Consider the following 53,903-nt stretch of genomic DNA (forward strand, 5'->3'; position numbering starts at 1 on the left):
TAGAAGGGTTCGACTTAGAGAAGCAGCAGAGAATAGCAGCTTATGCTTTTGAACAAGCGGGCAAAGGGTAATGAGCTTTTGAAGGCCGCTTGTTCCAGGTAAGCAACTTTTTAGTTAGGTGTATAAGAGTTACGAACAAAAAATTATTCAGTGAGCAACAGCTATGACCATTCACATCATCACAAGTGGAAAAGCGAATGTCGGTAAATCATCTTTTGCAGCAGCGCTAGCGACCGTAGGTGCCAATGCTGGCGCAAACCCCTCTCTCATCGATGCAGACGACGAGAACCAAACGCTCTATAAGCTATATGGGAAAGGAGTCCCAAGAATTAAGCTCTCTGATGATGAATTATACGAGGCACAGCCAGATACAATTTGGTACAAAGCACTGCAAACTGGTAGGGATGTCATTGTCGATCTGGCTGCACAAACAGATAGTCATATTAACCGCTGGCTAGATGATAGAGGCATCTTAGAAGCCGCAAAAGACAACAACATAGGAGTGATCAAGTGGTGGTTAGCTGATTTAGATCCTGATTCGTTCGAGAGATTAGATACGCTCTGCCAGCGCTACAGGACTGATGAGATAACGCATGTGTTAGTCAAAAGTCATTTCAGAGGTCGTCCCTCACTTTGGGCGGAGACTGAAGCCGAAAACAAAAATATTATTACAGCGAAGGAAAACGGCCTTAAAAGCATTGAGTTTCCCAAAATGTTCATTGGGATAAATGATAGGCTTCGAGCTAACAATCAAACCTTCTACGAGGTCTTGCAAGACAAAAAGCATGAAAACATTGATATGCTAAACCGTTCGTCAGTGATCAAATGGATAAAAAGATGCACCGAGCAGATAGAGCAGGTTTATCAATTCACTCCGGTCAAGGTCGAGACACAAAAGGCAGAGGGTGAGACAAATGCTACGCCAGAGAACAAAACGGTAGGAACTAAGGTGCAGAAACCAGATGGAGATAAAGGTAAGTCGAAAACTGGTGCTCCAGACAGCAAAAAGAATGAGCCTGTTCAGACAAAGGCAAAGTGACAGAGGTTGACACTCCCACCCATGAATGGGCGAGATTCTCCCGTCTAGGCAGACATTGGGAACAACGTGAGTTGTTGTGCTGACTGATTCATGGAGTTAAGGGGATTATCAAATACCCCATCCGCTGAAGCCACAACGCCCATTACAGACGCCGCTTCTTTTAGAATCAACGGACACGAAAAGCCATCCCACTGGGCAATATTAACGGCAGCATTCCAATCAGCATTGCACTGATAGCCATTGGCACCAGTGAACGTATGCCCATTGCGCTTGCCATCCAATTGCCCCGTCCGATGGTCGCTCTTCGATGTGTAGGCAGCAGGTCGCTTGTTTACCTGCCTGCCTGCTAAAGCCATCTTATAGACCAGCTTTGTTTCTAAGTCGTAGTACGCCCAGGTGTGGCGAGAAGTGCCAGCATCAGAACGGTTCATCTTTCGCTGCTTCGACGTTTGCCGGATATTAGAGAGATCTTCTAGATATAGATCTGCCTTCTGTGACTGCGCGAAGCGGACAATCCGACGACTGATGGTGTGATTGACTTCACGCATCCACCGCGACTCACGCCGCTCTAGTTTCTTCACCGCTCTGTACTTGCCAGCCGCTTGCAGTTTACGCCGCAACTGTTGGAACCGCCGACGCCGATGCTTTACATCAACACCTGAGAAGAACAGGCAGCGCCCGCTTGCAGTTGCGGCGACGGCTAGATTATTCTGGCCCCGGTCTACGCCGATGCGCTGAGTGCTTTTTTTCTCGGGAACGTCCCGAGTGATAGAAAGCATCGCGTACCAGACGCCGCGTAGCTGCATTAGCTTCAGAGATCCTTTCTCAACGTCGCCGTTGATGATGTCGTCTAGCTGATCTATAAAATGCGGATGTACTGCAATAGGCACCCGCTTAACACCCTGCACCGTTGGGAAGCTAACAGAGTAGGTAGTGCCCACTTTGGCCACTTTCCAGTTCTGTTTGTTCACTTCTGGCCAAAACACTTTGAACGCTTTGGCCCGCTTGCCTGCCTTACCTTTCAGAATGCGAATCACCTGATTCGATAGAGCAGACTTTAACGGCGTGACAACTTGCGCTGTCGTCAGCTTCTTGCGCTCAGCGTGAGGCACCAGCAATAACTCATTCGCCAACTGCGTTGTCGCTGCTGTCGTTTGCCCAAACATATTTGCTTTGGCCTGATTGAGGTCAAAGAACTTGAGTTTTAGCGTCGTCGTCACTGGTGTCATTGGTCTATCATAACAAGCAGTAGACCAAGCTAGTGTGGAGATATGGGGCAAAAATATAGGCATGAGAACACATCTGTTTCGTTCCTTAACTATCATTTTGTCTGGACAGTTAGGCGTCGAAAGAAGCTACTTAATGGAGACTTAGACACTAGGCTCAAAGCACTTATACACGAAGCTGTATCAAACATAGACTGCAAGGTGATAGCGCTAGAGACTCACTATGACCATGTTCATCTATTTGTGAACGCCATCCCTAACCTGGCACCCTCGCAAATCATGCATAGAGTCAAAGGGTATTCTTCTCATGTGTTGCGTGAGGAGTACCCTTGGATTAAAACTAAGCTGCCTAGTCTATGGACTCGCAGCTATCTTGTGTCTACTGCTGGCAACGTTTCGGGCGATACAATAAAGCGGTACGTTGAGGAGCAAAAGACCCGATAGAAGCAAGATTGCTCGCTATCGCTCACCGTCTTATTTACCACCTCTGAAGAGAGTGGTTTTTACGACGATTTCTGTAAAGAGACTATGTGAAGGTCACGGTATCTGTAATGACGATACTTACTTGCAACCATAAGTACCAAAACAGCTTACGAATAGAAAGGTACTAGACTAACCAGCAGCTGCTTAACTCGATGGCGATCGCGTGTTGACGACAGTAAAACAGCCCCCCATCAGTATAGGAAACTGATAGGGGCTGTTAGCTGTTAGAATGCGTTCGCACCAAGACCGAACATAACAGTCTTGGTAAAGACCCGATCGTAAAACGTTCCATTTCGCAAGTCGTTCTCAAACCATTCTGGTAGAGAAAAGTCCTCAACTTCCATATCGCAAAAGCTGTCGTAGAGTGCTTCGATAAACTCTCCTGCCTCGTGATACTTCTTTTCGCCTTCCTCTAGTCGAAGCAACAACGGGTCAAATTTATCGGACCAATCGCACCTAGCAACGAAGGCGAAAAAGCTTAGCAGTGTAGAATTCCAACCTACAGCAACTACGCAGGAACCACCGTGACTATGCAGATCGTAATCTTCGGTGAACAAGTAACTGCAATCTTCTGGAAGGAGCTTATAAAAGTTGTCCGGGTATTGAATCATCATAGCTTTGCCTTAATGTGGATTACGAGAGTAGCCTCGTTCATCACATCTATGCGCAGCACGATCAATCGTCTTTTGTAGACTCATATAGATAGCAGAAGGTACTAGATCAGCTTCAAATGGATAGCGTCAAAGATCGCTTTTGCTAGTGATTACCGTTCTTGTCCTCGACTTTGGCTGGTAGTCAACTCTTTGGTATTTGCGGTTACCTTAGCAGTTTTATAAGCAGCGATCGCTTTTTCAATTCTGTCTTTATCACTGGTTCTGACTACACAGTTAGCACCTCGAAAATCAGCAGGCGCTTTGGCTTCAAAGTTACTAGACTCGAAGCGATAGGCAGCAGTAGTCTCTTTTCCGGCGGTTAGGATTCGCTGCTGTAGCGATTCATCACCGAGCGCTTTTGCAACGTTATACCATTGTCTTAGTTCGTTGCTACTTGGACGGTAGATGTCATCGGCAGGAGGGAAGGCAACCACGTTGCCGTTTACATAATCACCTACTGGAGACATCTTCAGTCCCCACAGCGGTTGACCTGCTACTTTACTTAGCTCCATTAATCTATCTAAGTGTTCAGGGCTTTGCTTTTCGAGAGATGACCAAAGCCTTCTATAGTTCTTATCTTGCACTTGCTCTGGCGTAATTAGGTATTGACTGCCCACATCGAAAGCAACTTTGTGACCGTTCCCTTTGACAATTCCTCTATCGCCTTGTTTGAAGCCATAGTCAGCATAAGGTTCACCCAAGTGCGTACTATGTACCCTGCCATAATTCCGCATGGCTTCTACGCAAGAGCTAACGGGCAACGGATTTTGGTCTTCTGCGATACGCAACGATTCGGGTGTGATGATTGGTCTACCTGTAATCGCAATTGGCGCTAAAGATGGCGTTGTCTCGGTTGAAGTTATCGGGCTTGACTGTTCTGGAGAAGAGGCGATCGCGTCCGGCGGCTTCACCTGCGATGACAGTTTCTGGTTTTGCCCTTGAAGAGGTACCAGCTCGCGCATCTGAGAGTAATCTTCTGCGCTGATAGTGACATCGGCATGTCTATAGGCTGAAGGTGGATCGAAGTCAAAGCCAGGCGCATTAATATCTTCTGCGCTGTCTACCCACCGTTGTTTTAGAGATTGCTCCACCTCTAGAATTCTGAAAAGTTCGGCGCTTGGACAACCTTGCTTTGATGCTGCATTGAACCACTGATCAACTTCTTCGTAGGAAGGCGAGTAGCCAGGAGATTGCTGCGTTTCTACTGTTGCTGTAGCATCTGATGCTTCTAATGAAGAAGCAATTTCGGCGCTTGCCGTCTTCAGCCCAGAACTTTGGTGAAGCCCATCCCATAGTTCACCAGAAGGCTGATGTATTCGGCCTAGCTTGTACTCACCGAGCGGTTCTACAGTCAGCCCCCATAGAGTGCTACCGTTCGCCTGCGCTTTGCTAATCCGATCGTATAAAGCAGCGGCAGACGCCCTTTCCTTATCGGCCCAATGCTCGATATAGCCTTCTGTCTCTAGCGCCTCCTGCGTAATGCGATACTGCTTGCCGACTTGCATTGCAATCTGTTGCTTCGCATCATCAGGAGAGGGCACCACTACAATATCTCCCTCGCGGACTCTATAGACAGCGTAGGGCTCTCCTTCCAAACTCATATGGCTACGGCCCTGCGCTAGTGCATCGAACTGAGCTTGAGTTTGCTCGATGGCTGGCAGATCAAGCACCTGCATGTTGAGTACCGCAGCGCTGGTATTGTTCTTCGAGAAGTGCGCCATGTAGGTTTTCCCGGCTGGCAGCGCTCGGCTATCTTTAGAAAAAGCACCGACAAATAAGCGATTGCCATCGGGTTTAACGACATAGACCGTAGGCAATGTGACCGTGGTTTGAACGCCCTTCTCTTTCTTCACAAAGTTATCTGTACTGATCTGAATAGTGTGAGGGCTGTGCTCAACGAGCTGCTGCCGCACCTCAGATGGAATTTGTAGACGACCAATCACGGTTGCGGGCGCAGGACTAACTTGTTCGCTAACCACATCTGGATAGGAGCGCAAAGCAATGTTTCTGCCTGCATAGCCTTGCCAAAGAGCAGCAGTTGTTTGGCGATGGTGTTGGGCTTCGTCCTGGCCTGGGGGTGGCGCAAGCGATGACTCCAGGTACTGCCGCGCTTGCTCATAGAGCATATCGGTATCATGCCGCTGCGCCCACGGTACTCGGATGGTGGCCTTGGGTTTAGCGATACTCAGTTTTGCTTGGTTTGTTAGTCGCTTAGAGAGTTCGTGCTGCTTAGCCGATTCAGGCGAAACAAAGCCGATTCGCTGGGCTTTCGTCTGTCCGGTCTGATCAACAAACGTCAGCTGAGCGGGAAACTGTTCTTTAAAAGCGGCGCTAGCATCTCTTTTGATCCGAATAGTTCCGGCTAGCGGTTCGCCATTAGTACGCCAAATCGGTAGAGTACCACGACTATCTTCAATGTTCTGGAGCGTTAGTTGTCTGCCGTCCGGCAATGTGACTAGTAGCGTAGGCTTCTGATCTTCAGAATGACGCTTGCGTAGCCTGTCTTTGCTACTGCTTATCTTATCAACAAGCTGATTGTTCTCTTTTGCAACCTTTGTAGCCTGCTTAATGCTCGCCTCGCTCTGCATCTCTGGAAAGATAGCGTTGAACTCGGTATTCTCTCGTTCTTCCAGGCGAACATCGCTATACTCTTGATTGACCAGCCGCACCCCGTCCGCAACAGGTTCTTGGGTAGATGTCGGCATGAGTTTGCCGTCCATGTAGACACTAGTATTGTGCTTACACTGCCTTAGTTCATCTTCCTTGTACTGAAGCGCCTTGATGAAGTTATGCAGGTTTTCATCAATACCTTTGGAGCTTTTTGCGGAGTCTACAGCGGTTTGCAAGTTGACCGCGTTAGGTCCGTTCGCGACCTCAGAGAGAAAACTAGAAGCATTCTGTAAATGTCTTGAGACATACTGAGCACGTTTGTCCGGATCATCGTAAGTCGCTAACTGATGAGTAGCTGTGGCAATGTCGTTGATTCGTTCGGTGTAGAGAGCCGGAAAATTTTGACTGCTAAGCCAATCATCATCAGGAATAGAAAGCCGACCTCTATCTGCTTTTTGCAACACGCTAGTAAAATGGGCGGAAACTTGGTGCAGTAGAGCTTCTTGGTTTTCCCTTGCGCCAGTCTTCAGTTCTTCTGAGAGTGCTAGCAACGTCATCCCCGCATTCGCAACTTTGCCGGTGGGATTATCTGCTGTAATCTCCCAAGCTCGCCAGGTAGCTTCAGCATGAGATTCACCCTCTCTCCAAGCATGCTTCTCCTTTTTCTGCTTGATAATTTCCGGTGGTTTTACTTCTGGTGCGTTCCTGATGATGAATTCTTTTACCGCCAGGGGTGATTCAGCCGGGGTGATGCGGGTTTCTTGATTCTGTTCCTGTTGCTGAATCATCCGGTCGAATAGGGCTCGGCCTGCCTCGTACTGCTGAGCCTCTGATAGTCCGGCACTGTCCGCTAGTTCAGCTCGAATCTGCTGCGGTAGGTCGTCTACAGTGGCCTCATAACCAACGAAGAAACCATTCATATCGCCATCAAAGTCAGTGATGGCAACTTTCTTAGCTGTATGGGGCGGTAGGTAAGCTACACCCTGCTTGAAGAACGCTTCCTTATCCTGCTGCTTGATAATCTCTCTGTTGTTGATGGCGATCGCCGCTGCGCCCACATTTGGGAAAGGCGAACGATAGTAAGCCACAATGGAACCATGCGGCAAACTTTTGTTGCACACTTCCCACGGCTTCAACTGACTATGGTGCTGAGCCATCGCAGAGGGTACGGTAGTTCCATTAGTCGCTAGCCGCTTCCATTCACTGCGGATGTAGCGGTTCAAGCCTCTTACAACATTGGCTTGTCCGGCTAGCTGACCGTACTTATCGGCACTTAGGACTTCGTACAACCCGTCAGGACGGCTCTCTTGTAAGTCATTGTCTTCAAAAAAATTATCGGAGCGTGAATAATCGCGCTCCTTTTGTTCGATATAGCGCTGACTTAAAGAAACATAGTCTCCAGCGATCTGAGCCAGTTCTTTGGCCTGAGCCTGTACTTGCGGATTAATCTCGTTAGCCGTCGCTTCTGGAATGGTGTACTTCACCTGGGGTCCGACTGTTTGCTGACCGTATTGAGCCGTAGATTTGCGATTGATCCAAAGTCTTGAGACTTGCTGTATCCCTGGCTTTGAAAAGCGGCCATCATCCCCTTTGATATCATCAGTAGAGATGATAGCGGCCACCCCTAGGCGCTCGCACCACTTACTGCTGGCAGCTGTCCCTTTAGCAATACCGGGAAGGTCCGGGCTAGCGGCTCGAAACTGAACCACACTTCGTCGTGCGAGCGCCCTTTCCTGCTGTGCGGCACTGTCTATCGCAGTATCTGCGGTAGACATCTCTTGAAAAAGGGTGGAGAAATCACCGCTGACACCTGCTTTCTTAGAAGCTTTGAGAGCAATATTATCCTTTTCCTCTGGGGTGAGCAGCGATAGCATTGTCTCCTCTGAAACAAGCATCGTGCCATCGCCCATCTTATTATGAAGCGCTGTGAGCTGCTGTTTTGAAAGAGGGGTTCCGCTAGAGAGCAGCTTGGCAAAGCTTTCAGCAGACTGATTATTATCAACCACCAAGATACTTATCTTCTTTGAGTCAGCGCCATCTTGTTCCGCAGTTGCCTCTACTTCAATCCGAACGTCTGCATCATCTGTCGTTTGGGCAGAAATATCGGTAGAGGCAACCCCGTCCGACGAAATCAGACTATCGTAAGCAACATTGTTGTGAGCAGATTCGTGATCGCCGGCATAGATAGGAGTAACGGTATCACTCCCTAGCGTCATCAACTCTTGCGTCTTCGGATCTGTAGAGTAGCCGTCGCTCCCACTGCTATAGATCAGCACACTGCCGTCAGCTTCTAAGCGTTGACGACCTGAATTATTGACGCTTTCATATCTATCTGTCGTTTGGGCAGAGATAACGGTAGAAGCAACCCCATCCGACGAAATTAAACTACCGTAAGCAACGTTGTTGTGAGCAGATTCGCGATCGCCGGCATAGATAGGAGTAACGGTATCACTCCCTAGCGTCATCAACTCTGCCGTCTTTGCATCAGTAAAGTAGCCGTCGCTCCCACTGCTATAGACCAGCACTCTGTCTTCAGCTTCTAACCGCTGACGGTCTAAATCATTGACGCTTTCGTAGAACTGGGCTACAGAGAACTTCGCTTCGATGTTGTTACTGTTGAGCCAGTGTTCTAGGTAGGAATGCTCTACCTGTTTGATCGCAGGGCGATCTTGGCCGTCTATTCTTTCCTGAATAGCTTTGCCCGTCTTGACATCGAAGCGTTCAATCTGAAGCATGATTCTTGAATCTACTTTTGCTCTTTGGGAACGTAGCGAGGAGGCATAGGCGAATCATTTTTCCCACAACGGTAAAATTCATGCCACCAATCTGCTCTGGCTTCTGCTAACGCTACCTCCTCCTCATTCATTGGAACTATCACACGCTTGGCAGCGTCCTCTTGTGACGTGAAGAAGTAGCCATCATCGTTCTTGGGATCATAGTCGTCGTAGAGCGCACCCGACGAAATTAGCTCATCAACATCGGCTCCCCCTGCTAGCTGTTCTTCTACGGACAGATCGCCAGCTCCACTCTGTTTGAATCGTTGTGACATCTCTTTACCCCTATTCCTTGATTAACTTTCTAATGATACTCAGAGATGCTACAACCGGAGACAGACTTCTCGAAAGTTCAGAAAAGCTGGCTCCGGTTGTTCTAGCTGGCGATTTCGTCTATGCCGTCTTTAGCCTGGTAGAAGAGTGATCAATCTCTTGCAGCAGACTCAGAAGCTTGATGGCGGAGCGTAGGTAAAACTCGCGGCTGTATACAAGACAGCTCACCGTCTCTGCTTTCAGTTCTGCGCGGAACTTTGGCAATACCTCCCGATGGATATGAGCGATCGCTTCTGTTACTTCAGGTGTAGCAGGAAGCGAATTCGGGAATTCGCAACCGTGGATGAGCCGATAGCTAACACGGGTGTAGCCATTCGCCAGTGCGATCGCCCATTGACGGGTAATCTGACCAGCACGAATCGCCCGAGGAGCCAGCCATAGCAGTAGACTGAGCCACTGCGAAAACAACCAAGCCGACACCAATAGCATGGCTAGGAATGGATTTTCTTCTCGCTCGACGGTGGCGCACACTTGAGCGAAACTCACTGGCTGTTCACTTTGAACTTTCGAGTGAAGCGTAGTCCACACTACTTTGTTCGAGAGCGTGATCTGCTGGGTAGCTGTGGACAGCTCAGAGGCGATCGCCCGAGCTTGTCGCTTAGCTGCTTCTTGACCAAGAGCGTTGTAGCACTCTGTCTTCAGTTCTGTGATTGTGATAGTAGTCATGATTAAGATCTCCGAATTTTCAAAATGTGTCGTCGCGGAAGCCAATGCACGAAAGCTGAGGCGAGGTGCTTCGCGCACTGACTTCTCGTTCATATTTTCTGAGCGCAGCGAAAGAGGCAACCCCATCAGCAAGAACTGATAGGGTTAGCTCTGGTTAATTGCCGATGCCGAACATATCGTTAAGCAGCTGAAACTTTTGTTCTTGAGATAGCTCGAAGTCGATGATTCCGACTTCAGTTAACTTTCGAGAACATTCTGCAACAAACTTATCGATATCGGTAAAAGCATCGTTGTATATCAGTCCTTGACCGACATCGACGATGGGATCTTCAGACTGATTCTTGTCTTCGGACATCACCTGCATGAAGAAGGTACGCATCGGTTGAACCGGGTCCCAACCGTAGCAGATGCGATAGTCCTTGTGCTGTACGCAGTGCCGACTCATATTAGTTGCCTGTAGTGGACTACGACGAACGTAGCCTCGTTCATATTTTCTAAGCGCAGCGACTATCTGTTTAGTATTGGGAAAAAGAAGTAAGCAGCGAAAGCTGCTTACTGACCACTATTTCTTCTATTTCTTGATTGATACGATTACCACCGTAATCAACCGCTTATCCCGATTGACAACGTTGAATGGAACTGAGAGATCAATTTTCGGCCTTTGAGGTTTCGTGCTGTACGTTTGCCAGAAGCACTCAAACGTTTCCTCGGAGGGGAAAGCCAACGCAAGTCCTCTCTCTAATATACCGACAGGATTGCCTCCACATACAACTGCGTGGATGACAATCTGTTGTTCTGACAATGAATCCATTTTCTCACCTTCTGAGTAGTTCGTCATTCCTTCTTTGCGCAGCAAAAGGGTTCTCCCGTCTAATTGACCAGACGGGAGAACAACGGCTACTAGTCTTCAACTACAAATGGGACGCACACGCGGTACAAACGAATGGCAACAGAACGGTGAAGCCCATATGCGCTCAGCACGTCGCAGAACATCTCCATGCCTAACGTGCTTGCCGAGTGCTCGATGCACTCAAAGATCGGGACGGTTTCTAAACTTGCCCCTCCGTCTTTGGTAGAAATCCATTTGAAATAGTATAGACAAGCTGTACCATCTGCCTTGCGACTGATTGCATACTCGTCGGCCAGTACTTTTGTTACAAAGTGCCAACGTTCGAGGAAATCTCCTGTCTCTTTGGCTCTCTTTTCGGCTAATGCGAGTTGTTGGCTAAATGTCATTTGCTTTTTCCTAATCGTTATCATCGCGTCTTTGCGCAGCAAAAGGCAACCTCACCGTGCGGACAAGTAGGGTGCGCTATCGGGCAGGATAATGTTAAACAGAAGATAGAGGAGTTCAACAAAGGTATCAAGGGAAAGACAAAGGGCTTCCTCATTCGCTCAGCACAAAACGCCCCGGATGCTTCCTCATAATGAAATATTGATAAAAGATTATATGGAGAGATTGGCAATAGCCTATCTCTCCATATAATGCTTAGCTCAACCTGCACTAAGGAACATCTGCTTGTCGCTGTCAAGCAGGATATAACTCCTTTCAATCAACACCGGATTTGCTAGATAGAAATTCTCGGAAACACGTAGGATAGAGTCATCCAAACTCTCTACCGCAATAATGTTATGAGACTCGTGGTCAAGTCTACCACCCTCGAAAGTAAACTGAACAAATCGGTTATCTGCAACGCCGTTACAAAGTAATAGATCAAACAGCACTATTCCTGAGAATTCGGCCTTTCCCAGGATAGTTTCTATCTCACAAACGTAAGACAGCGGACTTTCGTAGTTGAGAGTCAACACGAGAGCATAGCCCTCAGAAAGCTGTTTGATTTCAAAAGATTGGTCTTGCATAGTGGACTCCATTTCATCTGATTCATCATTCTTTCTTTGCGCAGCAAAAGGCAACCTCACCGTGTCAACTACCTCCAGTCGATAAGCGTCAGGAGGCTTTTGGCAATTATCCCTAGATGAACAAGTGGGATAATCTCTACCGAGCAGGATAATATCGAGCAAAAATCGAGGAGTTCAACAAAAGTATCAAAGGAAAGACAAAGGTCTTCCTCACTTACCCAGCACAAAGTGCAATCTCAAAAAAAGAAGCCGCTGATTAGCGGCGAGGTGAGGATTTGATGAGAGTATCAATGTTCTTCGGGTACGGAGACTTCCACAGACCATTCATGCTCTTCTACCACTAAACTCGGGTACTCCCGGTTTATGTAACAAATATAAGAAAGTACAGTCTGTGGAGGAGGGAAAAAGACCTCGAATCCACTAGCATGTGACTGAGTAAGCTGTCCGCCAAATACCTCGGTAGCTCAGCCATCGGCAGATTCCAATTGAGACTTTAGTTGGTCAGTCATTTGAATTCCTTTACTCCTTAATTTGGATATTCGTCATCACGTCTATGCGCAGCAAAGGGAAACCCCATCAAGTAGAACCTGATGAGGTTAGGGGCATTAGTCAATGTCTATTGTAGAACTCTACAATAGAAGTTCTGTTGATCTTCCCTTAGTGCCCCGCTTAAGCGATGGGGTGTTATACACGTTTTCTTCGTAGCCATCCTTAATCTTCCAAACGTCGCCTTTTATTTCAGCGACTGCGGTACCTTCGATTAACAGTTCAGCATCGGTATATTTTCTTAATACAGGATATATCTCGCGAGCGTAGACTTTCAGTTCTTCTAGGTCTTCCCAGGCTACTAACTGCTTCCGGGTTGGTACCATTGTTACGGATTGCGCACGTCTAGCATAAGAATATTCATGAGGAATGATAGAGAGTGCAATTTTGTGAAGAATATACATAGCAACCGAAGTTAAAACGTCAGCTTCTCTATGCGCAGCAAAAGCACAGCCACACTAGGAAAAGTTCCCAGTGTGGCTGTGTCGGCTATTCAACGATGGTAGGTGTCTGCAAACCAGCCTTCTCTAGCAGCAGATCGGCGGAGGCATGTGCTAGACCATAAGCGCGGAAGAACGCCTTGCTGTCAAAAGCGGTAAGAAGCTAACTAATCGATCGCACCAAAGGAAAACGATGGCTAGCTATTGGCTGGCAAGTAACTCGAAGGCTTCGTAGGCAGGGTAGCTATGGAAATGACGGCAATACACAGTTGCGCCATGACTCGGTTCAAACTGCATTAGTTGAACATCAACTAGAGATTTAAACCTGACTTGAATAGTCTCGCAGTATTCGTTCTGGTAGCTAGTTTCTTGACCCTTAGCACATGCTTTTGCACTAGCACTTGCCTGTTCTTCAGAAGTCGCTTCAATCAGCATGATTTCTTCTGAATATAGTGGTTTATAGCCTGGAGCATCTGATGACGTTTCAAACACCAGCACGGCTGCATAGAAGCAGGGTTTTGGACTCTCTCTCATTTTCTATCTCCTTTGAGCGATTATCTACTAGGGTAGCCCCGTTGCACTCTTAAAGCCCAAGCAGAACTACTCTGTGTCTACTTTTTGAAACGACGGTCATTCAACAGCTTGTACGCCTTTTTCCCATCAGCTGACTTATCTCTTTTGATCTCTCTTAGAGTCTTCTCATTGTATTCGCTAGGAAATTCTCGACGGACGCCGCTTTTCCGACAGCGAGAGATAAAAGAACTGGCACTTTCTTCGAGGTTATCTTCGTACTGGCAGCTTGGCGACTGCGTAATGACTCCCCCTTCGCCAATAGTAGAATCGCCTTCGCAGGCTGCAAGAGGTATTAGGCAGAAGCTCAGAGTTATGGCAAGAAAGGCACGGGATACTTTATTGCGGTACATATCAGTCCTCGATAGCTTAACGTCAGACTTTCTGTGCGCAGCAAAAGCAAAGCCCACCTGAATTAACAGGTGGGCTGTCTCTGGTATCGACAACTAGGAAACAGTTGCTAGCTGCTTCCACTGATTAGCGGGCAAAGTCATCACCGTTGAGCCAAGCTCCTCTAGCTCAGTTGCCCGGTCATAGGACTCAGCATCTTGCGCCGTGCGGGTGACTGCATTCAGCAATCCCCACTGGCTCAAGTCGCCGCCTCGAATCAGATGCTGAAGTACTCCCGAACTTTCGTTCTGTTGTAACTTGAACTTGTTTGTGAGCACTTCGACCGTCTTCACGGGGTTGCCCTCGATCCGGCGCTCGGTCGTGTCACGCATCTGTGCAACTAGGTGCTCGAACTTTGTCCGATCTACCGCGTCACGCACCAAATCCTGAACCTTCAGGAAGAAAGCAGTATTATCCGCTTCCAAGGTTTTGTCCGAAAACAACTCGTATGCGTCAGGCGTATCCGCAGCTGCTCTACCTAGATGAGTAAAGCGGTTGCGAGCGCTGCGATCAGGTGAGACCATTCCGTTGGTGCAGACCAGACGGTAGATCAGCGGTTCGACTCGCAGGGAGCCCATGCCGATTTCCGAGTTCGAGATGCACACGCCTGCTTGGACTGCATCACCCACTTTCACGTCCGCTTGGATGCGATCGGTGACTACTTTGAGATACATGCGAGTTTCTGTTAGCTCGCAAGATACTACCCGCGCACCCTGCATCTCTAGCAATGTTGGTAGCACTGCATCAGCTAGATCGAAGTTGTCCAAACGGCGATAGCGGCGGCTTAAGAACGCACGAGCGTCAGTGCCCATCGTGCGGATCATCCGTTGCTCAGGCTGCTCTTGAAACCAATGGTTAACATTGGATTGTAAGAGCTGAGGTGCTTCCACGCGCATCCGGTCATAGTACTTGGCCGGAATGCCAATGCGATCGCCTATCTGACGATGTGCGTGTGGGGTGATTGCAAACTGCTGCGTAGTCTCAGCGTTAACGATCGCTAGTTGACCATTGGGGGTCATCTCTAGCGCACGGGTATCAGCTACGAAGTCTTTCTTCTGAGTCTGTTGCGCTTCGAGAGCCTGTGCCATCTCAGTCAATGTTCTGCCAGATTTCATTCTTCAATCCTGTTGTAGACTTCACCGAGAGAAGCCTTTGTCAGAATGTCTTTGCGTAGCTCACACCGCCCGGATGGTGAGTCAATATCAGCTTTTAAACAAAAAAAATGCTGTACCCAATTCGGTACAGCAAACACAATAAAGTCATGGTGAAGGGGAATTGTACTAATGCGATTTCTCTTAGTTCCCGTTTTGAGCTTCCAAGCTCTCCATCCATCGCTTGTTGCCGTAGATACCTAGACACAGTTCATGAACAAAAAGGGAAATCCCTCTCTCAACAGCTCAGTGGCTATCGAGAGAGGGGACAGACTATTGAGCGCAACCGTTGGCTGTGTTCACGTTAGCGATCGCCAACGCTGCAATCGCGTTCCAGTCATCGTCGTTTTGCCACTCGGATGACAGCAGCTGATTGTTGGCACCGCGCAGACTAACGGCAAGCGTCTTCCTGCCGGTTCGCAGTTCCTTCAAGTAAGTCTTCAACTGCACTGGCTGCGAAAGCACTTCCGGGGAAGCAGCTGCACAAGTAGCCAGAATCGTCTTACTGAAGAAGCAATCGTCGCCGCTCTCGAAGGTAAAGACACTGCCGTTGGCTTTCATCGTTAGGTGAAACTTGCGGACTTCTTCACCACTACGTTCGAGCATCGGGAAACTGATTTGCAGTATCTGACCAGTGAAGACGGGCGGTTGCGTCACGGTTCTATCACCTTCAAGGATGTACCAACCGTCGCCGTTGCCTTTAGTAATGTTGCTGTAAACAACTTTCCTGTAGTCGCTGAAGCCTTCTGGCGCAGTCGGCTGAGATAGCGCTTCTATTGCTGATAGCATCTGCTGTAGCAAGGCAACTACGTCTGGAACAATGGGGTTGTGGGTCATGGGTTGAAACCAAATGAACTTCAAAAAGTCTGTGCGCAGCAAAAGCAAAGCCCTCGCACAAAGGCAAAGGGCTTTAATCGCGGTAACCATACGAACGAGAGCTGATGCTAGCTCTCTATGGGCTAGGCCGTTTTCCGTCTTCTGAAGACTTCATCAACGTCATTAAGCGTCGGGCCATTTCTCGTTTTATCTTTAGAGCCGTACCCTGCTGGATGCGCGTAAGTCGATATTCCACTTGTTGAGGTGTAAAATCGAACTCCTTAGCAAGCTGAACGTAAGCCTCTTGCAGTGTCATAACTTTGACCAAATGAACTTCCATCAGTCTTTGCAAAGCAAAAGCCCACTACAGAAGTTGCAGTGGGCAGGCTGTAGGCTATCAACAGAAGTGCTAGGGCTGTGGTTGCCAATAGCCATCTACTTTCGTGTATGACATTTCCACTAGCGCAATTATTGTTGAACCGAACGCATCAGCCACATACGAACGCTGTTGGACTTCAGCTTCAAAAGCTTCGATCGTTTGCGGCCCCTCCTTGCGATACAGCTCTCTGATTGCTCTCTTTACCGAAACTTTCTTTTCCATTTAGTCCTCTCCTTGAAATTGAAATGAACTTCATAACAGTGGTGTGATCGCTGCCCACTACAGGAGTTGTAGTGGGCGGGCTGTGAGTTATTAGAACGGAATCGCTTCTTCGTAAAGCTGACATCTAGCCGCATAGCCTTGAGACATCTGCTTCAGATCGGCAGCGGCACGAACCGCACAGAAGCCTGGGCTGTACTGGGCGGTACCGTCTGCTCGATGCAGCTGCCGCCGATACTGCCAGTTCTCGCACTGAGCGCAGACGGGCGGTGTGGCAACCAACGGTGTTTCGTCGGCTGTCCAAAATGCTCGATTGTCGTCTAGCGCAATTCCTCGCGCCTGCTCGTATTGGCAGTCGGCACTATATTGCTCGGTAATCATCGTAAGGCTCTCAATACTTCAGCCTTACTTAGCGCAGCGGCTTCAGTATACTCATCAAAAAGGCGAAGTCTGTCTAGTATCAACAAATCTGCACGTAGCCGCGAGAGCCGTGCCGCTGCATGGATAGCAATGCCAGGTCTTTCAGTAGCAGGACGCGGCGGCGCAAACCTTCAACAGTATTCGCATCTGTACCGACATTGATGATTTGTGGACCATCGGTAGAGCCTGCTCCTAACTCCTTCAGTACCTGTGAGAGAAAGTTGTCTTCCGCACAGGTGAATTCCTCAATGGCGGCTCTGTTCTTGAGCAGCACAACATGACAGCGCTGGTACAAATCAGCAGCCGCCATTTCTCCGTAGCCGTCCTCTACAGGCAAAGCTAATAGTGGAATCAGCTTTGCAGCACTGGCTTGGTTCATTGAAACGACAACGCTAAAATCGTCAGCAGGTTCATCCGCCTTAATTGTTTCTATCTGGTTGTTGAAGGGATTGGTGAAACATCCGAATTGAGCTGGGTAAAAGTCTAATGACATTGCTTTTTCTCCTGGTAATGATTGTTTTCTCGGTTGATTGCTGATTTCTGAAAAGGCAGACCAAACCGACCGCTACACCTCGCGATAGCGGCCAGCGGTCGTCAGATTGAGTCGTTAAAGATCGAACAAGGTAGTCTGCCGATTGAGAGTCAAATCTTGTTGCTTGCGTGTTTTCTTCTTCGCAGGCAAGCTGTCTGTGAACGGTGCCAAGTCGAACAGCGTTCCGGTAGGACTGGGCGCTGCTTCCGCCTCAGGTGTTGGCGTAGGCTGAACGTCTTCAGCGAGGATGGACCGCACCGCCTGCACTACCTTCTGCGTTTTGCGATGCGGGGCTAGCCATTGATGGAACAGCCGAAGTTGTGGTGTAGCGCGATGTTCCCAGTACTCCATACTCAAGCTGTTGCCGTGGCGAACAACCGCCTGGAGACCCAATGCAGATAGCTGAATGTAGGCCATGTTGAAGGCATCGCGGCTAACATCTGTACAGTCAAATTGCAAGCAGCTACGGGGATCTATGCCTTGCGAAGCAACTTCTTCTGCACTAGCGATCACCATCGCTCCGCCGCCAACAGCGGGTTCACAAACAGTGAGGATGCCTTTTCCCTTTAATTGTTCCTTCATGTCGCCAAAGCTCATCTTCGTCATCGCCTGACAAATGATATAAGGCGTGAAGAACTGGCCCCCACGCTTATTCAATAGCAGCTCATCTTCGGCAATCTCACCGAGGAAATCTTGATAGTTACCCTGATGAGCATAGAGAGTCAGGCCCAAGAGTTCAGAGAAGGTGATTAGCTCTTCTTTGCTGTAGGGCTTTATCCACTCCATATATTTCGTTTCCAAAGTCTCGAACGCCTCGTCTTTCGGCAGTTCACCTGCATGGTACGGTAACTGATGCAGCGTGATCGCCGCTATCTCTAGCCAGTCGGTGAAAACGCCACCAACCGAACGGCTATAGCTCAGGCTTCTCAGCTTCTGACTGAATTCCTTTTGTTGTTCGTTATACATTTGCGCTCAATGAATGCGTTCATACATTCACTGCGCAGCATTCGTTTGGCTATTGGGGCGCAGCCGATATAGTTTCACTGATCAAAGCATCACTCAGCCATCTCTCCGTACTTTGGACTCCACCAAACGCCTTTGCTAGTGAAGAAGTAGACCGCCTCTTTATGTTTCTTCTGCTGCCTAGCTTTCTCGTCAGAGCAGCGTAGCAACTTTTTGTCCTTACCGTCTTTTTTATAGCTGTACGCTTCCATCGGTTTTTGACAGACCGGACAGAGGTGCTTCGTTATCTCGGTGGTAGCAGCTTTCTTCCGTGGACCATCGCTCGTTTTCTCCCGAGGTGGTTCCCATTGCTTGCTGTACTTGGAATAAAACAGTACAGTGTTTTCGCACCCATTCTGGCACTTAAGAAAGTACTTTTTGGTGACCTTTGTACTAGGGACTTTTGCCATTGGTTTTTGACACTGAGGGCAAGGCACTTTAGAAACTTCTAAAGTGTGATCGCTTGTTCCGGTTGAGCCAGAAGAACAATGCTTCGAGACTATCTGCTGTGCCTGGGTCAGGGCTGGGACGAAATAGTTCTGGTTCCAGCCAGCCAGGTAGCGCTGCCATTCTTCTTGCCCTTCTGCAATCTGATCAAGTGCTTGTTCCATCTGGGCCGTGAATGCTGACTCTAAAAGGTCGGGCAGGGCTTCTCCTAAAAACGCATCCACTTCTAAGCCTAATTGTGTGGGCGAGAGAGAGCTTTTGGCAGCTTCTACATATGATCGCTGTTTCAGGGTTTTGATAGTGGGTGCGTAGGTACTGGGCCTGCCGATACCTCGACGCTCCATCGTCTGCACCAGTTTAGGTTCGCTATAGCGTGGTGGCGGTTGAGTCTGCTTCTGTTCGTGTGCGGCTCGCTCTAGTGTCAACACTTGCCCCTGCTGAACGCTGGGAAGCTCTGCGTCTGCTTTGAGGTTGTTCCAGTAGCGAGTGTAACCGTAAAAGCTGACCACTTGTCCCTTTGCTTGCCAACAGACGGTCCCTGACTGGATGTTGATCTTAGTCTGCTGAACCTGCGCGGGTTTGCATCGCGAGGCAATCGCCCGTTTCCAGATCATCACATACAGCTTAAAAGCATTAGCTGTAAGTTCTTTCTTGAGCGTTTGAGAACTCTTGAAGATGTCAGTTGGCCGAATAGCCTCGTGCGCTTCCTGTGCGCCTTTAGTCTTACGATGCTTAGCCACCTTTTCAGGAACATTGTCTGCATCGTGGTTTTCTAACCACTGTCGTGCCTGAGAACAAAACTCGGGGCTGAGCATTGTGCTATCGGTTCGCATGTAGGTGATCAAGCCGGCCTCATATAGAGACTGCGCCACTTTCATTGTATGTTCGGGGCTGAAGCGTAACCGAGAGCCAGCCGTCTGCTGTAGCGAAGAAGTGATGAACGCTGGCGGTGGCTTCCGGCGTGTAGTCTTGCCTTCGATGCTCTTGACCTGGTGCGGATGCTGTTGCGCTATCTCGACTAAGCGATCGGCCTCCGTCACCGAAATGACTCTAGTGGATTCTTTGGCCGAGCTCTCAGTCGGATTTTCGGCATCATCTGTTGTTTCTTCTTCGTCGCTGTCAGCTGTGCTGCCTTGGTAGTAGGCTCGAAAGCCTTCGGCGTAATCGACAAAGACACTCCAGTAGTCTTGCGGCTCGAACGCTTGAATTTCTCGTTCTCTCGCACAGAGGATATGCAGTGCTGCACTCTGTACGCGCCCCATGCTCTTCGCTCCGTTGTTTAGTTTCCATAGCAGTGGTGAGCCCCGATAGCCAACTAGCTTGTCTAATACGGTACGGCAGAGGCCAGAGTGAACCAAGTTGAGGTCAATTTGTCTAGGTTGCGCGATCGCCGCTCTGACCGCAGCAGGGGTTATTTGACTATAGACCACCCGCTGAGGATTCTTCAGCTTCAGCGCCTCTTGAATATGCCAAGCGATTGTCTCTCCTTCTCTATCAGGGTCGGTGGCGATCACAACTGTCTTTACCTGCCGCACCGCTGCTCTGAGTCCTTTAATTACCTTTAAGCCACTTTCACCCCTTGGGACAAATCGGCAACGGATTGACTGGCCGTCTATATCAAATCCAAGCGAATCGTTGCCGTCGCTAGCTAGCTCTCGGATGTGGCCGACACTTGCTTTGACCAACCATTCGGGGCCAAGTATCTTAGAGAGCTTTTTAATTTTGCCAGGACTTTCTACAATTAGAAGTTTGTTGGCCATAGGAGGGAATATCTGAAACGTTCACCTTCATATAGGATATACGCTAAAGATAATATGTGAGAGAACATGTACTTAAGTTTTGTACAAGAAAAAAACAGACTCCCCAAAAGGAAAGCCTGTTGATCGCAGCGAGTCGCCGCCTAGTTGTTTGGGATGAATTATAGTTTCTGATCGATATAGCAAGCAATCCTCTCCTCGAAACCCCTAAGCAGCTTCATCTGCCCTGTCACGCTTAGGAAAGCATACAACCAGCCTAGGACTGCTCTAGTTCTCTTCTTGGATCTTCTTCCAGCAAAGACAGGAACAGGCGTTTTCTCGGTAATATACAGTCCAAATCTTCTATGGGGATAGAGCGCTTCGACCTGTACATAAAACGGATTCTGATATTCGTTGCAGTATTGCTTAAGGACAGTCAGAGCAACCGACCGTGCTACGGCCTGTTGCTCTATTTCGTTGAATCCAGAGTGCTGTATCACCGTCCACAGATTGTGGCTAGAGCGCCAGATTGAAAGCTGTTCGGAGAATTCTTTAAGTGTTGCCATTGGTTTTCGTCCGTCTAAAGATCAAGTGCAAGCTCAGACTCTTGAAGCTGTTTTGTTTCCCAGTACTGAGAGATCGCCTGCTCAAGCTCTCTCAGCGCAGCTTCTGTCCAGAACGGTGAGCAATAGTGCAGGAGATGAAGCATCAGTGTTGGGTTCCAAGGTTCGAGCAAACCGCGATCAAGCAGTATTTGGTTTAGCTGCTTCCGCTGGCGTACAGACATTTTCAGAACTTCATCGCTGAGTGAAGCTAGCCAGCGACTTTGCTGGAAGCCCCAACCCCCAACAATCTCCATCAGCGCTAGCTCGACCCATGTTTGAGGATTGTGCTTTGCCCCGTTATGAATGTCATTCGCACTGCCTAAGACACACAGAGAACAGGACAATCGTGTGTTGCCAGAGGCATAAACCCAATGGCAAGGAAAGCCTGCGATCGCTTGCTCAATTTTGCCTGATTGATACAGTTCGACCCGACGAGCGACATCCGCAGATGAGGTGCCGTTCTGCTGCCAAACCTGTTCGAGCGGCCAGTGATGGATCGGATGCCAGGAGATTGCGAATCGACCTTTTCGGCCAGAGTTCTCCCAGTCCTGATAGGCTTGCTCTGCCCACCGTTCCTTCTGTTCAGCCGTCTTGCAACTGGCGGGGGTTTTGAACCGCTTAGTGGTGATTTCGTTTCGTACCTGGTAGCGAGGCTTTTTCGCCCGCGCTGATGATTCCTCGGCTCGCAAGCCTATTGCACAGACGATGAATTTATAGTCTCGCAACAGTTTGTCGGCGGGTTGGGTTTTTTCATGTTTGGTGCAGAAGCGAGCGCTGGAGGAAGACCAAAAAGGCTTGTTTTCCTGCTTTTCCAAAATCGTCTCGTAGCGCTGCTGCCACTCTTCGATCATCGGTCGGTTCGGATAGAGTTTCACGAGTGGAATCGCTAGCTCAAAGCAGAGCTGCTTCAGATGTCGGTCAACACCCGACCATTCGATTCGGCCTAGCTCGCAAAACAGAGCGAACATTTCCCCTGGCCAAGAGGATGCTCGCTGCTGTTCCGCGAGATAGCGAAGCATTGCATCACTATCTTTGCCGCCGCTGATGGAGATAGCGAGATCCGCACCTTTCTCTAGAAGAGACGGCACGAAATCTTGACATGACGATTGGTCACTCTCTGTGAAGAGAGTGGTCTGCTTGAAAGTATTCATTTTTCCCAATTCCTGTACAGGCGTCCTTTCATACGAAGAGAGAAAGAACGCCAATTTGCTATTGAAGGAGCGTCAGCGGCTGCGTACTAGAGTCGCTGACCTGTATTGCCTAACCGCAGGTCAGCGATTACTTTTCATCCAAAATTTGTTCCACAAGCTTTTTGTTCTTCAAAGCCCGAAGCAGCACAGGCAGCTTCTTCTTGTACTGTTTAGCAAGAGCTTGAATGATTTTGGCATCTGCTGGCGGGATTCGCCCAGATAGATAGGTTAACTCAATCGCATCTAGCTTTAGGTATCGCGCTAGCCGCCGAATAACAATAGGTTTAGGAGGATACTCCGAACTGTCATTTTCGATTTTCGATAGGTAGCTGTGATCAACGCCAACCAACTCTGCTAAAGTGCGCTGGCTATAGCCTTTCTTCACTCTTCCTGTTTTGATGTGCTGGCCGAATGTTTGTCTCATTGGTAAACCAGATATCGTCAGAATTTCTGTTGCGCAGCAGGGCAACCTTTTAAGCGAAGGAAAAGGCGATCGCTCGTGATCAATGCAACTAAAAAGGGCACGACTGCATATTGCCTGTCCATAATAGGCGATAACCTCGACTATACAAGCTTTTCAGCCATTGCAGTGCTTGCAGTATACGGGCAATCGCCTTACCATCGGATTTGTCCCCTATTCCCCGCCAGATAGACGCTTCAGCCTCATTCAACAGCAGGCAAAGGGGCACGGATACTCTGACATCTGCATATAACCTAAAAAACAGCGCCCCTTTGCTACAGGTAGCGCTGATAGCTTGCTTATTAGCAAGTTAGAGCACCCGCTAAAAGAATGTTAGAGATGCGGTTCCTAGCCTCCAGATATTGATTTTTGGCATAGTCTCATTAAACACAGCGGACATTACGTCTGCAATTTTTGAAGTCTTTTCTGGGCTACTGTTCGAGGACTACCTGCACCGCTTCAGGCATGGCGTATGCTATTCGTTATCTGCCGACTCGAACTGTTTCCATATCCACGAAACGATAATATGCAGCCCTGGTAGGTAAGACAAAAGACCTTCTTCGCTCAGCTCCTTATCAGCCCAGTATGGATTATCCCTTGTCGCCAAGCGAAGAACTGAAGAATTAATCGGATCAACTGCATTTAGACCCAAAAGCTTTTGTTTCCAAACAAGTGTTCTTCGCCACCATAAGGGTTTAGCTCTGATGGTTCGGACCTTTCCAAGAAGGCGGTACATTGCAGTAATTGACATCTTTGTACCATCGCTATTCAAGTATAAGTAGCAGTATTGATAATAGAATTTTCTCAAATCTTTAATACAGCGAATTATCATTACCTTTTCTTTCTCTGTAACACCGTGAAAAAAGGACTTTATCATTTCAATCTCTTCCCTACTCACAGAACGAGGGTCAAAATCTAGAGTAATACTAGTATTAGAATCAGTACTAACGGCGTTAAATAGTTTTTCCAAGCGCAATAGCGACTCATTCAGGGCCAGTTCAGGAGACTCATTTCTGACAATACATAGCGTTCGAGGATTGATGTTGTCCGATCCATATAGAATGTGGGATAACATCCGATGGTGACCACCCATTCCTTCTTCCCATAAAGCAATCGCATCATAGTAGGTGGAGTCCCATTGAAAGCTGTGTAAACGTTTTCCTTGCGCCAGGTAAAACAATGACTCTATCGTAGTATCAGACTTCACTCCGCCCTTATAGGCTGGTCTAAGCCTGCCATCTGGCCGATATAGAATTTCATGCATAGAAAAATCTATATCCAAAGACGTGCTATGAAAATCACCTTTTATACTTTCTACTTCCCCCGTATAATGCAACCAACTGAGATATTTTTCACAATACCGAGAAGTACCTAAAGGCTGAGCAGTCACCGCATCTTTAACAATAATTTTGTTTGAGCTAAATGCATCTATTACTTTCGGATACCAACGGGAAAACTTATCTTGGAAATCAGGTCCGTCTAGACTTTCAAATTCTTCTAAGAAAGAATCAACAATCCGACGAACTTCCAACTGGCCTCTGCTCAACTTTGTGTTATTAGTAATCATTACTCACATCTGTATAGAACTGTGCAAGTGCCGCATGTAGAGCGGTACCCAACGCAGCCGAGGCAAACGCACTGCGCGCTTTCAAACCGCACTCATAGCGGAAGTAGTATGCCTGCGGGCAACGAGCGTAGGACTTGAGTTTGGTGGCGGAAAGGGGATAAGCCATACCCCGTATTTTACTGGCTGATGATGGTTTTAGATCTTATGTAACTACTAATGTCTATGTAGTTACATAAGATTCATTCGGATAGGCTTCAGTTGTTTCCCGATGTACCAGCGTCTCAGTTTTACCGAGCGCTGCGATATGAGCTACGGTCTCCTCTCTGCCAATCTCCGTTGCGAGCGCCCGCTGAGAGAATGTTAGAGACTCGGTTCCTGGCCCTTAGATATTGGCTTTTAGGCATAGTCTCTTTGAACAAAGCAGACATCACCTCGGCAATCTTGAAGTCCTTCTTCGGCTCTTGTTCCAGGACTAACTGTACAGCATCAGGTAGCGAATAGCCTTTCATGGCAGGAAGCAGATACTTTTGCCAATTCCCTGTGCGTCCGTCTTTCTTCCGCTTCGTGCTTTTGGCCTTGGTAGCTTTCTTAGCGCTAGTTGCTTTCTCAGTCTTTTCTTCTGGTTCTTCAACAGTAGGGGAAGCAGTCTCTTCATCACTAAGATCATCTTTTGCTTCAGTGGCAGCAGGTGAAGCATCAAACATATCGATGACTGAGAGGATAGCCTTTCGTTTCTCTCGTACTATCGATAGCTGCTGTTCAATAGCGGCGACTTCATTCTCCAGGTCAGAACTGGCGGATTTGAGCTTCGGTAAAACGTTTGTTGGCATGGCAATGAGATTCGATAGAACTACTCGAATTCTATCAAAAATCTATAATGTTGCTAATCAAAAAGACTTTTCTAATAGTAGCAACTGTAATATAGAAGGCACTCACTACTCTCAAAAAATTATGAGCAAGACAGCCCCTTCTGGGAATTCATTTGTAGACTGCCTTTTAGCTCTAGAGGATGTCACCTTTCCAGCAGGAAAGAACCCGAACAGCAAAGAGCTTTTCCAAGCGATGCTAGTTTCTGTACGGCAAAAGGGGAAGCCGGATGAAACTAGAAAACAGCCTGAAATCTTTGCTGAGGAGCTGCAAAGGATTGTTGCTCAGCCCCAAGAGCTTGGCACAGACGATATCGTCCGAAGCACTTACAGTTCAATCGAAGAATTACAGCAAGTTAGTGGTGAGGGGGAAACTGAGGCTTCTAAGTCTGTACTGTTGCTTACGGCGGCTCTAGCGATGCTAAAACCAATGTTGGATAAAGAGGCTAGTAACAACTGAACCAACTACGCAATCGCATTCAAAAAGAGAAAGCCACAACACCTAAATAGATGTTGTGGCTTCTTCTCTAGTGCTCAGACGGTAGCAAGATGATGTTTTTTTGGCAGTAGAGCATTATTTCCCCAAAGGGAAAGTCGCTCGGAATCTCCTGGTGTATTGTAGGTGCCCACCCTGAATCCCCCAAACAGTCAAGTTTGGCTTTATTTCCCTCCACTGAGAGTATCCAAACCTGCGACCCTGTGGTTTGCTCTAACGCTTTAATTGCTGGGTCGCTCCGATAGGAGGCGATCATCTCTAGCAGCCAGTATGCTTTAGCTTTCTCTGCTAGATACTTGACGCCATCTGTACAGAACATATCTGGAAAACGAGAACTCCAGCGATGCCTCTGCACTGTTCTAGGAAACCCTCTTAACTCTTTTCGTAGCTGCTTTGCTTCACTTGAAAGTTTCATCATAGATCTGATTGCGGGCTACAGTAGCCCTGTTCAGTTCTTCTATGCGTAGCACCTACCGAGTTTGCGTGGAGCCTCGTACTTCTGGGCGCGGAGTATCGCCTACTATTCGCCTTGGAACCGCACTTCGGTTTTGTCGTTTCTTGAATCGTTTCTCGGTGTAACGATTGGACTGATGCTGTTCCTTGCTATATATATTTTCATTGACAATAGAATCAGCTTAGCGGTTCAGGAAGGCAAGGTAGAAGAATTTACAGTTATAATTATTTCAAACTTTGCGATGGCCGGTATATTGGTGTCAACTATTGCGATCTGGTTCAGAAGCTAATATCTCAGTTCCCTTGATATGTTGTAGTTGTCTAAAGAAGTTACTGATGAAAAAGGTATTTTGAATGTCTAGTAATCCTACCAAACCGCCTTTTCTATTTGTCCTAGAGCAACTTGTGGCGGACTGGCGGCAGGTGGTACTGCCGCCGTATTGGTTAGGCGATCGCCGAGATCCCGAGTATCTACAACGAATCAAAGAGGTAGGCGGGAAATACCTGTGGTTGCGTAACGCTAATTTACAAGGCGTTAATCTGAGCGGCGCTAACTTGCGGAAAGCCGATCTGAGTAGCGCCAACCTCAGTAGTGCTAATTTACGCGAAGCCGACCTAAGTGATGCAACTCTGTACTGTATCGACCTAGAGGACGCTTCTTTAGTCAGTGCCAAGCTGTGTGACGCCAAAATGCAAGGCGCTATCTTACACAAGACCGACCTGAGTGGTGCGGATCTCAGTGGCGCGAACCTCGATAGAGCCGAACCGAACAAGGCTTACTTACGCGGCGTTAACCTGCATGGAGCCAGTCTGTTCGCAGCGGATCTACGCGGAGCTGATTTACGAGAAGCCGATTTGCATGGAGCCGACTTGTTCGGCGCGGATCTCAAAGCAGCCAATCTCAACAATAGCGACTTGTGTGGAGCCGTCCTAGAATTGGCTGATCTAAACCAGGTTTCTCTAGTAGGAGCAAAGGTTGATAATACTCGATTCGGTGAGGGTGAAGGGTTGTCCGATGAGAGAAAGGAAGATCTGAAGCAGAGAGGCGCAATTTTTGGGTGGGATGCGTTTTGCGAAGAGAACAAACCCAAGCATCGATTCTCTAGAGTTGTTTTTAATGTTTTGTACTAAAGAGTTTACTTGGGTACAAAGCAAATGGGTAAACGTCCCGCTCTTGATCAAAGTCAGCGTCATGCGCTGCTCGAAATCTGCCAACCAGTCTGAGGAAAACAAAGTCATGCGATTCCCTTTCTCCTTTAGAAAACTATCTACAAAAGAACGAGAATACCGCAAGAAAGTGTATCAACACAGGCGACTGCAAACAAAGAAACTTCATTATGAGTTGAGTTACAAACCAACTCCAAGTATCGACTGTGAGCTACATGAGATTGAGGAGTGGCTGCATAAGTATCACGCTGATTTACATGCGATCGAACTCCAAGAGCAGACCGAGTTTGAGGCGGCACTTGCAGAGCTAGATGCTGAAATTCCTAGACAGTAGATGCCAATACTGTTTGGCAGCAGGTGTGGCTGTTCGGAAGTAGGCGATCGCGTTCCTCAAACGAGCTAACAACACCTTCAGCACCTAACCTTGACTATCTCCTTGAGCCGTGTCGTGTACCGAGGCGATCGCCACTGCTGCCGCATTCCCCAAGACTTTCGCTGCTTGCCCTTCTCTAGTCCTTGAGCCGCAAAGCGAACGGTGCCTCTGCCCATCTTGGCGTTAAGTGAGTCCATCAGCGCCATCAGTTCATCGGACTGCTCGTGGTCGGTAGAGCAAAACAGATTGCCCTGTACGGTGGTGGCCGGGGCCAGGTCGAACAGCATAACGCCGCACTTGTGGTACTCAAACTCAGGCCGATACAGCTGCGCCATACATGCCCTGGCCGCATGAATAATTTCCCTACTATCGCTGCTAGGCACTGTGAAAGACCAGGTGCAGCTATTGCTGTACTGCGCCTCATGCTGACGGAATCTGTTGGTTTGCAAGAATACCTGCAATCCGCCACAACGACTGCCCTGCCTCCGTAGCTTTCCGGCTGCTCTAGCGGCGTGGTCAGCGATCGCCTCCAACAACAGATGTTTCTCAGCAATCATCCGCCCGAACGAGCGCGAACACATGATGTTCTTCTTCGGCTGAATCTCTTCTAATCCCAGACAAGCCGTTCCGCGCAATTCGTGAACGATCCGCTCTGCGACCACGTTGAACACCTGTCGAATTGTTCTTGGTTCAGCGGCTCGCAAGTCAGCCGCAGTCTCAATACCAATCGCATTGAGCTTGAGCGTCCACCGTCTACCGATGCCCCAGATATTCCCAACTGCAATAGTAGGAAGCACCTCATCTTGGAGGGTGCGATCACACAAGTTAAAAACACCGCTCGTTGTTCGTTTCTTAGCTACATAGTTAGCAACCTTAGCCAGCGTCTTAGTTGGGCCGATGCCTACACCGATAGGTATACCCGTCCACTGGTGGACTTTCTTTTGCATCTGGCGTCCGTAGTCAGTGAGGTCGAGGTGAGCAAAGCCATCCAGTTGCAAGAAGGCTTCATCGATTGAATAGACTTCCATATCCGGCGTAAACGTGCCTAAACATGCCATCACCCGCTGAGACATATCACCGTAGAGTGCGTAGTTAGAAGAGAAAACTGCAACATTGTGCTGAGCGCAGATTTTCTTATATTTATGCCACGGCCCGCCCATCGGCACCTCTAACGCTTTCAACTTTGGCGATCGAGCAATGAAACATCCGTCATTGCTCGACAAGACCCCGCAGGCGCGATGCTCTAGCTCAGGCCGGAATACCCGCTCGCACGATACATAGAATTGGTTGCAATCACAAAGGGCGAAGATCGGCATGGAATAACCCTCTCAGCGCATCGAGCGAATGATGTGAACCTAAGTTAGTCGATATTGTTGCCAAGCTCGTTGCCCGCACGGAAGAACTGCTGGTGCGATGGACTTGTCGTGATCAAGGCGACCAAGACAATAATTCCCATGATGCATCAGAAATAAGTACATATGAACTATGACTTCAGAGTATCGCTACGCCCGCTAGAAATCAAGAGAGCGGAGAAAGTGGTGTTTGATGAGGGTGCGCTGAACCGCTGCCGTCTGGGAACTCTGAACAGACATAGGCCCAACTCAAACGCCCATAGAGGCTGACTATGGCAGGTGATATCTCAGGAACAGAAAAAGAGCATCGTGGTAACACTTTGGTGCCGATTGGCGGTAAGCTCCCTCACTACTTAGAGCTGCGAACGTCTGCTACTCTAGATTGCTTGCAAACACTAATTCCGAGTGCAGCTGGCAAGCGCAATCGCCAACGCCTGAATGCTTCACTAGCTAGCCGTACTCGACTCGGCCTCTATCTAGAGATAAACGAAAAGTTGCATCTCGCTTATGCAGATCAGCGAGATGGGCGTGGCTCACAGCACTGGTGGCGGTTATTTTTCGATGACTCACTGCGAGAGATTGTTGAACGAGCCGCTAACGCTAAAGCCTTAGCCGTTGGCACCCAAAGCCGACAGGAAGAAGCGAGACACACCAATCAAGGGGTCCCCTCTCTCTGTTGGAGTGGGATGTACTTTCGCTCCAAAGCTGAGCTGGCGATCGCTAAAGCGTTGCAAACAAAGGAAGTCTTATTCTTTGCCAATAGTCAGGGTATGGCCTCTCTCAAGGGATTGCCCGTGACAAGGGATGCTCACGGTATGGTCGAGCGACTAGAAGCTGACTTTTTGGTATTCAGAGATGGCCAATGCATCTGCTTGGAAGTCGATGGCCGACAACACCAGCAGAGCGAGTATGCGTTTCGAGACTATGCCAAAGAACGTGCCTTGCTAAAAGAGCAGATTCCGACCGTACGCTTTCCTGCTCAGGAGTGCATAGCTAGACCTCAGCAAGTTGTAGAAGAGTTTTTGGCTCTATTCCCTATTAGCTGATGCAGGTAGCAGTGACAAGACTTTCACCATCAGTATTCGTAGTCCTTATCTGGGTTGACGAACCCCATCTCTGCGTCCCATCTTCCAACAGTCATTCGTGTTACTTTAACTACTCCAACAAAAGCGACACGAATAAATCTATTGAGTGGAGTGCCTCATTCAATGATTGTTTTTGCTATTGCTGTTGTCTTCCTGTGGAGCGCGATGGGCACCATAAATGAGTTACGTGGTTTAGTTGAATGTATGTAGCCCAGGTGTTTGAATGGCCGCACCCACAGATAGATCAAGATTGGGCCGTTAGTAAGTGGTGCTGGCGCGAGATTACGCCGCTGGCCTACCGAGAGTTGAAGGCGAGTGGGCCGCTACTGTACGAAGCGCGAGATGCCTTCATGCAAGCCGAGCCAGCAGACGATTATCCAACGCCGTCGGCATCGGCTAAAGACGCCGGACGCCATTGTGGTAGCCAGTGCTTCAGTCGCAGATGCAGTACTCTTGACCAATGATCGGCAGTTGCTAAAGTTAGATGATTTGAAGACCTGCGCCTTGAAGATCAAAGGTGTTTGATGATCCTGAGCAACTTCTTTTAAACGTTGAGCACAGGGCGATCGCTCCTTCGTTATTTCGCATTCTATATAGACTATATAGAACCCAATTTTTTGCATCCACTATAGGCCGGAATGGTGGCAATACAAGGTGGTTTCTCGTATAAAGTGTGATTATATATTTCTTTTCAAGCTCCTAACAACAGGTTAGACAAATGCATAATCAATCTATAGGTGAACAGATAAAGAATCTTTCTCAAACTGAAAGGCGAGTACTGGACCAGATCGCTACAGGTAACACTTTTAAAGATATTTCAAGGTATGCCGTCGAGATTCCTAAAAGGCTGAAGGCTTTGGAGAAAAAAGGACTAGCTATCGAAGATCTTGGTCAATGGACTATGGCTGTTAATGTTCATTTAGCTTGGTGCCAGCTTTGTTCGGAGCCCACGGTAGTGAACCCATCTAGTCGTGGAGACCGGTGGTTAGTCGTACGGTTTCCTGATGGTAGCTGGAGTACCGGTGGCTCACCATCAAATTATGGCGATGGAGAGGCCGAGTTGTTTTGGGTTCATGAGACGACCCGTGAGAGAGCTTTGCCCAAAGCACAAGCTTGGCGCTCTCGGGAGTTAGGATTGATCAAAAAAGAATTTGGTGACCGTATTGCTGACAGATGTTTGGCATGAGCAATGCGATCGCTACTAAAGCGATCATATGATGCACATTGACACGCTGAGGTGTTGTAGCATTCCTTTTCGTGTATTTTCGCATCCTATATAGAGTATGAAAGTGCTTCCCTGCCACTACGAGAAATTAGCCCGGAAAAAGGTGCTGAAGCGATCGCTGCCAGGTAGAGTTCTTTTGGGGATAGACTCACGGTTCGCTCAAAATTAGACAAGGTTGAATAAATTATCCGGAAAGAGAGAGATAGATATCGTCCGCAGTCCCCAACAACTGCAAAATGCGCTGCTGTCGTTCAGATAGGTCAGAGAGAAAATATTGAAGCGAGCCGTTAATCTTCATCACCGTGAGAGTAATGCCGCGAAAAGCTCGCAATAGCAGCTCAGCAGTGGGTTTGGCAGTGGCCCGTTTCGGATTGCCAGCATAGAGTCCAGGCAGCTCATGTCGGGTTGAATCCAGTTCAGAGCGAACTGAAAATTCGAGTAAACAAAGCACACGCAAGCCAAGACTCAACAGTCGAATCAAGCCCTTGACTCGCTGGTCAGTGGCTAAAAAGATAGGTGTTAAGCCGAGCGCTTTACCCTTGTAGCGGCCAAAGCATCGCTCAATGAGATACTCGTTGCGATAGCCATAGACGGCTGCGGATAGCGACAATGACAAGTCGTTGGAGACATAGACCCGCCATCCGAGTAGCTGTTGTGCCTGCTGGTAGGCGTTTGGGTCGAGCGTTGCCTTGAGCTGGACGGTGGCTTCTGTGCGGATGCGCGCAGGCTGCTCTCGATAGGCGCGTTTGCGAATGGTTTCGCTCGTAATTTCGTAGGTCATCTGCAACAACGATTCGACCCGATAGCGTTTGAGGATTCGCTCGGCAGCGGCTATGGTGTCATCGACTGAACGCCGTTTGTGTCCTCGGCCCGTGAGGTTCAGTTTAGCAAGTGCCTCAATCGTCTTCTCTAGGCGCTGCTCTAGCCCCCTTTGCTGACGTTGCTGATGCTTAAAGGAGCGCACTACTAACCACTGCTCGCGCCAGGTGAACCTGTCGCTTCGTGTCCCCAACGATTGCGGCACCGTGAAGGCAAATCCTTCTGCAATCATCTCAGGCACCGTCTCAGTAGCTCTCTCTGCACCGCTGCTGTCACTAGCGGTGACTTCAGGAGCAGCGACCGAGTCAAGTCTTTGCTCACCGCGAAAGACTGGCGCGAGCAACTCGGCTAAGCCGTCAGTAGATACCTGCACTGCTGGCAAGGGGCATAGATAGTGGTTTTCGCTCTTCGCTAAATAGCCACGGGTTTCTATTGCCGACATCTTACTGTCGCCCACATATAACAAGCCGCTCATGCCCAGATGCTGCTGAACCTGTTGAATCTCGGGCACATACAACGGGTCATCCGCTCGGTTGCCACTCACCACGGTTGTGCTGACAGGCAGTCCTAAGGGATCCAAGGCCGCTTGCGATATCTTCACTTGCGGTAAATCAGGCCGATAATCTTTGCTGTGTCCAAACTGAAATAACCCGTCTGGCGTCGGTGCTCGGTAGCTGCTGGCAGTTGTTGTATCCAGCCGCACCGTCTCTACACTCAAGTCATAGACCCGCACCGTTTGTCGATTCAACGCACCCTCGAAACCTTCCCAGGCTAAGTCGTCACTCAATTCGTCTAGCACCGTTGCCAGGTGGTCATCACTGAAATCTAAGGGCCGCACTGACACATCCAAGCAGGTTGCTAAGGTGTGACCTAACCCTGATGCCCAGGCTTCTACTTGATTGAGTCGATGGTCTCCTTGCGAAAGAATATAGGACAACCAACCCATCACCACTTTGCCCAGACTCAGCCCTTTCCAGTTACCGTGGGTCTCAAAGTACTCATCGACTAGCTCGCTGAGTCCCACTTTTTGCATCTGGCTTAACAACAGCGGGATATCATCGACGCGTTCGTTACTGATTAATTCGGCCATCGCTTAGCTAGAATGCAGGGCTAGACAGGAATTGAGCTATTTATCATTCTCCTATATTTTTCAGCGAACCGTGAGATAGAAGGTGCCAAACAACGCAATTGGGAAGCGCTTTATCTAGTAGCGCTGCCAGTTGATGCGGTTATTGTGATCGGGAAGCGGATTTTTTGGCCCCTATCTTCACTGAGCCCAGGAATTTTTGCGTGTGTATTTCTCACAGGCTTAACAGTTTTCTTACTTATCCTTCCTTCGATTTGGATAAGAATGATTTTGGCGTATTCACCATTTATTTTACTAGGTGCGGCAGTGATCTTGTTCATTTGTATATGTAGGCGGGCCTGCTAAAACTGACAGACTTTTGTGGATTTAACGATGAAAGAGTGTAGATTTAACGATGAGTGAGTATAACTATGCTGGCGAAACGTACAGGATTGTTGGAACCTTTACCGACGGAACTGGGAAAACCCCTTTAGTGATTTCATGCTTAGCGAGTACTAAGGAGCCAAAACAGCCTTTTCTAGCTCAAAGCGTAGAAATTACAGGAACACAAGTCTATCGGATTTCAAACGATAGGTGGGAAGCAACGAATTTACCACCTATGAAAGGAGAGCCGCCTGCTTGGGCCGTCAGCCAAGCGTGGTACGCGAAGACCTTCTCGGCAAGTGAAGCTGAGTGCAACGCGGCCTTCATTCGCAGCTTCGTGGTTCTACGGGTCTAATAGCATGAAAGTATCTGGTAAGTTGGCAACCGCCGTACTTCAGTCGGGGGTGGAAAACGACTCAAGCGGCTTTAGCCGCCAGTAGTCCAGTTGATCGATGGAGAGGCTGAATTTTCTTTGGAGAGAAGTATCCGATCCTTTTCCAGTCTTTGTTTGATAGCGAGACATGACTTTTGGTATCGCCACCAACCCATCCATAGAAGACTTCTCCTTTCTTAAATGCTTTAACAAAATCGCCTTTGCGTACCCCGTGCCGCGTTGTTGTGCCGCCATACTTGCGCCGATTGCCACCCTTTGCAGGCACCGCCAAATGAAGCTGACGGCGACTAACCAGCGGGCGACGAATGATGCAAAACTCTGAATCAGTAACAACGACTGACCCAAACCAATCGCCACCGTCTGCATCAATGCGATGGACTTTGCGGTAAGCCGTAAATTGCGTAGCAGCTAGGGCAACGCCATCGACAGCGTGGGAATCCGGCGATTGCTCTGCCTTATTGCGCGACTTTTCTAAACAAAGATGCCTGCGCATATTGGCAGTCTCCCAGCCATAGCGAGTGACGACAGGGACGCCGAAGACGGCTAGTTGCTCTAGCATCCAGCGTTGGCCCACCATTACAGGGCTAAATCCTTTATTGCCACTCGCCTTAACGTATTCGTAGACGATAGAACTGATAGGAAACAGCTTGAACAACTCACGCAAAACACGTAGCTCTAACTGCCGGTTAGCGCGGATAGAGGGCGGTACTTTGCGTGACTTACGATTGGAAAACCGCGACTGTCGGTGTGCTCGCTGGTCGAAGGCGACCTTACGATTTATTCGCCGCCCGCGCCGCCCGCGCCGCATCATTGCCCGAAACTCCATCCGTTCCTTTACCCGCTTGAACGGTAGAACAAGATGACCTTTGAGCAAAGTTGCCTGCGCCGACTGCACCCCAACGCCGCTGTACAGCTTGCCAGGGTCTACGCCAACTGCAATGCCTTGCGCCTCACGCCCAGATGGTTCAGCGACTAGCTGAACGTACCAAACGCCTAGCTTCGACCATTGGCCAACGGCTTTGCCACTTTCTACCCAGCGTCGCGCCCGTTGGGGCGTTGTGGGCATCAGTGGTTTACCGTCTGGATCTAGAACTGGAATTCGCATAATTAGTAATGGGTATAACCCCTAGTTTGTCGTCTCTTCGAGCACCAATAACAACATGGCTTGCCATTACGCAACGCCTCTTCCAATGAGGCTTGTAGGTAGTCCGAGCTAGAGAAGTACTCGGAGGTACGTAGCAGTTATTGGCTCAGCGCTCTAGTCAGTACTACGTTTAGATTGGCCTAAACAAGCCCCCGCACTTTAGTCGGGGGTCACTGACAGTCAGTAGAGATAGGGATTAATCATAAGAAGGATGCTTTTGTCAGATGGGTTCGTCAAAGATCAACCTCTTTCAATTCTTCTTCGCTAGCAATCTCCCTAAGTGCTGCACAGAAAACATCGCCAGTTGTTTTATCCTTGAACTCGCTTCGTTTGAGAATGAGACCCACCAAATTCTTGTAGGCTGGCGGTAGTGTGCATGATGGCCGCCAGCCGTTACGCCTCAACGCGCCTTTCGATTTTTGTGGTCCTCGAACGCCCATAGAACACCTACATCCTTCGACAATGCCACTATAGGCGCATATCATTGTCCAAGCAAAATCAGTGAAGAACGCTAGTCGTTTTTAGACAACGAAAACCAACCTATAAAAACCTGTTGACAGCAAGTATAACCATCGCTATATTTGGATGAGATGAATAAGTCCCTGCAATTAGGGCCACAACAATCATCAAGGAATTTGCAATGACCTTACAAACGAAGGCAACTCTGTATGAGCGAATTATACGTTTATCTGGAGATAGCGATCGCCCTATTCAAGGGGAAGGATTCATGTCGCTTCGGTGTGAAAGGGCACTGAAGTACTTAGAACCCAAAGTGCTAAGAGAAGTCAAGTACGTTGATACCAATATTTGTGAGGCGGAAGAGAATTAATGACGGATCAAGATATGGATTTTTTAATTAAAGTGACTGAGCAATATCTAGATTCTACATTAATAGAGAAAGTCCGAGAAGCACACCTCTCTCAATCTATGAATCAGCGTTGCCAAATAGCTGAGCACAACGTAGGAGAAAGGCTGTTGACGGCGGCATCGAATCCTAAGTATGGATGTGTTGCTGTACTTCCTTTGTTTGCTTCTGATTTAGAAGCGCCTTATATTTTGACACGGCCTCATAACACTCTGGTACGCAACGAAACCTTCCAGGGCTTTGTATGGAATCTAGCTGATCGGGGCTTTAAATGCTTTATCGATAGGCCAGGGCTCACTTCCTCTGCACTGACAAACTTTCTGGGATTGATGCCGGAGCTGGGCTGGAAGCACTATCATATGCAGGAGCTGGAGGAAAAGCAAAAGGTAGTATGGACTTTGTATGTCTTATTGCCAAGTTGCGAACCACCACGACGCTATTGGATGAGAAATGTTGCTTTTCATCTGAGGGGACCAGTTTTGATGCTGCTAGGCATCACAATCTGTGCATTGTTGAGTTATGTGCTTTTTGTTCGCAGTAATGCGCTCAATCTAGGTGTATTACCCTGGATGATTACGCTTTCTCCTCTATTCCTCTTTCCGGCTGCGATTTATCGAGGCTTGAAGCTCGATTTAACGCAGGGATGAAGAGACAACATTGCGCGACGATCAACCAGTTTGTTGGTACCACAATCACTAAATAAACCATGCCCAACCCCTTGCCATCGAAGCGTCGGCGCGATCGCCGACGCTCCAGCTATCCACTGATTCACGAAGCGAAAAAACAGCGTAGCACCTATCTGGAAGATCCACGCTGGAGACCGTACCGTAACAGCCCACAGTTGGCGCTGCAAGTGTACGAGTTAACTCATCCAGAGAATGTCATGACCTTCGATGGGCTTGAACGTAGCAAGGATGCTAATCAGTTAGCGTTATACCAATCCGTGGCACTTCGGTTAAGTGAGATGCTGGCTAAAGATCCTGCTGCTGAACACTTTCACGAGCTTGCGAATCTACAGAAATCTCTTAGCTAGTTTGTAGACAAATTGGTCCCACCTGCTACCCCTTATTCATTCTCATAAAGGAGCTACCGTTGTGGAATTCAAAACGCCGCTTGAGATTCATCAGAGGAATCTAGGCATGGATCTAACAGTCGAAGAAATCGAAGCTGCTTGCGCGATCGCTCGCAAGTTTATAGCCAAGGCATTGGACGAATGGCGCGATGAGTCCCATTATGTACGTGCTAAAATTGTTCTCCCCAAACCAAAGTGGCTTGCTATTGAAAAAATCATTTCTGACGAGCTAGCTGAAAGCGGATGGGAAATCGAAAGATGGTCTTCTTGGTCTGGAACGGAGATGGCCGAAAAGACCAGTCATAATCAATATATTCTTGTTGATATCGAACCGCTGGTAGATAATTTTAATCTCAAGCATAAGAAAGCATTTGCAAATTCAACTACAGGCTCATTTCGGAAAGCGAAAGGATTCATCATGCTTGTGGCGGTGACTTTGGGGCTTGTAGTGTTCCTTTCTGTAGCTCTGCATTTAGGTGAAAGGCTTTTACCTGACAATAGTTCTCGTCCTGCTATGGGCAGTAAGTAATTTCTTTTGGAGAGAAGCGATCGCGCTAAAGCCAATTAGACGGTACTGTGGGAGGCTAACTTAGATACAGCAAACCTCAGCGGAGCCAACCCTAGCGGAGCCAAAAAAACCAGCATAGCCCAGCTATCGGAAGCGTATCTATGCGAAACACAGTTACCTGATGGCATTGACTTAATCCTAAGCGGGATTGTAAAGAGCTAACCGGCTAAGCTCCTGCTGTGCAGATGGTAAGCTAGCGGGTAGTTATGGCAGGCAGAAGGTGTGGGAAGAGGAAGACCGCGAGAGAATACGCAGCGCGTTGACTTCAGTATTTTAGTCGAACACTATCAAATATTAAGAGCGGATGCCGTAGCCAGAGGATACATCAGCGGAAATGGAGTTCGCTGGAAAGAGTACTTCGGGGCGATAGCAATGATGTTAGTTGGCAAAGAGATAGAAGTCCCACCCTATAAAAATAAAAAAGTTGACTAATAACTACCCGGTAGTTATTATTATTATTAGTATTCCATCTTCGGCGCTAAGCGAACAATGCAATTGCTGGCAGGAACAAAAGTCTAACTCGCTAGAAACCGATTAATCAGTCTCCGCAGCCTGACAAGGTAGTACCAATATCTAGTCGGGAAACCATGCAATTGCCTTGAACCTGCTACATTTATCCAGCTTGGAAAGATGAATGTAGCTTTCCCAGAAGGTTTAGTAAAAACAATTTGCAGGATATCTTTATGGCTTTCCTAGATTCACATGCCGAATTTCTATCTACTGCAATGGAAAACCAGGTAATTGTCTATTTGTTGTACGCGAACGTATTTTTTGCTGGAGTGATAGGACTTCTTTACATCCCGCGTTTGCCTCGGTTAGGCAGGTATGCCGTGTACATGGTTCTTGGGCTTAATGGGTTTATACTAGTCCCTCTATTTAATTTCCCAGTCCCGTTGTCATTCTTGATTGCGATAGTAGGACTCTTCGCTCCTATTATTGTGGAATATGAGAGATATTGACTATACTTCTATTCTGTTAAAATGGGATTACTTAGAAAGAAAAGCTTTGTTTCTGCCAGTCCCGCTTAGTAGTAGCAATTTGGTATGCAATCTTTCACTAAAGATTCTCTGTTGACACTCAATTCAGAGCAGTTACAACCTATTCCTGAAGGTTTGGTGCCAGGTGTTCTGAGAGCAAACTATAGGACAAGGGAAGTGTTCTTCTATCGAGATAACGGAAGAAAGTACTACACTTCCTGGGAGTACCGAAGCTGGGCTGATAGGGTTTGCTTTGCGGAGATCGATTATAATCAATCGAAAGAAGCTGCCAACGTTGGTGGATGTGCGTATCGCATACTATTTGTAGATGAACTGCCAAGTCCTTCAGAACTTGCGGAAGAAGCTCAAGAACACAAAAAAGGTATGCGCTATCTTTGTGGGGTCACAGTTGTATTCTTGGTCTTCATATGGCTTGTGCTGCTTCCTTGGGAAAAGAAGCTTCAGTCAGAGCCAAGTGAGTGGATTGAAAGAGGATATCAACAGGAAGTCTTGAGTGAGTAGAACTGGAAATGGCTGACAAAGACGAGGACTTCTTAGTTGAACTAGTCGAATTATCGGCGGCGTCTAATAAGCCGATTTTACCCCCTGCGAACCCTAACGAGTCCGAGTACAGGCAGCGCTGTGAAGCCGCGACTAGGCAGCTAAAACCAAAGCTTAGAGAAGCAGCGACTGATGGCCGATACGATAGTGTTGCTCTGATGCCACTGCATACCTCTGAAATTAAAAAAAACAATCCATTGCGAAGACCTCTCAACACTGATGTTGAGAGTGAGATTTTCCAGGATTTCGTGTGGGACTTAGTTGATAAAGGTTTACGGTGCTTCATTGATCGCCCTGGACTATCCTCTGCGCTATTCGCCCTTGAAAGCGACGGATACGAAAAGCCAGACGTTGAATGGGATGGCGATCACATATTGTACGTTTTGCTGCCGGGACATGAGCCCCCTCGACGCTTCTGGGCTAGAACTCTCGTATTCTATGCCAAACCAGCTGTACGACGTTTGCTCGCTTTTACCGCCGCTTTCTCCCCCCCTGTTAGCCTCACAGGATTCTTCTTCATTCTTTCCGTGGTGCTTTTTATCTTGTCAATATACCTGTGGATACAAACACAAAATATAATATTTGCTATGACTGCGCTTACGTATTTGATAAATATGTTTATTTGGGGTCGTAGTCCTCAGTGATTTCCGAGGTCTGATAGAAAAGATTAGATCCAAACTTCAGATAGGCGATCGCCTATAAAAGTTATTTGCGGAAATATATCATTCAATCTAAAGTGAGTTTTGAATATGGCTTTCAACAGGACTTTCATATCCAGCCCGCTTGGAAAATTCATGAAGAGCCAGTACAACAAGTTCTTCCCAAGTGTTAGAGACAATATCATCAATCAAGGACATAGGATTCACCAAATAAGTGGCTTCCCGGCTGAAGTTATAAGGCAAGTACAAACTCAGTTGGAACAGCAAATAGCCACAAGAAGATTCTATCTTCAGCTTTTCTTTGGCAGAACTATTGTACTTTTTGTAATGGTGCCACTTATTTTTTTATGGGTATTAAACGCTGAAATATTAAAGATAGAACTGCCTAGTGGGTTGAAAGCTATATCGTTGATCGCTTTGGGGGGGGATCTATCTAGCGAGAATTCTGCAGGTTCTTAAGATTTTGCAACTAGAGTCGATGGTTCATTGCCTGAAATGTGCGTTGGATAGATACAAAACTTGCTAGTCGATACTGTTGTAACAGCCAAAACCTCCTTTCTACCAGTTGTTCCCAGGCCAGTTCCTTAGAATGTTAATGACTAAGATCAATACCAGCGCAATTGGCAGCAGGGCTGCAATAATTGAGAAATTGATGTGGAGATAATCAAGACCATCAATAGAACTCAGTTCCTCGAATCCTTCAGATATGATTTTAGATATGGTCGGTGTAACCCAAATAACCCCTATGATACCGACTGCCGTTAGAAACAAAAAAACGATTCCTCTGAACCAAGATAGTTCAAGCAGGCGTGTAGCAAGATTGCCCACCAGCACCCCTACAGATATAGCAGCAATAGCTTCATACAACGACATTATTAGCACCGTTTAGCAATCTGTTTGTATGCACATTCTACTCTAATCGGTGTTCTCTATCTGATAATCTAACCACACTTGATTATGATGATATTCGGTCTTAAGGCGGTAGTAGTTCCCAAAGGTGGTATTGACTATCATTTAAGTATGACCAGAACTTAGGTAGATAAATGTGGAAAACATTGCTCTTACTAACACTGTCTTTTAGTGCAATTTCTTGTGTGAGTATAGACAATCAGTTCTTAGACGGTGAAAGGATAAGCTGTGATAAAAGGGACAAAGGCGAGTTTGAGAAGTGTATTCAGCAGAGGTTTATGTCCGGTTCAAGCTTCCGAGAACTGAAGAATTATCTTCTCAAAGAAGGATTTGGAATCTATGAGTATGAGCAAGACGATAAAGCGAATTACTTCTATTTCCTGTGGAATTCAAACGGAATAGGTAATTATCGAATAGGCGTTGCTGGAAATTATGATGAAGATCTCACCATAATTCACATCAACATCATATAGAGTAAGATATTGGCCACTCCGTTTCTTGCCTGAGAAAAAGCCAAGTTCCACCGAGGTAGAGTTCTTTGAGATGAACCTAGACAAACTAGATAGTCGTATATCCAAAACGGATTGGGAAGCGACACCCGAAGGTGTAAAAGGGGTAGTGGTAGAGTTAGCCGAAAGGGTAGAACAGTTGCAGCAGCGGGTGAAGCTGCTGAGTTCGCAGATGACACCCCTGGTAGAGCAGATAGATAAGATAGAGACGAAGCTAGCAAGGCGCAAGTCAATGAAGCGCAAACGCAACCGGGGTTTCGGCTAGATTGAGAGAAATGCCACCATCAGCGCCTAGTCCTCTACCGCAATGAAATCCAAAATAGCCAAAGCGCTCTTTAAACCGGGGAGAGTCACGACAGACTAGCCCCTGAACACCTTGTCTATCAAAACAGATACCACCGCACATAGAAATACCGTTGTAGCGAACACCCAAGGAGAGAAAAGATGCCAGTCTCGGATGAAGAACCAAGCACCGCCTCCTCCGATGAACCAAACTAGTGATCTGCCTATTGCGATCGCGTCATCTTCTTTCATTGGCTATAACCACATAAAGTAATTTTGTACTAATCTTACTGAATAGTTTATCAGACTGCACAAATTCCTTCCTCTAGCTACTAGCTGTTACAAAGGAACGTAAGACCAGCGTAACGAAGGTGAGATACCTTAAAAAGCCCACGACGAAAGTATGAGTCGTTACGAATGATAAAATGCACGGAGTTTAACTACGTATGGTAGATGGGAAGAAAAGCGAAAGACACACAAAGGATGGATTTCAAAATTCTAACTATCTGGCATGAAGCGTTATCGAATGAAGCTCGAAGACTAGGTTATATCAATAGCTGGAACCGTATTGCCTGGGGTGAATTTATGAAAGCGATCGCCATCCAGATTCTCGAAGGCAAGATAAAATTACCTCCTCACAAGCCGGATTGACATATAAACGCCGTGTGTTTATATTTTAAGTGCCTTCCAATATGCAAAAAAATTAAATACAAGGTGTCTGAGGTTTTGGGTCATGTCCCTACTGACAGGAACGATTTACATTAAGCACGAACGAGTGTACCTGGACAAGTATCACGGAGAGATTTCATTATCTCTAAAAGAGTATAGAGTCGCTAGACGTTTCCCTTTCTCTCCGTGGGTTGCCCTAGATGAGTTTGGTTTAATAGGAGAACCTGGAGATATCTACGATCTGTTTCCGGTAGCTCTAGGGATGCGTGAGTATAAAGGCGGTCCAAATCTAAATCGTATAACTGGAAGAAGAGTCAGAACTGCTAGAGTCGTCCATAATCATAAAGTAAATCATAAAAAGATAGTAAGTTTGGTGTTAATGATGTTGATAGGCTCGGTTATTCTCACCGAGAGTCTTTTATTGTTGAATAGCCTATTCTTTGCAGTTTCAGGCTTTAACAATCAAACTTCAGTTCTTACTTTAGAGCGTCTGCCATCTGTTCTACCTTCTATTAGCGGGTCAATTATAAAGCTAGGTTTGATCGCTACAGCTTTGTTTGTGGTAATACTAATGACCTCAGTAGACTCAAACCCCGAAGATAATAGTCGTTTGGTCAATGCTAGTGAGCTAAACGTAGTCAAAGATGCAGATGTTCATGTCTGTAACAAGCCCTCACTCTTTGTTGAAGGTTCCACTTTCACAGAAGCTTGGCTAGGTTTCATGCATTATCCTCAAGTAGCTGTCTCACCTATAGACTATGTTCCGCCACAAGTCGCTTGTAATGTTCTGTATTCTGTAGCAACTGACAGAACAGTGAAGGTGAAAGTAAAAGTAGGAATATTCAAGAAAGAGTATGAACACCCTAAACGCTGGTTTGCTATGGTAACTGCCGCTCCAGTTCACGAAACGATTACTCTTAGAGATCATACGTCTGACCAACTTGGGCTTACCCTTTACGAAGAGCCTTCATACAATTTGATTGAGAAAAATGCCATTCTTCAAAAGAATCCTTCTTTCGTGGAAGGCGTGGCCGTCGGCCCGTTTGCTTCTAGAGAAGCTGTTAAAGCGTGGGCAGGTATTATTTAGGAATAGCTTCTCAAACGACTGGAGGGAACTGTGGATTGGTAACGCGATCGCCTAGAGAAACAGTATTCTAAACGACAAAAGGAGAATCGATAGGTGAAGTCTACCAAGACAGGTCAATTTTCATCGCAGCATATTGAGTGGGCCTATGGGAAGTGTGTGGAAGCCCTGCCACAAGTCGCGCTGACTGAAGCAATCCCCCTCATCTGCGCGGAAGTGATGCGAACCGACGAGATAGGGTTAATCACAGCTGGCGGCAAGCAGGTCGCTATTGTCTACCATGCGAAGAAGCGTCAGCCAGGTCGCCTGTTCGAGATGATGGCGATTGACGATTTCCCAAGACTTTCCTGGGATCATTTGTTTGAGTTTATGGGTTTGCCGACAAGCAACTCCAGCCCATCAAAGTCGGTCGTTTCTGGCTTTGAGTTATTGCTATATCGCCCGCAGGCAGGGCAGTTGTATACCCCGCTCAAATATACTAGCTATCTAGAAGCGGCAGCAGCTAGCGATCGCCATCTATATTTCGTGGTCAATGTCATCTACACGGCTTCTATGGGGGCGCTCAGTTGTCTTACCCAAGTTGAGCAGTCCGTGTTGCAGGCCGTGTTCGAGAAGCGGCTGAGAGTCGAGGAGATGACGATAGTGGAGGCAGTTGATGAGTGGCTAAAAACGGTCTATACCGAAGCCGCTGCCGAGCGTCGCTACGCTGCCCTTTCTCGCTTTCCACTTGTGCAACCACCTGCGGATTCAGACGATCAAGCGCCTGTGAAGACGGTACAGTTGGACGCAGCAGATTGGTGATAAATCCTTCTTGGCTTGTCATAGGTCTGCGTCATTGCATGAGGAATTAGCATCTTCCTGCCAATCTGCTATTGCCATTGCGACCATACGGTTGGTTATCTCTAGAAGGCGGCGATCGCTATCGCTGTTGCCCTGAACAATGTGAAGAAAATCGTTCCTAGGAAGAAGATACGCCCTGACATTTGATAGGACAGCTCTTACATTTGAGCTGCTGTCATCTATGCTCTCATATTGCCCTGGGGATTCATCCGCTGAATCGGGTGCCAAATCTGATCGATCAATATACTTGATTGGAGTAGCCCTATTGGGAATTATATAACCGCTATTTTGTGGGGGCGCTTGTACAGTTCTATAGACAATAGTCCCGTACATAATTCCATGCATCATAAACGTTGGTTTAGAGGGGCGAGTACAGTATTCGTATTCGCAGTGATCGCCCTGAACACAAAACTGTATCATCCCAGGAAAAACGCACATAGGGCTGTTTACGCCTTCCAGCTCCATTGCAGTCATTAGCTCGATAGACTGTACTGGTCTTGGGATCAATACTGAAGTGAAGCCGTCCCAGTCTCCACGCAAGATGAATGCAATTGACTGGGCAATTTGAGGGGTGTGAAAGATTAATGTCAAAGAGTCGATCATTATGGGATATATCCTCGCAGGCTATCGTTCATCTATTAGCTTTGTTTTTACTAATTACAACTATAATAAGTAAATGTCGATATGACTTTCGGAAGGCTTTCTATCTTTTTTTAGTGCTTAAAAATCTTCTGAAAAAGAGTTTGAATATAACCACGTAGAGTTGTTTAATATAAACAGACAAAGTATCGAGCATCTTTTGCAGAGCTAGATTACAAAGCCCCAACTGGCAAAAAAATGACTGATAAAAATTTCAGATAGGTGATCGCGTCCGCATTGTTGCTAAAGTAGAAGACTTGTCAATGCCGCAATACCCTTATGCAGGGCAGATTGGAACAGTGGTAAATGTGACAGAAAATGCGAGACCAAAGTATTATTCAGTATCGCCTATAGATCCGCTTTCCGGCGCTGATAAGTACTTTGGCGTAAATTTCAAAGCCTGTGAACTTCAATTAAGAAATGAGCAGCGCAGCATATTGCGTCGTAACCGTCGTGGTAGGCGTATCAAGAGAAACTCACCTTTCGCTTTCCGTAACCATCGTGGAAAAACGTTTCGCTAATTGTCGTTGGAAAAGTATTTAGCTTGAACATGGAATTTTCTTAGAATTGTCAAACTTTCTTCCTGCCCGTCCTGCTAGCTTTTGTCCTGATCTTAGACGGATAAAAATAGATGGATAATAAATCCTCCGGTTGGCAAGTACTGGTCTTCAACTTGTATTCTCCGGGTCTAAAGCCTGGGGAAAGCCTATGGGGAAGCACCCATATTCCATCGCAGGTTGTTGATTGAAACCATGCAGCTTCAACTTTTTTTTTAGCGCTATCGATAGTGGTTTCTACTATGCGTTTGTCTGTCCAACTATGGAAGGGTGCTTCGGACTCTACAGAGCCAAAACCTCGGATCCAAGGCATATCATAAAAGTCATAATCTATTTGAATAATTCTCCAGTGGCATAGTACTCTGCCCAAAGGATAGGATGTTTCTACTTCTAGGCAAAACCCGTGACCTAGTTGCAATAGATGTTTTACGGGGTCTGTACTACAATATTCGCTCAGACCCCTTTCGCATGATGGTAAGGGAACGGTCTGCCAGCCTATCACCTGTTCCTTATTTCGGCTGGAGAAAAACCTGAAAAAGTTCATTGGCTGTAGAAAGAATACTTATCTCCTTTAATTGTAGCGAAATAATTTATCTTTTCATCATCAACAGTTTACTCTGAGTAGTTCTCCCAGGCTTTGCTTTGGAAATCTATGTTGAGCGATCGCCTTATATGTCTCGCTCTATGGTACTCAGCGAGTTTTCTTCACGCCAAACGCTTTTAGTTGTTTGTCCTTGCGCCTAAACTCCTGAATATCCTGATATAACTCTTTCTTCACTCGGCGATTTAAGACTGCAAAGAGTACCAATAAAATGGTAGTGGCGACTATTAGAATTGTGAACGTGCCAAATGAGAAGAGTAGCTTTTGGTCGCAGAAAATCGACATAAGTAGAGTCTCTAATTAGTTACTTTAGCCGGAGCCATCAGACAGTGTTATGGAGTGTTGACTTCTTCTAGAGAAATGCCCTCGTTATCATAGTCATTCATATATTTGTGCGCTGCTGCCATGTCTTTCTTGCTGATGGTGATGGCGACGGCGGAGATGAATACGCACAGACAAATTACAGTGAACATAAGGCCAAATACCACTGAGGTGTTTTCAACGCAAAGATTAGTCATTTGGGATACCAAAAATTACAACTACGATTGCTCAGTCAACGTTGATCATCGAAAGAGCCCAAAGAATACAGGCTATCCAGCGTAGGGTTACGGGGAAGATAGCTGAGCAAAGTTCAGTCAGTTCTCAGGACTGATTACCTTGAATAAGGTTTGCTGTGCTGGAGTAGATTTCTCTGCTTCAGTTGATGTCCATAAGGCACGAATCAAAAGGAGAAAAACTAAGGCAGCGGCGAGATATAAAGCAAATAGCAAAGTAACTTTACGCCCTTGTTCAAACCCTTTGATAAAATCGGATTTCTCTCTTAGGTCTGGAATCTTTGTCATACTTCTCCGGCTTCATTATCGTTAGGATGATTATAGGGGTCTCTGATTGACAGTGCTATTATCTGCCACCGTTGCTGCTTTCACCACGGTTACTAGCACTTCTCTGCCCTCACATTCTCGCATTCTACATAGAATCTGTCCTTCTAGAGCAGTCGCATTGATATCGCGATCGCTGATGAGCTAGTTGTGCTCATACCTGAATATTCTTCTCTTAGCTCTCTCAAAAACTGCCCAGCGGCCTTTTGAAGGAGCTACATAATAAGCCCCTCAGCAGAGCCTATAACGGGCTAAAAGTTAGCCGACACTATTGAACCGAGTGTATTTTGTAAACAGAGTGTCCAAAGACACATGTTTTGTCAACGGCATGGTACGTCAACAACATGTCTTTTTTATCGTGTTTTGTCAACAGCACCTATTAAAGCTTCAGATTAGTCATTTAGGATACCAAAATCTACAACTACGATTGCTCAGTCAACGTTGGTCATCGAAAGAGCCCAAGGAATACAGGCTATCCAGCGTAGGGTTACGGGGAAGATGGGAGCAACAAGCAGCCCTGTTGCAATTGTAACCATCGCCAGCATTAAAAGGAAGAAGAAAAAACAAACCAAAGGCTCTTCTGCGTGGTTATTCCCTTTCGTTAGCGAATCTGCTGGGTCAAAAAATATTCTTGGAGTCTGATTTCTTTGATTCATCAAAATTTCCTACTCAATAAATCGATTATAATAGAATTTTTTGGATGTTTCTCTAAGAGAAAACAGCCGCTATGCATTGATTTTCTAGAGGGGTCTGGAATGTCTCGTACTAAAGAAAAGAGAAGTAGTAAGCTGCCGTACCGCTGGCTAGAGTTCGAGTGGCAAGGAAGCCGATATAGAATTGGTTTGAGTCGAAATTGCTGGAAAATTGAGCGATTTGTTCTATTACCCTTATTTGGTCCAGGCGGTTGTGATTCTGGAGTAGTTGATCCTGCTACCTGGATCAGCTACTCACCCCTAGCTTGCCCAGCTCCTTTGCTAGAGACAGCCTTGTTGACTGTCGAGGAATCGCACGATAGAGCCCTTCTTGTTACTCGTTCTACTGCCTGGAAGAGTTTACAGGACCAAACCTTGACCGCAATCTCAGAGGGTTAGAGTCTATAGGAGCCTTCTAGATTGCGTAGAAGAAGCGATCGCCTCATTGATAGGGAAGTGCGATTCTTCAAAAGACAAAGACGCATCCCTTACGTAGGCAAGGGATGCGTCACAGCTTTGTTGAATTTAGTCCCTGTTGTGCAGGGCTTGGCCGTTAACTGTGAAGGTTTCACAAGTCTGTCATTATTTTTCAATTCAGTCCCTCCCGAAGAGGGCACAATGATACTATCACTATACTCCTATCTTCTCAACCCTCGATAAATTTTACGCCGAGCACCGCTTCAATTTTTTTAAGCGTTGCGAGAGGCAGCGGGTAGGTCAACCGTTCTTCTTCGATGTCATACCAATAGCTGCGGTTAATTCCGGCTTCTTCAGATAATGCCATCAAGCTTTTCGAGTGAGCCTTTCTTGCTTTCCGAATTCGAGCACCTAAGTCCTTGACTTCAATTTGTATTTTTTTCTCTACTTGCATACCATCACGCTATTGACGACTGTAGGCCAACACCATACAATAAAGAATAGACAAAGTAAAGTCGCTTCATTGCTGCAAAGCTATAAACAACATTGTTTTCCGGGTGTGCGCTCCTCAGTAGCTGTTGCTCGGCGTATCAAATTTCTGGAGTCCAGTAAAACTATTGGTTCTGGCTATTACGTAGGAACGTACCAACTAATTTAGAGAAAGGAAGAGAGATGGCAACCACAACAATCAATAGAGAAGAGCTAAGTGGGATTACCCGCTACTACCCCGAAGCAAAAAATGTACTAGGTCAGCTAGGCGACCGGGTTTCAGTTGAGTTTATCGAATGGGGAAGGCTATCTATCTCAATGCCCGATGGCTCAAAAAAACTGTGTGATCCTAGATTTGACGGCGAGCTAGACAAAGAACAGAGTAGCGACAACTATGAACGGCTTGTCCGAGTCTGTCGATTCGAGGAGCTGATTGAAGATGTCATTGAGCGGGATTTTAAGCTTTTATCTCGCCCAGTTCATGAGATTGCCTCGGCTACGAACTTAATTGACAATTATTCCATTGGTGAGCTACTTAGTACTAGCGACTATGTACGGTTTACGAATGAAGGCGCTCATGATGGCGATATTTTTGTTGATGAAGATGGAGATCTGTTTATTGGATTGAATACAATTAACAATTTCGAGGAGCTAAGCTGTGATCCTGGCTTGGCGCGATTCAAAGTCGTTGCAGACTGTGATGATTCTGTCTCCTACTTTTTTGAGGATGAGTTGGATGCGGAGCTATATGCAAAATGGGCTAACGCTGATCTCGTAGACGAGGATTACACGCTAGAAAGCGCACTAAATGTGAAAAATTTTGTTGTGCCTGCTCACTATATCTTTTCGCGAGATTATCGTAGCCCTACTGGAGGAAAGTGGCATGAACCATAGAGTCATAAAGTCGGAAAAGGCAGCTCTGAAGAAGTTAAGCGTACTTTGGGTGGTGTAGTCGCACTATCCCACCTTAGTTTCAGATTCTCTACAGGATCTGAAACTAAGGTGGGATCTTAAAGGCAAGAAAGCTGCTCCAGATTTTTAGGCTGGTTTTCTTCTCCTCTATAGATGATTGCCACTTATTTCACAATTTTTAAGGTGTTTTGACGCGATCGCTATTTGGACAAATGCTGAGCGTAACGTTACATAAAACGACGGCAGAAAATAGATCCCAAGCAATCTGATGAAGGGTATTCCAAAAGAGATACCAAGCTGCAAAAACCTTCAGCAGGCCAGGGAACCTACGATTCTCGATAATCTTTCTCTGGCTGGGCACTTCTTCAAATTGATTCTTTTTCATTTAATTTCTCCAAAAATCCCATGGTTTTACTGGAGCTGGGAGAGACCAAAACGCTAATCGGCCCTGCTGTGTGCTCGCTTAGCCTGCTCAATAGTCACAGCCGTAGTCCATAGGCTTAAGAGAGTTAGATCTGACTATCATGAACCCAATAGCGTCGAACACCGAGCGCTGCGAACTGATACTCAACCAGAGTGAACCCATCCTCAAAGAGAATAGCTTTACCACAACTACCGGTTGCTAGAGTCCCTCGCACGTTATCACCGAAATTAGGTTCTGTTCTGATGTTTGTTGGCCCGTCTTGGATGCAGACCGAATCTGAGGCTGTATAACTGAGGACGCTTAAAGCCGGTACGCTAGTTTGCGTGTGTGAGGGGCTTGTAGGTGCTGGCGAGTAGACTCGCGAGGGTACCCGTCGTGGTGCTGGCCGTGTTGTTGGCTGTGAGCGATGACAATGATAAGGTTGCGATCCGGCATGACAGCCAGCGCTGTTCAGTCCCCCTGGATGAGCGGCGGCAGGAGAGACGAGTGCTGTGGTGATAGCTAAGGAAACAAATAATCTTAGACGCATAACAGGGAATATGAAGAAATTAAAAGCAACGTTGGATGCATCCTTTTGGAAGTCTGACGGCTATTGCTCTTATCCCGCCATGGTTGAGAATCATCTTCATCAATAATTCCCAAAGCATAAACAACATTATCTGTTGTATGAAGCTTTGCACCAGCCGCAGTCTAATGTAGAGGCTCGCCTCTAATGGATCTAGTAGAGATTTTCTGGATGCAGGCTACGGTTCATGTTCCGGTTACGTGATGATGAGCTAGTGCTGATTAGGTTCTGGTGCGAACGAAGGGAGCGATCACGTCGCCTGATAGACTCAGCTCATTCGTGTCACTTAAATTGTCCTGACAAAAGTGACACGAATAGACTTCTCTTCCAACACGATCGCCTCTCTCTCGCTTTTAGCCATTAGCACTTGTCGATGCCGAGCGCGGCCTTGAGTACATCGATGTCTTTGCCGCGATTAGCCATTCTGCCGTGAAGACCATAGTGGTCATGATGCTCTTGCAATTCCTGAGCCAATTCGCCTTCGAGTACTCGTTTGATGATCGCCTGATTGCGAGTAGAGAGCTGCTTGAGTGTTGATTGGTTAATCAACCATCTTTCGCTGTCATCTCTAGCCTGCTGGTCGTTATACTGCATAATCTCCCGAATGAGCATAGCCACTTCGCGTTCCACCTGGTCGGAATAGCCTTTTTCCGGTGTAGAGCGTTCTTGCGGAGCTGGGGGAGAGGCCCCACGATGCTCGCCTTCGATGCCAGCCGTCATCGGTTGACTCATAGGCAATGGTTGACTGACAGGTAACGAGATCGCTCCGTTTGGCTGAGTGCCCCCAATACTTAAGAGCTGTTGTAATTGCTTGAGCTGCTGCTGAGCGGCCTGGAACTGAGTGAGCTGAGCACGAAGTGCGGCGACCTCATCGTTAGCTGTGGTCAGTTGTTTTCTAAGCCGTTCACTTTCCTGCTTCAAGTGACTATTAAACTCATGTGCCATTGAGAGAGACTGTTCAATCACTTTATGAGTGCCCGCGCCGTTGCCGGCCATCTTCTCGGCTTCAGCCAGCTTCGCTCGCAGCTGTTCATTCAGTCGCTGCTCATCAGCAATCTGCTGATTCACCGCCTCTACCTGTTCGGCTAGTTCGATAGGCTGACAGCCGAAGTTATCCGCCAAAGAGATAGCGGCATCAGCGGCATCTAAGATGAGCTGCATCGTATCCTGCTGAGTGCCTAAACCAAGCTCCCCTTGAATTGCCAAGACGCGCTGCTTATCGCTCTCGGTAATGCCAATCCGACTCATCACTAGCTCCTCTGCTGGCTCAACTGCTTCTGTTGGTTTAAACGCGGCGATCGCCTCCACACCTGGCTCATTCAACCGCACTCCTTTACGCTGCCCTCCATGTGCCGCAATGACCTGATCGCTGATTTCATAGTCGAAGTAATGACGACTGGCGGCAAGCGATCGCCTAAGTTCTGTCTGCCCTGCCTCCAACACTTTGTAGTGGCCTTGAATAGCGGCTCTAAACTCTAGTTCTGGCACCTCCGGTGGACAGAACCAGAAGGTTGCAATCGTGCTGTACACAGAGCGAAAGAGATGGGTATAGAGATTGTCCTTTCCTTCCCTAGCCGGTACCAAATCGTGAAAGCAGCGATCACAAGCTTGGGCGATCGCATGACTATAGGCGCGATTCATATCCCGATTACTCATGCCTTGAGTATCGAGCAGTGATCGCAAGCGTCTAGTTGCAGAGATTACGCTACCTGCCTTTACTAGCGTCGGTAGCTCGAAGCGAAGTGATGTAGGTTCACCGCGTCGTTTGACCGCGCCTGTGAACCAGACAGACCAATCAGAAGCGGGTTCAAACTGAGCGGTTTGAATCACCTCAGCAGCGCGTCGTCCAGTCGCTACCGCTAAGCCTGCTGCCAGTTCACTCCAGTCACCAGACTGCAACAGTACAGCGGCGCGTCGAGCAATCTCATTGGGGTCGTCAATCGGCTTCGCAGAGCGCTGCGATACCGCCTGCTCAGAAGGCATATTGATCTCTGTCCACTCATCAGGTGTAAAGCCGACATTAGCTAATGCCGGATGATCGGCATCAATGGCCTTAAGTACTCGTCTGACATCGGTAATAGGGTTCTTCTGCTGCCTATGCGTCTTCAACCCCCGCTGCACCATTCGTTCTTTTACGAGCGCATCCCACCGCCGCGCCCGTCGATGGCCAGCGGCTGTATCAGCGACATTTACCACTTGCGGCAGTAGCTCTTTAAGTAGTGACTTCAACCACTCCGTTGAACAGAGCGCGATCGCTTTCGCCAAGTCGGGCTCAAGTGTTTTTGCCATCATGCTTCTCAGAACTTGATTGAATGAGTTTCCGCTACGTCAATGATTGCATCGAGCAAATCTGAGAACTGACGCATATCATCTCGATTATCTACCCCTCTAACGTCAACTACTGTTTCTTGCCCCTCAAAAATAAAATGAATCGGATCTGGGGAATCGCAGAATTCAAGCAAATAAGCTCGTAGATGATAGCCAAACTCTTCTGTATAAACGCAGTACTCGTATCGTTGGTCGTCTACCTGAATGACAGGTAGCGCAATGAAGTCTACCGTTACACTGTTATATCTCCCTGAGATATTCCTTAGCACTATGAGTTCGCCATCAGGCCATCTATCTGAAGACCAAAACAATCCTCTCAACACTGTCAGAAACTTATCCATTCTGTACTCACTATAGCTTGCGAGATTAAAGGGGTTAGTTTTGTTGGAGTAGATTTCTCTGCTCCAGATGGCATCAATAAGGCACGAATCAAAGCAACCTCCTACTCCCAAACAAAGTGATGCGGTTTTCTGATACTGAATTAGCCTAAGCAGCTAACATTTCAAAGTTATTGTAGAAACACATAAGTGTCATTTTTTATCACTATTTTTCAGTACTACAGCCCATTAATCTGGCTTAGATTTTTGGTGAAGGCTGTGAGAACATAAATCTTACGCTGCATTGAGACCGCACAGATCCTTAAACTGGGGCTCACCGATGCTAGCTACCGATGCGAGCCGTTCTACCAGCTCTGCTACGGGTGATGCATCCACCCAATGTTTCAGCCTACGAAGATGCTGAAGCTCTTGCTCCTCACCCTTTGTCTCTGTAGCAAAAGCGTGATTGTTCATCACGTAATAGCTATCCCTTGATATGGGATCAACTAAAAGTCTAGTACTCACACCTGTACGCTCTAAGCGTCCGTGTGTGCTTCCTATAAAAATTTGAAAACTAAGGCATCGGCCATCGCCAGGGAAAAAACGGGCTACAAAGCTCCAGCATCCTGGATAGCGCTGGTTGGCAACCGGCTTATCCACCTGGAACTTGTATGTACTAAGACCTATGTTATCTGACATTGAATTACTCATTAATTACTAGCTATTTATAGCAGAAGTTGGAAAAGAGCTTTTCCAGACACCTTAAGTATTAAAATGAGATTACTTTTCCTGTTCTAAAATCACGTTAGCGCTCAGGGCTTCTGCTTGTGTCTCTCAAACTCCCTTTGGTTCTCAGTGTTTATTTGTACATAGAGATTACCCTCTTTATCTTCTTTAAGTAGACATCGCGTACTTCTTTAGGGGATTCGATCACGCAGCGATCGCCATAGCGAGAAACGCGCTGAAGGAACCATAGCAGGTTAGAAATTCGTTGGGTCACTCTGGTCCAGCTTTGGCCATCAACAGACACCACTTCGATCTCTTTAATTCTAAGATCTTCAGGTTTTGGCCGATAAGTAAAACAGACCCTGAAAGTAATCTCTATAGAATCTAGCCCTTCGCTGCGCCACTTTGCATCTGTCGGAATAAGC

67 protein-coding genes (1 of these 67 only partly in view) are annotated in these 53,903 nt (G+C 47.3%); 24 read left to right on the top strand and 43 right to left on the bottom strand.

Features of this window, described 5'->3' with window-relative positions; genetic code table 11:
* Nucleotides 1–163: 163 nt before the first annotated feature.
* Nucleotides 164–1,039, top strand: a complete 876-nt coding sequence (locus S7335_RS24505) for a hypothetical protein (protein WP_006458789.1) — start codon at nucleotides 164–166, stop codon at nucleotides 1,037–1,039.
* A gap of 44 nt (nucleotides 1,040–1,083) precedes the next feature.
* On the opposite strand, the gene S7335_RS24510 is transcribed toward S7335_RS24505, so the two are convergent.
* On the bottom strand, nucleotides 1,084–2,268 hold the full coding sequence (locus S7335_RS24510; RefSeq protein ID WP_006458830.1) for an RNA-guided endonuclease TnpB family protein: 1,185 nt from the start codon (nucleotides 2,266–2,268) through the stop codon (nucleotides 1,084–1,086).
* A gap of 42 nt (nucleotides 2,269–2,310) precedes the next feature.
* Between S7335_RS24510 and tnpA the strand changes: the two genes are divergently transcribed.
* Nucleotides 2,311–2,709: an IS200/IS605 family transposase gene (gene tnpA, locus S7335_RS24515; RefSeq protein ID WP_038020273.1), complete on the top strand. Its 399-nt coding sequence runs from the start codon at nucleotides 2,311–2,313 to the stop codon at nucleotides 2,707–2,709.
* Between the two features lie 263 nt (nucleotides 2,710–2,972).
* On the opposite strand, the gene S7335_RS24520 is transcribed toward tnpA, so the two are convergent.
* The 24 genes from S7335_RS24520 to S7335_RS24635 form a co-directional block, all read right to left on the bottom strand.
* Nucleotides 2,973–3,362: a hypothetical protein gene (locus S7335_RS24520; RefSeq protein ID WP_006458862.1), complete on the bottom strand. Its 390-nt coding sequence runs from the start codon at nucleotides 3,360–3,362 to the stop codon at nucleotides 2,973–2,975.
* Between the two features lie 149 nt (nucleotides 3,363–3,511).
* On the bottom strand, nucleotides 3,512–8,746 hold the full coding sequence (locus S7335_RS24525) for a hypothetical protein (protein ID WP_006458755.1): 5,235 nt from the start codon (nucleotides 8,744–8,746) through the stop codon (nucleotides 3,512–3,514).
* 11 nt (nucleotides 8,747–8,757) lie between these two features.
* Entirely contained in the window at nucleotides 8,758–9,060 is a 303-nt protein-coding gene (locus S7335_RS24530; protein WP_006458847.1) for a hypothetical protein, read from the bottom strand.
* A 118-nt stretch (nucleotides 9,061–9,178) separates the two neighbouring features.
* Entirely contained in the window at nucleotides 9,179–9,784 is a 606-nt protein-coding gene (locus S7335_RS24535) for a hypothetical protein (protein WP_157620742.1), read from the bottom strand.
* A 154-nt stretch (nucleotides 9,785–9,938) separates the two neighbouring features.
* Nucleotides 9,939–10,229 (bottom strand): hypothetical protein, encoded by a 291-nt coding sequence (locus S7335_RS24540; protein ID WP_006458707.1) that lies wholly within the window; start codon nucleotides 10,227–10,229, stop codon nucleotides 9,939–9,941.
* Between the two features lie 126 nt (nucleotides 10,230–10,355).
* Nucleotides 10,356–10,640 carry a hypothetical protein gene (locus S7335_RS24545; RefSeq protein ID WP_157620744.1) on the bottom strand — a complete coding sequence of 95 codons (285 nt, stop codon included), beginning with the start codon at nucleotides 10,638–10,640 and terminating at the stop codon, nucleotides 10,356–10,358.
* A 44-nt stretch (nucleotides 10,641–10,684) separates the two neighbouring features.
* On the bottom strand, nucleotides 10,685–11,044 hold the full coding sequence (locus S7335_RS24550; protein WP_198011500.1) for a hypothetical protein: 360 nt from the start codon (nucleotides 11,042–11,044) through the stop codon (nucleotides 10,685–10,687).
* Nucleotides 11,045–11,278: 234 nt separating this feature from the next.
* Nucleotides 11,279–11,644, bottom strand: coding sequence for a type II toxin-antitoxin system RnlB family antitoxin (locus S7335_RS24555; RefSeq protein WP_006458874.1), 366 nt, complete (start codon nucleotides 11,642–11,644; stop codon nucleotides 11,279–11,281).
* A 629-nt stretch (nucleotides 11,645–12,273) separates the two neighbouring features.
* On the bottom strand, nucleotides 12,274–12,516 hold the full coding sequence (locus S7335_RS24560; RefSeq protein ID WP_006458843.1) for a hypothetical protein: 243 nt from the start codon (nucleotides 12,514–12,516) through the stop codon (nucleotides 12,274–12,276).
* Nucleotides 12,517–12,831: 315 nt separating this feature from the next.
* Entirely contained in the window at nucleotides 12,832–13,164 is a 333-nt protein-coding gene (locus S7335_RS24565; RefSeq protein ID WP_006458809.1) for a DUF4288 domain-containing protein, read from the bottom strand.
* 482 nt (nucleotides 13,165–13,646) lie between these two features.
* Nucleotides 13,647–14,705, bottom strand: a complete 1,059-nt coding sequence (locus S7335_RS24575) for a DUF932 domain-containing protein (protein ID WP_006458748.1) — start codon at nucleotides 14,703–14,705, stop codon at nucleotides 13,647–13,649.
* A 309-nt stretch (nucleotides 14,706–15,014) separates the two neighbouring features.
* Nucleotides 15,015–15,578 carry a hypothetical protein gene (locus tag S7335_RS24580; RefSeq protein ID WP_227500124.1) on the bottom strand — a complete coding sequence of 188 codons (564 nt, stop codon included), beginning with the start codon at nucleotides 15,576–15,578 and terminating at the stop codon, nucleotides 15,015–15,017.
* A 115-nt stretch (nucleotides 15,579–15,693) separates the two neighbouring features.
* Nucleotides 15,694–15,873 (bottom strand): hypothetical protein, encoded by a 180-nt coding sequence (locus S7335_RS24585; protein ID WP_157620750.1) that lies wholly within the window; start codon nucleotides 15,871–15,873, stop codon nucleotides 15,694–15,696.
* Between the two features lie 93 nt (nucleotides 15,874–15,966).
* Complete coding sequence (locus tag S7335_RS24590; RefSeq protein WP_006458791.1) at nucleotides 15,967–16,158, bottom strand: hypothetical protein; 192 nt, start codon at nucleotides 16,156–16,158, stop codon at nucleotides 15,967–15,969.
* A 90-nt stretch (nucleotides 16,159–16,248) separates the two neighbouring features.
* Nucleotides 16,249–16,536: a hypothetical protein gene (locus S7335_RS24595; protein ID WP_006458780.1), complete on the bottom strand. Its 288-nt coding sequence runs from the start codon at nucleotides 16,534–16,536 to the stop codon at nucleotides 16,249–16,251.
* 79 nt (nucleotides 16,537–16,615) lie between these two features.
* The gene (locus tag S7335_RS24600; RefSeq protein ID WP_006458792.1) at nucleotides 16,616–17,068 is read right to left on the bottom strand and encodes a hypothetical protein; all 453 of its coding nucleotides are present in this window, start codon (nucleotides 17,066–17,068) and stop codon (nucleotides 16,616–16,618) included.
* A 114-nt stretch (nucleotides 17,069–17,182) separates the two neighbouring features.
* The gene (locus S7335_RS24605) at nucleotides 17,183–18,073 is read right to left on the bottom strand and encodes an N-6 DNA methylase (protein WP_006458835.1); all 891 of its coding nucleotides are present in this window, start codon (nucleotides 18,071–18,073) and stop codon (nucleotides 17,183–17,185) included.
* Between the two features lie 89 nt (nucleotides 18,074–18,162).
* Complete coding sequence (topA, locus tag S7335_RS24610) at nucleotides 18,163–20,316, bottom strand: type I DNA topoisomerase (protein ID WP_006458716.1); 2,154 nt, start codon at nucleotides 20,314–20,316, stop codon at nucleotides 18,163–18,165.
* Between the two features lie 158 nt (nucleotides 20,317–20,474).
* Nucleotides 20,475–20,858, bottom strand: a complete 384-nt coding sequence (locus S7335_RS24615; RefSeq protein WP_006458849.1) for a hypothetical protein — start codon at nucleotides 20,856–20,858, stop codon at nucleotides 20,475–20,477.
* A gap of 14 nt (nucleotides 20,859–20,872) precedes the next feature.
* Complete coding sequence (locus tag S7335_RS24620) at nucleotides 20,873–22,048, bottom strand: phosphoadenosine phosphosulfate reductase family protein (protein WP_006458870.1); 1,176 nt, start codon at nucleotides 22,046–22,048, stop codon at nucleotides 20,873–20,875.
* A 127-nt stretch (nucleotides 22,049–22,175) separates the two neighbouring features.
* Complete coding sequence (locus tag S7335_RS24625; protein WP_006458795.1) at nucleotides 22,176–22,511, bottom strand: helix-turn-helix domain-containing protein; 336 nt, start codon at nucleotides 22,509–22,511, stop codon at nucleotides 22,176–22,178.
* A gap of 511 nt (nucleotides 22,512–23,022) precedes the next feature.
* Nucleotides 23,023–24,114: a hypothetical protein gene (locus S7335_RS24630; RefSeq protein ID WP_006458776.1), complete on the bottom strand. Its 1,092-nt coding sequence runs from the start codon at nucleotides 24,112–24,114 to the stop codon at nucleotides 23,023–23,025.
* The gene (locus tag S7335_RS27170) at nucleotides 24,104–24,280 is read right to left on the bottom strand and encodes a PD-(D/E)XK nuclease family protein (RefSeq protein ID WP_083785180.1); all 177 of its coding nucleotides are present in this window, start codon (nucleotides 24,278–24,280) and stop codon (nucleotides 24,104–24,106) included. The genes S7335_RS24630 and S7335_RS27170 overlap by 11 nt, the downstream gene beginning before the upstream one ends.
* Nucleotides 24,281–24,401: 121 nt before the next feature.
* Complete coding sequence (locus tag S7335_RS24635; RefSeq protein ID WP_006458768.1) at nucleotides 24,402–24,944, bottom strand: hypothetical protein; 543 nt, start codon at nucleotides 24,942–24,944, stop codon at nucleotides 24,402–24,404.
* A 121-nt stretch (nucleotides 24,945–25,065) separates the two neighbouring features.
* Between S7335_RS24635 and S7335_RS24640 the strand changes: the two genes are divergently transcribed.
* Nucleotides 25,066–25,440 carry a hypothetical protein gene (locus S7335_RS24640; RefSeq protein WP_157620754.1) on the top strand — a complete coding sequence of 125 codons (375 nt, stop codon included), beginning with the start codon at nucleotides 25,066–25,068 and terminating at the stop codon, nucleotides 25,438–25,440.
* 67 nt (nucleotides 25,441–25,507) lie between these two features.
* Here the strand turns inward: S7335_RS24640 and S7335_RS24645 are convergent, their stop codons facing one another.
* Nucleotides 25,508–25,891, bottom strand: coding sequence for a DUF6876 family protein (locus tag S7335_RS24645; RefSeq protein WP_006458860.1), 384 nt, complete (start codon nucleotides 25,889–25,891; stop codon nucleotides 25,508–25,510).
* 392 nt (nucleotides 25,892–26,283) lie between these two features.
* Here S7335_RS24645 and S7335_RS24650 point away from each other — a divergent pair, with 392 nt between their 5' ends.
* Together S7335_RS24650 and S7335_RS24655 are read left to right on the top strand one after the other, a co-directional pair.
* Nucleotides 26,284–27,060 carry a pentapeptide repeat-containing protein gene (locus S7335_RS24650; protein WP_006458786.1) on the top strand — a complete coding sequence of 259 codons (777 nt, stop codon included), beginning with the start codon at nucleotides 26,284–26,286 and terminating at the stop codon, nucleotides 27,058–27,060.
* Nucleotides 27,047–27,430 (top strand): hypothetical protein, encoded by a 384-nt coding sequence (locus S7335_RS24655; RefSeq protein WP_038020293.1) that lies wholly within the window; start codon nucleotides 27,047–27,049, stop codon nucleotides 27,428–27,430. Before S7335_RS24650 ends, S7335_RS24655 begins: the two co-directional genes overlap by 14 nt.
* Nucleotides 27,431–27,507: 77 nt before the next feature.
* Here the strand turns inward: S7335_RS24655 and S7335_RS24660 are convergent, their stop codons facing one another.
* Nucleotides 27,508–28,785, bottom strand: a complete 1,278-nt coding sequence (locus S7335_RS24660; protein WP_038020296.1) for a Y-family DNA polymerase — start codon at nucleotides 28,783–28,785, stop codon at nucleotides 27,508–27,510.
* Nucleotides 28,786–29,093: 308 nt separating this feature from the next.
* On the opposite strand from S7335_RS24660, the gene S7335_RS24665 reads away from it, so the two are divergent.
* The 3 genes from S7335_RS24665 (at nucleotide 29,094) to S7335_RS24675 (ending at nucleotide 31,092) form a co-directional block, all read left to right on the top strand.
* Complete coding sequence (locus S7335_RS24665; RefSeq protein WP_006458754.1) at nucleotides 29,094–29,867, top strand: hypothetical protein; 774 nt, start codon at nucleotides 29,094–29,096, stop codon at nucleotides 29,865–29,867.
* Nucleotides 29,868–30,106: 239 nt separating this feature from the next.
* Nucleotides 30,107–30,370 (top strand): hypothetical protein, encoded by a 264-nt coding sequence (locus tag S7335_RS28245; protein ID WP_157620756.1) that lies wholly within the window; start codon nucleotides 30,107–30,109, stop codon nucleotides 30,368–30,370.
* Nucleotides 30,371–30,624: 254 nt separating this feature from the next.
* Nucleotides 30,625–31,092 (top strand): hypothetical protein, encoded by a 468-nt coding sequence (locus S7335_RS24675; protein ID WP_006458714.1) that lies wholly within the window; start codon nucleotides 30,625–30,627, stop codon nucleotides 31,090–31,092.
* Between the two features lie 223 nt (nucleotides 31,093–31,315).
* Here S7335_RS24675 and S7335_RS24680 read toward each other — a convergent pair whose 3' ends face one another.
* On the bottom strand, nucleotides 31,316–33,040 hold the full coding sequence (locus tag S7335_RS24680; protein WP_006458872.1) for a hypothetical protein: 1,725 nt from the start codon (nucleotides 33,038–33,040) through the stop codon (nucleotides 31,316–31,318).
* 391 nt (nucleotides 33,041–33,431) lie between these two features.
* On the opposite strand from S7335_RS24680, the gene S7335_RS24690 reads away from it, so the two are divergent.
* Entirely contained in the window at nucleotides 33,432–33,755 is a 324-nt protein-coding gene (locus tag S7335_RS24690) for a hypothetical protein (RefSeq protein WP_006458732.1), read from the top strand.
* Between the two features lie 61 nt (nucleotides 33,756–33,816).
* Here S7335_RS24690 and S7335_RS24695 read toward each other — a convergent pair whose 3' ends face one another.
* A complete protein-coding gene (locus S7335_RS24695; protein WP_006458827.1) occupies nucleotides 33,817–34,899 on the bottom strand; it encodes an RRXRR domain-containing protein in 1,083 nt (360 codons plus the stop codon).
* A 272-nt stretch (nucleotides 34,900–35,171) separates the two neighbouring features.
* Nucleotides 35,172–35,378 carry a hypothetical protein gene (locus tag S7335_RS24700; RefSeq protein WP_006458738.1) on the bottom strand — a complete coding sequence of 69 codons (207 nt, stop codon included), beginning with the start codon at nucleotides 35,376–35,378 and terminating at the stop codon, nucleotides 35,172–35,174.
* 200 nt (nucleotides 35,379–35,578) lie between these two features.
* On the opposite strand from S7335_RS24700, the gene S7335_RS24705 reads away from it, so the two are divergent.
* The 8 genes from S7335_RS24705 to S7335_RS24745 all read left to right on the top strand — a co-directional run bounded on the left by S7335_RS24705 (nucleotide 35,579) and on the right by S7335_RS24745 (nucleotide 40,099).
* Nucleotides 35,579–35,767, top strand: a complete 189-nt coding sequence (locus S7335_RS24705) for a hypothetical protein (protein ID WP_006458787.1) — start codon at nucleotides 35,579–35,581, stop codon at nucleotides 35,765–35,767.
* Complete coding sequence (locus tag S7335_RS24710; RefSeq protein ID WP_006458770.1) at nucleotides 35,767–36,450, top strand: hypothetical protein; 684 nt, start codon at nucleotides 35,767–35,769, stop codon at nucleotides 36,448–36,450. The genes S7335_RS24705 and S7335_RS24710 overlap by 1 nt, the downstream gene beginning before the upstream one ends.
* A gap of 59 nt (nucleotides 36,451–36,509) precedes the next feature.
* Complete coding sequence (locus tag S7335_RS24715) at nucleotides 36,510–36,836, top strand: hypothetical protein (RefSeq protein ID WP_038020304.1); 327 nt, start codon at nucleotides 36,510–36,512, stop codon at nucleotides 36,834–36,836.
* A gap of 61 nt (nucleotides 36,837–36,897) precedes the next feature.
* A complete protein-coding gene (locus S7335_RS24720) occupies nucleotides 36,898–37,404 on the top strand; it encodes a hypothetical protein (RefSeq protein ID WP_006458781.1) in 507 nt (168 codons plus the stop codon).
* Nucleotides 37,405–37,665: 261 nt separating this feature from the next.
* Nucleotides 37,666–37,875, top strand: a complete 210-nt coding sequence (locus tag S7335_RS24725; RefSeq protein ID WP_006458861.1) for a hypothetical protein — start codon at nucleotides 37,666–37,668, stop codon at nucleotides 37,873–37,875.
* Between the two features lie 611 nt (nucleotides 37,876–38,486).
* On the top strand, nucleotides 38,487–38,942 hold the full coding sequence (locus tag S7335_RS24735; RefSeq protein ID WP_006458701.1) for a hypothetical protein: 456 nt from the start codon (nucleotides 38,487–38,489) through the stop codon (nucleotides 38,940–38,942).
* Between the two features lie 8 nt (nucleotides 38,943–38,950).
* A complete protein-coding gene (locus S7335_RS24740; protein WP_006458775.1) occupies nucleotides 38,951–39,625 on the top strand; it encodes a hypothetical protein in 675 nt (224 codons plus the stop codon).
* Between the two features lie 105 nt (nucleotides 39,626–39,730).
* Nucleotides 39,731–40,099, top strand: a complete 369-nt coding sequence (locus S7335_RS24745; protein ID WP_038020314.1) for a hypothetical protein — start codon at nucleotides 39,731–39,733, stop codon at nucleotides 40,097–40,099.
* 99 nt (nucleotides 40,100–40,198) lie between these two features.
* Here S7335_RS24745 and S7335_RS24750 read toward each other — a convergent pair whose 3' ends face one another.
* Nucleotides 40,199–40,513 (bottom strand): hypothetical protein, encoded by a 315-nt coding sequence (locus S7335_RS24750; protein ID WP_038020316.1) that lies wholly within the window; start codon nucleotides 40,511–40,513, stop codon nucleotides 40,199–40,201.
* 221 nt (nucleotides 40,514–40,734) lie between these two features.
* Here S7335_RS24750 and S7335_RS28660 point away from each other — a divergent pair, with 221 nt between their 5' ends.
* Together S7335_RS28660 and S7335_RS24760 are read left to right on the top strand one after the other, a co-directional pair.
* Nucleotides 40,735–41,022, top strand: a complete 288-nt coding sequence (locus S7335_RS28660; protein WP_198011501.1) for a hypothetical protein — start codon at nucleotides 40,735–40,737, stop codon at nucleotides 41,020–41,022.
* 70 nt (nucleotides 41,023–41,092) lie between these two features.
* Nucleotides 41,093–41,323, top strand: a complete 231-nt coding sequence (locus S7335_RS24760; RefSeq protein ID WP_006458749.1) for a hypothetical protein — start codon at nucleotides 41,093–41,095, stop codon at nucleotides 41,321–41,323.
* On the opposite strand, the gene S7335_RS28250 is transcribed toward S7335_RS24760, so the two are convergent.
* Nucleotides 41,288–41,527 (bottom strand): hypothetical protein, encoded by a 240-nt coding sequence (locus S7335_RS28250; protein WP_157620758.1) that lies wholly within the window; start codon nucleotides 41,525–41,527, stop codon nucleotides 41,288–41,290. The two genes, S7335_RS24760 and S7335_RS28250, sit on opposite strands and share 36 nt — an antisense overlap.
* 296 nt (nucleotides 41,528–41,823) lie before the next feature.
* On the opposite strand from S7335_RS28250, the gene S7335_RS28255 reads away from it, so the two are divergent.
* The 3 genes from S7335_RS28255 to S7335_RS24770 all read left to right on the top strand — a co-directional run bounded on the left by S7335_RS28255 (nucleotide 41,824) and on the right by S7335_RS24770 (nucleotide 43,894).
* Nucleotides 41,824–41,991 carry a hypothetical protein gene (locus tag S7335_RS28255; protein ID WP_006458868.1) on the top strand — a complete coding sequence of 56 codons (168 nt, stop codon included), beginning with the start codon at nucleotides 41,824–41,826 and terminating at the stop codon, nucleotides 41,989–41,991.
* Nucleotides 41,992–42,073: 82 nt separating this feature from the next.
* On the top strand, nucleotides 42,074–43,096 hold the full coding sequence (locus tag S7335_RS24765; protein ID WP_006458811.1) for a hypothetical protein: 1,023 nt from the start codon (nucleotides 42,074–42,076) through the stop codon (nucleotides 43,094–43,096).
* A 93-nt stretch (nucleotides 43,097–43,189) separates the two neighbouring features.
* Entirely contained in the window at nucleotides 43,190–43,894 is a 705-nt protein-coding gene (locus S7335_RS24770; protein WP_006458831.1) for a hypothetical protein, read from the top strand.
* Nucleotides 43,895–43,912: 18 nt separating this feature from the next.
* Here S7335_RS24770 and S7335_RS24775 read toward each other — a convergent pair whose 3' ends face one another.
* From S7335_RS24775 to S7335_RS24800, 4 genes are all read right to left on the bottom strand, one after another.
* A complete protein-coding gene (locus S7335_RS24775; protein ID WP_006458863.1) occupies nucleotides 43,913–44,536 on the bottom strand; it encodes a hypothetical protein in 624 nt (207 codons plus the stop codon).
* Nucleotides 44,537–46,062: 1,526 nt separating this feature from the next.
* Nucleotides 46,063–46,203 carry a hypothetical protein gene (locus S7335_RS28665; protein WP_006458848.1) on the bottom strand — a complete coding sequence of 47 codons (141 nt, stop codon included), beginning with the start codon at nucleotides 46,201–46,203 and terminating at the stop codon, nucleotides 46,063–46,065.
* A gap of 162 nt (nucleotides 46,204–46,365) precedes the next feature.
* Nucleotides 46,366–46,572, bottom strand: a complete 207-nt coding sequence (locus tag S7335_RS24795) for a hypothetical protein (RefSeq protein WP_006458873.1) — start codon at nucleotides 46,570–46,572, stop codon at nucleotides 46,366–46,368.
* A gap of 467 nt (nucleotides 46,573–47,039) precedes the next feature.
* Entirely contained in the window at nucleotides 47,040–47,264 is a 225-nt protein-coding gene (locus S7335_RS24800; protein WP_006458730.1) for a hypothetical protein, read from the bottom strand.
* Nucleotides 47,265–47,363: 99 nt separating this feature from the next.
* On the opposite strand from S7335_RS24800, the gene S7335_RS24805 reads away from it, so the two are divergent.
* Nucleotides 47,364–47,699, top strand: a complete 336-nt coding sequence (locus S7335_RS24805; RefSeq protein ID WP_006458728.1) for a hypothetical protein — start codon at nucleotides 47,364–47,366, stop codon at nucleotides 47,697–47,699.
* Between the two features lie 247 nt (nucleotides 47,700–47,946).
* On the opposite strand, the gene S7335_RS24810 is transcribed toward S7335_RS24805, so the two are convergent.
* The gene (locus tag S7335_RS24810) at nucleotides 47,947–48,171 is read right to left on the bottom strand and encodes a helix-turn-helix domain-containing protein (RefSeq protein ID WP_006458724.1); all 225 of its coding nucleotides are present in this window, start codon (nucleotides 48,169–48,171) and stop codon (nucleotides 47,947–47,949) included.
* 218 nt (nucleotides 48,172–48,389) lie between these two features.
* Between S7335_RS24810 and S7335_RS24815 the strand changes: the two genes are divergently transcribed.
* Nucleotides 48,390–49,100 (top strand): hypothetical protein, encoded by a 711-nt coding sequence (locus tag S7335_RS24815; protein ID WP_006458817.1) that lies wholly within the window; start codon nucleotides 48,390–48,392, stop codon nucleotides 49,098–49,100.
* A 196-nt stretch (nucleotides 49,101–49,296) separates the two neighbouring features.
* Here the strand turns inward: S7335_RS24815 and S7335_RS24820 are convergent, their stop codons facing one another.
* The 6 genes from S7335_RS24820 to S7335_RS24840 form a co-directional block, all read right to left on the bottom strand.
* Entirely contained in the window at nucleotides 49,297–49,503 is a 207-nt protein-coding gene (locus S7335_RS24820; protein WP_006458815.1) for a hypothetical protein, read from the bottom strand.
* 124 nt (nucleotides 49,504–49,627) lie between these two features.
* Nucleotides 49,628–50,071 carry a hypothetical protein gene (locus tag S7335_RS28260; protein ID WP_157620760.1) on the bottom strand — a complete coding sequence of 148 codons (444 nt, stop codon included), beginning with the start codon at nucleotides 50,069–50,071 and terminating at the stop codon, nucleotides 49,628–49,630.
* A gap of 396 nt (nucleotides 50,072–50,467) precedes the next feature.
* Entirely contained in the window at nucleotides 50,468–52,396 is a 1,929-nt protein-coding gene (locus S7335_RS24825) for a protelomerase family protein (RefSeq protein ID WP_006458782.1), read from the bottom strand.
* 8 nt (nucleotides 52,397–52,404) lie between these two features.
* The gene (locus S7335_RS24830; protein WP_006458769.1) at nucleotides 52,405–52,776 is read right to left on the bottom strand and encodes a hypothetical protein; all 372 of its coding nucleotides are present in this window, start codon (nucleotides 52,774–52,776) and stop codon (nucleotides 52,405–52,407) included.
* 270 nt (nucleotides 52,777–53,046) lie between these two features.
* Nucleotides 53,047–53,451: a hypothetical protein gene (locus S7335_RS24835; protein WP_157620764.1), complete on the bottom strand. Its 405-nt coding sequence runs from the start codon at nucleotides 53,449–53,451 to the stop codon at nucleotides 53,047–53,049.
* Nucleotides 53,452–53,611: 160 nt separating this feature from the next.
* Nucleotides 53,612–53,903, bottom strand: the 3' portion of a protein-coding gene (locus tag S7335_RS24840) for a WYL domain-containing protein (RefSeq protein WP_006458778.1). The gene runs 260 nt beyond the window's last position; 292 of the gene's 552 nt are visible here — the last part of the coding sequence; its start codon lies beyond the right edge, outside the window; its stop codon occupies nucleotides 53,612–53,614.

It is taken from the genome of Synechococcus sp. PCC 7335 (genome assembly GCF_000155595.1).
GTDB lineage: Bacteria > Cyanobacteriota > Cyanobacteriia > Phormidesmidales > Phormidesmidaceae > Phormidesmis.

What these genes read in the sequence shown, in the direction of transcription:
- S7335_RS24505 (WP_006458789.1), top strand. Translation starts at nt 164, where the DNA reads ATGACCATTCACATCATCACAAGTGGAAAAGCGAATGTCGGTAAATCA.
- S7335_RS24510 (WP_006458830.1), bottom strand. Translation starts at nt 2,268, where the DNA reads ATGACACCAGTGACGACGACGCTAAAACTCAAGTTCTTTGACCTCAAT.
- tnpA (WP_038020273.1), top strand. Translation starts at nt 2,311, where the DNA reads ATGGGGCAAAAATATAGGCATGAGAACACATCTGTTTCGTTCCTTAAC.
- S7335_RS24520 (WP_006458862.1), bottom strand. Translation starts at nt 3,362, where the DNA reads ATGATGATTCAATACCCGGACAACTTTTATAAGCTCCTTCCAGAAGAT.
- S7335_RS24525 (WP_006458755.1), bottom strand. Translation starts at nt 8,746, where the DNA reads ATGCTTCAGATTGAACGCTTCGATGTCAAGACGGGCAAAGCTATTCAG.
- S7335_RS24530 (WP_006458847.1), bottom strand. Translation starts at nt 9,060, where the DNA reads ATGTCACAACGATTCAAACAGAGTGGAGCTGGCGATCTGTCCGTAGAA.
- S7335_RS24535 (WP_157620742.1), bottom strand. Translation starts at nt 9,784, where the DNA reads ATGACTACTATCACAATCACAGAACTGAAGACAGAGTGCTACAACGCT.
- S7335_RS24540 (WP_006458707.1), bottom strand. Translation starts at nt 10,229, where the DNA reads ATGAGTCGGCACTGCGTACAGCACAAGGACTATCGCATCTGCTACGGT.
- S7335_RS24550 (WP_198011500.1), bottom strand. Translation starts at nt 11,044, where the DNA reads ATGATAACGATTAGGAAAAAGCAAATGACATTTAGCCAACAACTCGCA.
- S7335_RS24555 (WP_006458874.1), bottom strand. Translation starts at nt 11,644, where the DNA reads ATGCAAGACCAATCTTTTGAAATCAAACAGCTTTCTGAGGGCTATGCT.
- S7335_RS24560 (WP_006458843.1), bottom strand. Translation starts at nt 12,516, where the DNA reads ATGGTACCAACCCGGAAGCAGTTAGTAGCCTGGGAAGACCTAGAAGAA.
- S7335_RS24565 (WP_006458809.1), bottom strand. Translation starts at nt 13,164, where the DNA reads ATGAGAGAGAGTCCAAAACCCTGCTTCTATGCAGCCGTGCTGGTGTTT.
- S7335_RS24575 (WP_006458748.1), bottom strand. Translation starts at nt 14,705, where the DNA reads ATGAAATCTGGCAGAACATTGACTGAGATGGCACAGGCTCTCGAAGCG.
- S7335_RS24580 (WP_227500124.1), bottom strand. Translation starts at nt 15,578, where the DNA reads ATGACCCACAACCCCATTGTTCCAGACGTAGTTGCCTTGCTACAGCAG.
- S7335_RS24585 (WP_157620750.1), bottom strand. Translation starts at nt 15,873, where the DNA reads ATGACACTGCAAGAGGCTTACGTTCAGCTTGCTAAGGAGTTCGATTTT.
- S7335_RS24590 (WP_006458791.1), bottom strand. Translation starts at nt 16,158, where the DNA reads ATGGAAAAGAAAGTTTCGGTAAAGAGAGCAATCAGAGAGCTGTATCGC.
- S7335_RS24595 (WP_006458780.1), bottom strand. Translation starts at nt 16,536, where the DNA reads ATGATTACCGAGCAATATAGTGCCGACTGCCAATACGAGCAGGCGCGA.
- S7335_RS24600 (WP_006458792.1), bottom strand. Translation starts at nt 17,068, where the DNA reads ATGTCATTAGACTTTTACCCAGCTCAATTCGGATGTTTCACCAATCCC.
- S7335_RS24605 (WP_006458835.1), bottom strand. Translation starts at nt 18,073, where the DNA reads ATGTATAACGAACAACAAAAGGAATTCAGTCAGAAGCTGAGAAGCCTG.
- topA (WP_006458716.1), bottom strand. Translation starts at nt 20,316, where the DNA reads ATGGCCAACAAACTTCTAATTGTAGAAAGTCCTGGCAAAATTAAAAAG.
- S7335_RS24615 (WP_006458849.1), bottom strand. Translation starts at nt 20,858, where the DNA reads ATGGCAACACTTAAAGAATTCTCCGAACAGCTTTCAATCTGGCGCTCT.
- S7335_RS24620 (WP_006458870.1), bottom strand. Translation starts at nt 22,048, where the DNA reads ATGAATACTTTCAAGCAGACCACTCTCTTCACAGAGAGTGACCAATCG.
- S7335_RS24625 (WP_006458795.1), bottom strand. Translation starts at nt 22,511, where the DNA reads ATGAGACAAACATTCGGCCAGCACATCAAAACAGGAAGAGTGAAGAAA.
- S7335_RS24630 (WP_006458776.1), bottom strand. Translation starts at nt 24,114, where the DNA reads ATGATTACTAATAACACAAAGTTGAGCAGAGGCCAGTTGGAAGTTCGT.
- S7335_RS27170 (WP_083785180.1), bottom strand. Translation starts at nt 24,280, where the DNA reads ATGGCTTATCCCCTTTCCGCCACCAAACTCAAGTCCTACGCTCGTTGC.
- S7335_RS24635 (WP_006458768.1), bottom strand. Translation starts at nt 24,944, where the DNA reads ATGCCAACAAACGTTTTACCGAAGCTCAAATCCGCCAGTTCTGACCTG.
- S7335_RS24640 (WP_157620754.1), top strand. Translation starts at nt 25,066, where the DNA reads ATGAGCAAGACAGCCCCTTCTGGGAATTCATTTGTAGACTGCCTTTTA.
- S7335_RS24645 (WP_006458860.1), bottom strand. Translation starts at nt 25,891, where the DNA reads ATGAAACTTTCAAGTGAAGCAAAGCAGCTACGAAAAGAGTTAAGAGGG.
- S7335_RS24650 (WP_006458786.1), top strand. Translation starts at nt 26,284, where the DNA reads ATGTCTAGTAATCCTACCAAACCGCCTTTTCTATTTGTCCTAGAGCAA.
- S7335_RS24655 (WP_038020293.1), top strand. Translation starts at nt 27,047, where the DNA reads ATGTTTTGTACTAAAGAGTTTACTTGGGTACAAAGCAAATGGGTAAAC.
- S7335_RS24660 (WP_038020296.1), bottom strand. Translation starts at nt 28,785, where the DNA reads ATGCCGATCTTCGCCCTTTGTGATTGCAACCAATTCTATGTATCGTGC.
- S7335_RS24665 (WP_006458754.1), top strand. Translation starts at nt 29,094, where the DNA reads ATGGCAGGTGATATCTCAGGAACAGAAAAAGAGCATCGTGGTAACACT.
- S7335_RS28245 (WP_157620756.1), top strand. Translation starts at nt 30,107, where the DNA reads ATGTATGTAGCCCAGGTGTTTGAATGGCCGCACCCACAGATAGATCAA.
- S7335_RS24675 (WP_006458714.1), top strand. Translation starts at nt 30,625, where the DNA reads ATGCATAATCAATCTATAGGTGAACAGATAAAGAATCTTTCTCAAACT.
- S7335_RS24680 (WP_006458872.1), bottom strand. Translation starts at nt 33,040, where the DNA reads ATGGCCGAATTAATCAGTAACGAACGCGTCGATGATATCCCGCTGTTG.
- S7335_RS24690 (WP_006458732.1), top strand. Translation starts at nt 33,432, where the DNA reads ATGAGTGAGTATAACTATGCTGGCGAAACGTACAGGATTGTTGGAACC.
- S7335_RS24695 (WP_006458827.1), bottom strand. Translation starts at nt 34,899, where the DNA reads ATGCGAATTCCAGTTCTAGATCCAGACGGTAAACCACTGATGCCCACA.
- S7335_RS24700 (WP_006458738.1), bottom strand. Translation starts at nt 35,378, where the DNA reads ATGGGCGTTCGAGGACCACAAAAATCGAAAGGCGCGTTGAGGCGTAAC.
- S7335_RS24705 (WP_006458787.1), top strand. Translation starts at nt 35,579, where the DNA reads ATGACCTTACAAACGAAGGCAACTCTGTATGAGCGAATTATACGTTTA.
- S7335_RS24710 (WP_006458770.1), top strand. Translation starts at nt 35,767, where the DNA reads ATGACGGATCAAGATATGGATTTTTTAATTAAAGTGACTGAGCAATAT.
- S7335_RS24715 (WP_038020304.1), top strand. Translation starts at nt 36,510, where the DNA reads ATGCCCAACCCCTTGCCATCGAAGCGTCGGCGCGATCGCCGACGCTCC.
- S7335_RS24735 (WP_006458701.1), top strand. Translation starts at nt 38,487, where the DNA reads ATGCAATCTTTCACTAAAGATTCTCTGTTGACACTCAATTCAGAGCAG.
- S7335_RS24740 (WP_006458775.1), top strand. Translation starts at nt 38,951, where the DNA reads ATGGCTGACAAAGACGAGGACTTCTTAGTTGAACTAGTCGAATTATCG.
- S7335_RS24745 (WP_038020314.1), top strand. Translation starts at nt 39,731, where the DNA reads ATGGCTTTCAACAGGACTTTCATATCCAGCCCGCTTGGAAAATTCATG.
- S7335_RS24750 (WP_038020316.1), bottom strand. Translation starts at nt 40,513, where the DNA reads ATGTCGTTGTATGAAGCTATTGCTGCTATATCTGTAGGGGTGCTGGTG.
- S7335_RS24760 (WP_006458749.1), top strand. Translation starts at nt 41,093, where the DNA reads ATGAACCTAGACAAACTAGATAGTCGTATATCCAAAACGGATTGGGAA.
- S7335_RS28255 (WP_006458868.1), top strand. Translation starts at nt 41,824, where the DNA reads ATGGATTTCAAAATTCTAACTATCTGGCATGAAGCGTTATCGAATGAA.
- S7335_RS24765 (WP_006458811.1), top strand. Translation starts at nt 42,074, where the DNA reads ATGTCCCTACTGACAGGAACGATTTACATTAAGCACGAACGAGTGTAC.
- S7335_RS24775 (WP_006458863.1), bottom strand. Translation starts at nt 44,536, where the DNA reads ATGATCGACTCTTTGACATTAATCTTTCACACCCCTCAAATTGCCCAG.
- S7335_RS28665 (WP_006458848.1), bottom strand. Translation starts at nt 46,203, where the DNA reads ATGTTCACTGTAATTTGTCTGTGCGTATTCATCTCCGCCGTCGCCATC.
- S7335_RS24795 (WP_006458873.1), bottom strand. Translation starts at nt 46,572, where the DNA reads ATGACAAAGATTCCAGACCTAAGAGAGAAATCCGATTTTATCAAAGGG.
- S7335_RS24800 (WP_006458730.1), bottom strand. Translation starts at nt 47,264, where the DNA reads ATGAATCAAAGAAATCAGACTCCAAGAATATTTTTTGACCCAGCAGAT.
- S7335_RS24805 (WP_006458728.1), top strand. Translation starts at nt 47,364, where the DNA reads ATGTCTCGTACTAAAGAAAAGAGAAGTAGTAAGCTGCCGTACCGCTGG.
- S7335_RS24810 (WP_006458724.1), bottom strand. Translation starts at nt 48,171, where the DNA reads ATGCAAGTAGAGAAAAAAATACAAATTGAAGTCAAGGACTTAGGTGCT.
- S7335_RS24815 (WP_006458817.1), top strand. Translation starts at nt 48,390, where the DNA reads ATGGCAACCACAACAATCAATAGAGAAGAGCTAAGTGGGATTACCCGC.
- S7335_RS24820 (WP_006458815.1), bottom strand. Translation starts at nt 49,503, where the DNA reads ATGAAAAAGAATCAATTTGAAGAAGTGCCCAGCCAGAGAAAGATTATC.
- S7335_RS28260 (WP_157620760.1), bottom strand. Translation starts at nt 50,071, where the DNA reads ATGCGTCTAAGATTATTTGTTTCCTTAGCTATCACCACAGCACTCGTC.
- S7335_RS24825 (WP_006458782.1), bottom strand. Translation starts at nt 52,396, where the DNA reads ATGGCAAAAACACTTGAGCCCGACTTGGCGAAAGCGATCGCGCTCTGT.
- S7335_RS24830 (WP_006458769.1), bottom strand. Translation starts at nt 52,776, where the DNA reads ATGGATAAGTTTCTGACAGTGTTGAGAGGATTGTTTTGGTCTTCAGAT.
- S7335_RS24835 (WP_157620764.1), bottom strand. Translation starts at nt 53,451, where the DNA reads ATGTCAGATAACATAGGTCTTAGTACATACAAGTTCCAGGTGGATAAG.